Here is a 57,671-nt window from a genome sequence, read left to right on the forward strand (position 1 = left end):
CCGTGAACCCGACACGGTGACCGTCAGCTTCCATGACTTGAGCGGGCGGTCGGTCGGGTTGACCACGTCGATGTATCCGCTGGTGGCGAACCGGTCGACCATCACCACGATCTCGCCGGGCTTCGCCTCGCTCGCCTGCGGCGTGTCCACGGGTGTCGCGCCGGGCGCGGTCGCGGGCGGCGGCACGCCGGGCGGCTGCGCGGGGGCGCCCGGGGGCTGCGCCGGCCCGGATGACGCGCCGGGCTGTCCCGGCGCGGGTGCGGACGACGACGCGGAGGGCGTCGGCGTCCCGGACGCGGTGCCGGTCACCGTGCCACCGGCCCGCGGCGTGGCGTCCGTCGGCTGGGGGCTGCCGGACCCCGTGACGCCCCCGCCGCCGACGGGAGTGCCCTCCGCCACCGAGGTGGCGTCCGGGCCCGTCGACCGCGCGCCGCGCTTGTCGTCACCCGCGAACAGCCAGGCCCACGACGTGATCAGGAAGCACACGATCACCACGGCGATCAACGGGATCGCCACACCGCCGGCGGTTCCGTCGCGTCGCTGCCGGCGCCCACCATCGGCTGCCGCTTCGTCGTCCCCACGCCGACCCACGTCCCACCCATTTTCTCGTCGCTGCCGTGCCCGGCGCGGGAAGTCGGAAAGCACTCGGCGCGCGGAGGCACTCCCGTACCCCTGTGACTGCGGACGAGCGCGATGCTGCCCGACACGTCGATCACCTCACAAGCCGAAGCACGCGGAAGCGGCATCGCGTTCCGAACAGTGCGGGTCTCCCGCGGCGTGCGTCGTCGGGAGGTCATCTGACTCATCGAGACTCATCGGGACTCATCGGGACTCATCGGGACTCATCGGGACTCATCGGGACTTCATCGGGAGGAGTGGCGGCTCGCTTCGGACGTGCCCGACTAGCGTCCGGGTTCCTCGTCCTTCAACTCCTTGCGAATCTCCTCGCGCAGCTCGGGTGAGTCGGTGTGCCCGTGCACGGTCTCGGCGTGCTGCGCGGCGGCCAGGACGACCTCGTCCTCGGTCCCGGCGATGGTGAGGGTGCATCCGGACTCACTGGGAAAGTCCCGGCAATCGACGACCTTGCGCATGGCGTCCTCCCGGACTGGGATGTGGTCCCCGAGGGCATGGCCTCGGGTCGGACGGCGCGAGGCCATGGTCATAGTTTAGAGCGTTTTGTGGCGATTTCGAGCCGGTTCGGCGGTCGGCGCGGGCCACCGAGCGGGGTTGATCGACCCCGCTCGGCGCACCCGTCGCGCCGCGCCGGGTCGGCGTCAGCCGTTGGCGAACTCGTGGACGCCCCACCAGCCGCTCTCGTCGCGGTGGAAGCCGATGCCCGCCTCGGTGTGGCCGGGGTCGGTCTGGTTGCGGTAGTGGCCGGGGCTGTGCCGCCACATGTCCTGGAACTTCTCGGCGGCCTGCCGGGCCGTCATGGCCGGATCGCCCCACCAGACGATGTTCTCGGCCACACCCGTGCGGGCGCCGGTGACCAGCGCGTCGGCCTCGGCGCCGGAGTGGGCGAAGCCGGTGCGGCGCGTGTGTTCGGCCCACGTGCGGGCGAAGTCGCTCAGGTCGGTGCTCGCTCGGAGCGGACACAGCCCGACCTTCGCGCGTTCGGCCTTGAGCAGTTCCAGCGACATCGCCTCGGCGTCGGCGATCGACTGCGAGGCGGGACGGTCGCCGCGCACGGTCGGGTTGGCGCCGGGCGGCCCGCCCGGCGCGGCGGGGCCGGTGGGCCGGGCGTTCTTCCCGGGTTGGGCCTTGCCGTCCGTACCGCCGGCGCGGCTCGCGGAGGTGGACGGGGTCGGCTTGCGCGTCGCGGGCGCGGTGCCGGCGGTCGGGCTCGTCGCACCCGCGGAGGCCGGCGGCGCGGCAGTGGTCGGCGCGGTCGTCGTGGCCGGCGCCGAGGCGGTGTCGGCCGTCGTGGTCGTGGCTCGGCCCGCCCCTTCGTGCCGCTCGGCGGGCGAGCCGCAGCCGGTCACCACGAGGGCGGCCGGCGCGGCGGCGAGGGTGGTCGACAGGACCCGGTGGTGTCGGTACTGCCGGTACCGCACGATGCGCAACTCCTCGAAACGTACGGCTCGTCGACCGGCACGGACGCCGGGGACACCTGGGAGAGCCGAGGAGCGCGGGTGGATAACGGAAACGGCGCGGGTTTCTTCGGTCGGGAATCGTCGGTCGGCAGTCGCCTCGACCACGGCCTGCCCGTCGCCCCGGCCGGCGCGCAGGCAGGCGAGCCGAACGGCGGGCAGGCAGGCCATGAGCGGGCGTGCGGGTCACGCCGGTGCGGCGAAGATCTGGGTCCACCACGTGTTTCCGCCCGGACCCAGCGTGACGCCGACACCGATGTCGGCGAAGCCGCAATCGAGGATGTTGCCCCGGTGGACCGGACTGGCCAGCCACTGCGCGACCACGCGCGGGGCGTCCTGGCGGCCCCGGTCGAGATTCTCGCCCCAGGATCGCCAGCGGTAGCTGGCGGCGGTGATCCGGCCGTCGGCCCGCACCCCGTCCGGGTTGACGTGGTCGTAGAAGCGCCGGGCGAGCATGTCGTCGGAGTGTTTGCGGGCGACGGTGCGCAGTCGGTCGTCGACGCGGACCGGGGCGCAACCGTGCTCGGCCCGGGCGGCGTTGACCAGGTCCACGACGGCTCGTTCGAGCCGGGCCCGGGTGTCGACGGCGGCGGTCGTCCGGGTGGCCGGCGGTTCCGTCGAGGCCGGTGGCGGGCCGGCCGGCCCGGTGGTCGGTGGCGGATCGGTGGCCGGTGCCGTGGTCGGGACCCGGGCCGCGTCGACCGCGGGCGGGCTCGGGGCGGGGGCGGGCGCGCCTTGCCGCGGTGCGGCGGGCTGGGGACGGTCGACGAGCAGGACCACGGCGAGTACGACGAGGCCGATCGCGGCGGCGACCCCGGACGCGAGCCGGCGGGGTCGGCGAGCCGGACGCGGTGCGGCGTGGCCGTGAGGGGTCGGCCCGACATGGGCGGGTCCGGCCGCCGGATCGGGGGCGATCGCCGGGTTCGGCCCGGCGACCGGACTCGGGCCCGCGAGGAGACCCGGGTCGGCGAGGAGACCCGGGTCGGCGGTCGGACCCGAGTCGACGAGCGAGCCGGGGCCGTCGAGCGCGCCCGGGCCGGCGAGCGAGTGCGAAAAGGCCACCGCGCTCGGCCCCGCCGCCCCGGCCGCCGCCCCCCACGGCGCCTGCGCGATCAGCCGCAGCAGTACCGCCGTGGGCGGCAGCAGCGCCAACCCGGCGAGCAGGCCCTCCACCGGGGCCAGGCCGTGGCGATGCGCGCCGCACGTACCGCACGCGCGTGCGTGTCGGGAGATGCGCTTGCGCCACAGCGGTGTCGGCCGCCCGTCCCAGGGCGCGATCAGCGCGGCCGCCTCCGCGCAGCGCGGGTCCGCGGCGAGCGCGCGGACCACCACGCGGGCCGCCTCCAACTGCTCCTTCATCCGCTGGACCCGGACCGCCACATGCGTCGCGGGCAGGTCGAGGGCCGCGGCGAGTTCGGCCCGGGTCAGCGTGCCGGCCGCCTCCAACCACCACAGGGCGAGCAGTTCGCGGGTGTCCGGGTCCAGCCAGCGGGTCGCCTCGGCGACGTCCCGGCGCTGCCCGGACAGGCCCAGGCGCAGGATGGTCAGGTCGGCGAAGTCGCCCGCGGGGTCCGGGTACTCGGCGATCTCGTCGAGCGCGGTGGTGGTCGTGCGTCGGGCGTACCGACGGCGCACCTGGTTGATCGCGATGGCCACCAGCCAGGACCGGAAGCGCTCGGGATCACGCAGGCCGCCGAGGCCGGACACCGCGCGGAGCATGGTCTCCTGCACGACGTCGTCCACGTCCGCGTGCCCGTCCAGCGCCCGGCCGACGATGTTGTACACCAACGGCAGCCACGCGGCCACCAGTCGATCGCGGGCACACAGATCACCGCTCTGGGCCGCGACGACCAGGGCGGTGTTGTGCTCGTTGTCCACGTACGTCCACTTTCCTCGACCGGCGTGACGGGCCCGATCCCGTCCATCCGCCACTCGGGAGAGCCCCCGGGTCGGCGCGGATAACGGAAATCGCCGGACGAGTTCCGAACGTACCGACCCGGCTACGACGGCCGGTCCGCGCCCCGGACCGACCGCCCCAAAAGCGACCGGTCGCGACGTCGGCCCCGGGGCGAACGCCCGCCCGCGGGTCAGTGCGGCTTGGCCGCCAGCAGGTCCTCGACCCGTGCGCGCACCTCGGCGTTGTCCAGACCGCGGATGGTCACCGTGGTGCGCCGGCGCAGCACGTCGTCCACGGTCATCGCCCACTCGTGGTCCCGGGCGTAGGCAACCTGGGCCCAGATGTCCGGGCCGTCCGGGTGGATGCGCTCGCCGAGTGCGCGGTCGGCGCGGACCAGCGCGGCCAGGTCGTACGCGAGGTTGCCGTAGTGCGACGCCAGGTGGCGGGCCACCACCGGGTCCACGCCGTCCTCGGCCGTGGCCTCGCCGAGCAGCCGGTGCGCCACCGCCTCGGGATTGGCCGAGCCGGGCAGCGCCACCCGGCGCAGCGGGGTCGCCATGTCCTGCTCCAGGGCCACCACACCGGCCTTGGCCAGCTTGTCCAGCACGGTGCGGCCGATGTGCCGGTAGGTGGTCCACTTGCCGCCGGCCACCGACAACATGCCGCCGCGCCCCTCGGTGACCACGGTCTCCCGCTTGGCCTCGCTGGTGGCGCCGGCGCCGCCGGGCAGGACCCGCAGACCGGCGAACGCGTAGGTGATGTCCTCGCGGCGCAACTGCGCCGGGTCGACCGCGCTGCCCGCCTCGTCCAGGATCTGCGCGATGTCGGCCTCGGTCGGGGAGACCTTGCCCGGGTCGCCCTCGTAGGCCTCGTCGGTGGTGCCGAGCAGCAGGTGCTCCTCCCACGGAATCGCGAAGGACACCCGGTACTTGTCGATCGGGATGGTCAACGCCGCGCGCCACGGCTGTTGTTGGCGCAGCACCAGGTGCACGCCCTTGGACAGTCGGATGCTCGGCTCGGCCGTCGGGTCCTCCATCCGGCGCAGGTGGTCCACCCACGGGCCGGTCGCGTTCAGCACGACGCGCGCGTTGACGCCGAATTCGGCGCCGTCCAGCCGGTCGCGCAGTTCGGCGCCGATGACCCGGCCGCCGGCGTCCTTGCGCAGGCCGACCACCTCGGCGTGGTTGAGCACGACCGCGCCGGCCTCGACCGCGGCCCGCACGGTGGTCACCGCGACCCGGCTGTCGTTCATCTGGTGGTCGCCGTACACGGCCGCGCGGCGCAGGCCCTCCGAGCGCAGCGCCGGCACGAGTTCGAGTGCGTTCTCGGGGCCGATCACCTTGCCCATGCCGTCGCCGAACGCGGACAGGGCCGAGTACAGGAACACGCCGGCGCCGAGCTTGGCCGCGCCGTGCGGGCCGTCCTTGTAGACCGGGACCAGGAAGGACAGCGGGCGGACCAGGTGCGGGGCCACGTCGCGGGCCAGCGTGCGGCGCTCGCGGTGGTTCTCCGCGACCAGCTTGAGGTTGCCGGTCTGCAGGTAGCGCAGGCCGCCGTGGACGAGCTTGGAGGACGCGGACGAGGTGGCGCCGGCGAAGTCGCCGGCGTCGACCATGGCCACCCGCAGGCCGGTCTGGGCCGCGGTCCAGGCGACCGCCGTGCCCAGGATGCCGCCGCCGATGACGAGCAGGTCGTGGGTGCCGCGCGAGAGTTCGGCGCGGCTGTGGGCACGAGCGGGAACGGTCGGATCCGTGGCGGTGCTCATCACACGTCTTCTTTCCACTGGGCCGGCTGTGGTGCGGGGGGACGGGGTCCCGGTCCGAATCTACGTGGTCGGCATTGTCGAACGACGAACGACAGTTTTCATCGTCGGTCGGGCGGTGGTCAAGTGCGCCGGTCAAGTGCGCCGGTCGAACACACCGGACCGGCGCGAGAGGAGGCGAGGGGTCGAGTCGCGCCTCAGTACGGAAACGTCGCGCCCAGGTCGCGCGAAATGGCGCGGGCCGCGTCCCGGACCGAGGCCACCAGCGTGGGTCGGGGCGCCCCGTCCGCGACGATCCGCTCGACCGCGCCGCTGATGCCCACCGCGCCCAGCGGTGTGCCGCGCCGGTCGCGGATCGGTGCGGCGATGCCCGCCAGGCCCAGGACCGACTCCTCGATGTCGCACGCCCACCCGCGTTCGCGCACCGTCACGCTCTCCGCGTCCACCGCGACCGGGTCGACCACGGTGCGCGAGGTGAACGCGACCGGATCGCTCTCGTCCAACTCGGCGCGCGCGGCCGGGTCCAGCGCGAGCAGCACCTTGCCCCACGCGGTGGAGTGCAGCGGCAACATCGCGCCGATCTCCAGCACCTGGCGGCTGTCGTCCGGCCGGAAGACGTGGTGGATGACCAGGACGCCGCCCTTGTGCAGCACCCCGATGCGTACGCTCTCGCCGCTCGCGCGGGCCAGGTCGTCCGCCCAGACCAGGGCGCGGGCGCGCAACTCGTGCACGTCCAGGTAGGAACTGCTGAGCCGGAGCAGCTCGGCGCCGAGCTGGTACTTGCCGCTCTTGGGGTCCTGTTCGACGAACCCCTCCTGGTGGAGCGTGCGCAGGATGCCGTGCGCGGTGCCCTTCGCCAGACCCAGAGTGGTGGCCACCTCGCTCAGACCGAAGCGCCGTTCGCCGCCGGCGAGCAGCCGCAGGATCGCCGCTGCGCGTTCGAGCGACTGGATGGGACCGGGCATACCAACTCCTCCATCGAAGATCAGGTTGGCAATCAAGATCGGGTTGGCAATGTAGAACAGCGGTCGCACACACGCCGGCCACGTCCACCACCCTCCCGCCGGGCCCGGCGCTCGCGGGGAGGTTCGGAAACGAGATGTTCACGGACTCTTGACGGCGGCGCAACCCGCAGAGAACACTGCCGGACAGCGGTCGTCAATGTCGAATGCCAGTCAGAGTCATCGAATGGACGGGCCCGGACGATTCCGGGCCGAGCGTGGTCGGGCCCGCCCCGCCGCGCGCACCCCACGCGGCACCGCATTCGCCGGGCTCCCCCGGCACCGCCTCATGTGGTCCGGATTCCCGCATCCCCGCACGGCGCGCCGACCCGGCGCGCCGTGTGCCGTCCGGCGCCCGGTTTCGGCGTCGATCCATCAGCGCGGTAGGCATCAGCGCAGTCAGAAGGGGCCGTGTTGTGACAAGCGACAAGATCTTCATCGGTGAGACCTTGGGTACGGCCATCCTGCTGCTCATGGGCGTCGGTGTCTGCGCCGCGGTCACCCTGAACCGGTCCAAGGCGCAGAACGCGGGTTGGCTGGCGATCGCCTTCGGCTGGGGCTTCGCGGTCCTGGCCGGGGCATACGCGAGCGTGTCCCTGTCCGGAGCGCATCTCAATCCCGCCGTCACCCTCGGGATAGCCGTCAAGACGGGAGAATGGGACAAGGTGCCGGTCTACCTCGCCGGGCAGTTCGTCGGGGCGGTGATCGGCGCCGTGCTGGCCTGGGCCACCTACCTGGGACAGTTCAAGGAGCACGGCGAACCGGTACTCGGGGTGTTCGCCACCTCGCCGGAGATCCGCAACCCGATCCAGAACGTGATCACCGAGACGATCGCCACGACCGTGCTGGTCATCGTGATCCTGACCCAGGGCCTGACCGACGGTCTCGCCCTCTCCGGCACCGGCATCCTGATGACCGCGCTCCTGGTGGTGGGCATCGGCCTGTCCCTGGGCGGTCCGACGGGCTACGCCATCAACCCGGTCCGCGACCTGGGCCCGCGCCTGGCACACTCCCTGCTGCCCATTCCCGCGAAGGGCGGCTCGGACTGGTCGTACGCGTGGATCCCGGTGGTCGGCCCCACCCTCGGCGGGCTGGCGGCCGGCGGCCTGTACCGGCTCGCGTTCTGAGCCCGCACATCCGTACCGACCCCGACCATTCCCTCGGATCCTTCGGAAGAGGAGCCATGTCCGACACCTACATCGCCGCGATCGACCAGGGCACCACGTCCAGCCGATGCATCATCTTCGGCGCGGACGGGCGCATCGTCGCCGTCGACCAGCGCGAGCACCGGCAGATCTTCCCGCGCCCGGGGTGGGTCGAGCACGACGCCGCCGAGATCTGGAGCGTGGTGCAGGCGGTGGTCGCCGGCGCGCTCGCCCAGGCCGGCATCCGCCGCGAGCAGATCCGCGCGCTGGGCATCACCAACCAGCGCGAGACCACCGTGTTGTGGGACCGCCATACCGGCGTGCCGGTACACAACGCGATCGTGTGGCAGGACACCCGCACCGACGCGCTGTGTCGCGAGCTGGGCGGCAACGTCGGCCAGGACCGCTTCCGGGTGGAGACCGGGCTGCCGCTCGCCAGCTACTTCGCCGGACCCAAGATCCGCTGGCTGCTCGACAACGTCGAGGGGCTGCGCGAGCGGGCCGACCGGGGCGACATCCTGTTCGGCACGATGGAGTCCTGGGTGGTGTGGAACCTCACCGGCGGCCCGGACGGCGGTGTGCACGTCACCGATGTCACCAACGCCTCGCGCACGATGTTGATGAACCTGGAGACGCTGGACTGGGACGACCGGATCCTGCGCGCGATGGACGTGCCGCGTTCGTTGCTGGCCGAGATCCGCTCCTCCTCCGAGGTGTACGGCACCGCCCGGGGCATCCTGGAGGGCGTCCCGGTCGCCTCCGCGCTGGGCGACCAGCAGGCCGCGCTGTTCGGGCAGACCTGCTTCGAGGAGGGCGAGGCCAAGAGCACCTACGGCACCGGCAGCTTCCTGCTGATCAACACCGGATCGCGGATCGTGCAGTCGCACCACGGCCTGCTCAGCACGGTCGGCTACCGGCTCGGCAAGGAGGCGCCGGTCTACGCGCTGGAGGGCTCGATCGCGGTCACCGGTTCGCTGGTGCAGTGGATGCGCGACCAGATGGGGCTGATCTCCACCGCGGCCGAGATCGAGACCCTGGCGCTCACCGTGGAGGACAACGGCGGGGCCTACTTCGTCCCGGCCTTCTCCGGCCTGTTCGCGCCGTACTGGCGCTCGGACGCGCGCGGCGTGATCGCGGGTCTGACCGCGTACGTGAACAAGGGACACATCGCGCGGGCCGTGCTGGAGGCCACCGCGTGGCAGACCCGCGAGGTGGTGGACGCGATGGAGCGCGACTCCGGGGTCAAGCTCGCGACGCTCAAGGTGGACGGCGGCATGACCGCCAACAACCTGCTCATGCAGACCATCGCCGACGTGCTGGACGCCCCGGTGGCCCGCCCGTTCGTGGCCGAGACCACCGCGCTGGGCGCCGCGTACGCCGCCGGCCTCGCGGTCGGCTACTGGCCGGACCTGGACTCGCTGCGGGCGAACTGGCACCGCGCGGCCGAGTGGACCTCGCGGATGGACGACGCCACCCGCGACCTGGGCTACCGCAACTGGCGCAAGGCGGTGGAGCGCACCATGGACTGGGTCGAGGAGGGCGACGCCCAGCCCGGACCCGCCTGACCCGCGCCGCCCGCGACACACGGGGGTGCCGAGGATTTCCCTCGGCGCCCCCGTACGCGCGTCGTCGACCGTCCACCCATCGCGCCCACCCGGCCGGATCCGTCCCGGGTCCCGACGGGGCCGCCGGGTCGCGGACACGGGGCGCGGACACGGATCGCGGGGCACAGTGCGCCGGTCGCGGGGCACAGTGCGTGATCCCTTCCGCCGACCCCGTCCGCCGCCGGATCGCCCGCCCGGTTTACCGCCGTCGCGCGCGGCCACAGTCCTCCCATGGCTCCACGACGCACCGACGCCGCCCCGCCCCCGCCCGCCGCCGACCCGGTGGCCGCGCTGGATCGCATCGCCTTTCTGCTCGAACGCGACCAGGCGCCCACCTACCGGGTCAAGGCCTTCCGCACCGCGTCCGCCGTGGTCGCCGGGCTCGACCCGGACGACCTGCGCCTGCGGGTCGAGCGGCACGCGCTCGGCGACCTCAAGGGCATCGGGCCCAAGACGGCGGACGTGATCGAGCAGGCACACGCCGGCGGCGTACCGGGCTACCTCGCCGACCTCGAGGCCCGCCCGTCGCCCGTACCCACGGACGGCGCGACGCTGCTCGCCGCCCAACGCGGCGACTGCCACATGCACTCCGACTGGTCCGACGGCGGCAGCCCGATCGAGTCGATGGCCCGCACCGCGCGGGATCTGGGCCACGAGTGGGTGGTGCTCACCGACCACTCGCCCCGGCTGACCGTGGCCCGCGGTCTGACCGCCGAGCGGCTCCGCGCGCAACTGGACGTGGTGGCCGAGATCGCCGCCGAACTGGCCCCGTTCCGCCTGCTGACCGGCATCGAGTGCGACATCCTCGACGACGGTTCCCTCGATCAGGAGCCGGAACTGCTCGACCGCCTGGACGTCGTGGTCGCGTCGGTGCACTCCAAGCTGCGGATGGACGAGCCGGCGATGACCCGCCGACTGCTGGCCGCCGTGCGCAACCCGCGCGTGAACGTGCTGGGTCACTGCACCGGACGGCTGATCCAGGGCAAACAGCGCCCGGAGTCCGCCTTCGACGCCGACGCGGTGTTCGCCGCGTGTGCCGAGTCGGACACCGCCGTGGAGATCAACTGCCGCCCCGAGCGCAGCGATCCGCCGTCCCGGCTGCTCCGCCGAGCGCTCGCCGCGGGTGTGTTCCTCTCGATCGACACCGACGCGCACGCGCCGGGCCAACTCGACTGGCAGGGCTACGGGTGTGCCCGGGCCCAGGCGTGCGACGTGCCGGCCGACCGGGTGATCACCACGTGGCCGGTGGAACGTCTGCTCGCCTGGACCGGCGCGTCCGCCTGACGCCCCCGCCCCGCCCGCGCCCGGCGCCCCTCACCCCGCCGACGCTCAGGCCGAGTCCGCCGCGGCGTCCGCCTCCGCGGCGGCCACCGCCCGACGCCGCCCGATCACCGCGGCCGCCGCCGCGGCGCTGCCGGTGAACGCGAGGCCGACCACCCACGGGCGGTCGAGCACGTGGCAGGTCAGATGGTCCACCGAGAACCGCCCGGGACCCGCGACGCCGAGCCCGGCCGCGACGAAGCCGAGGAACGCCGGGTACTCGAAGCCACCCGATTGGGCGAAGAAGCCGGCCGGCGCGTGTACCGCGACCGCGCCCGCCATCGCACCGGCCGCCGCCGCACCCGCGGCGGGCGTGGCCAGACCGAGCGCGAGCAGCACGCCGCCGCCCGCCTCGCCCAGCCCGGCGGCGATCGCACTGTGCCGCCCGGGCCGAAAGCCCATGTGCTCCATCGCCGAGCCGGTGCCGGCCAGGCCGTGCCCGCCGAACCAGCCGAACAACTTCTGCGCGCCGTGCGCGAACAGCACTCCGCCGGTGCCGACGCGCAACGCGAGCAGACCCACGTCCTTGCGGACGGACCGGCGCGCGCGGCTCGACAGGGGATTGTGAATCGACACGGGGCTGTGCACGGACAGCGGCACACGGAACGACACACACATGAGGGGCTCTCTCCTGTTTCGGATGCGGTGCTCGCGAACGCGGGCTCCGATGCGGTGCTCGCGAACGCGGCTCGGATTCAGTGCTCGCGGGCGCGGCTCGGCTGCACCCGGGGTGGCTCGCCGGGCATCTTGGGGTGGTCCGGCGGGTACGGCATGTCACCCACGCCGTGGTCGCGGGCCTGTCGGTCGGCCAATTCGAGCGCCGGGCGCAGATCGAAGGCGTGCTCGGGCATGTCCGCGTGCACGTCGCCCACCCGGGCGTAGCGCTCGGGCATGCTGCCCAGATCGAAGTCGTCGGGGTGCGCGTCGTCGACCTCGTCCCAGGTCAGCGGCGCCGAGACGGTCGCGCGGGCGGTGGGGCGCGGCGAGTAGGCGGCGGCGATGGTGCGGTCGCGGGCCATCTGGTTGTAGTCCACGAAGATGCGTTCGCCGCGCTCCTCCTTCCACCACGCGGTGGTCACCCGATCGGGCATCCGCGCCTCGAGTTCGCGGCCCAGCGCGATCACCGCGCGCCGCACGTCGGTGAACTCCCACTCGGGGCGCACCGGCACGTACAGATGCAGGCCGCGCCCGCCGGAGGTCTTCGGCCACGCGGTCAGCTCGTACGCGGCGAGCACCTCGCGCATCGCGTGTGCGGCGCGGACCGCGTCGGCGAAGTCGGTGCCCGGCTGCGGGTCGAGGTCGATCCGCAGTTCGTCGGGATGCTCGGTGGCGCTGCGCCGCACCGGCCAGGGGTGGAAGGTCAGGGTGCCCAGGTTGGCCGCCCAGACCAGCGCGGCCACGTTGTCCGGGGCCATCTCGTCGGCGTATCGGCCGCTGGGGAAGGTGATCCGGGCGGTGGGGATCCACTCCGGCAGGTACTTGGGCACCCGCTTCTGGAAGAACGACTCGCCGTCCACGCCGTCCGGAAAGCGCTGGAGCGTGGTGGGTCGATCCCGCAGGCCGCGCAGCAGTCCGGCGCCGACGGAGATCACGTAGCGCACCACGTCCCCCTTGGTGAAGCCGCGTGCGGGGTAGTAGACCTTGTCGATATTGCTCACCCGGACGGACCTGCCGTCGACCTCGAACTCCTCGGCAGCGCTCATTCCTCAGGGTAGGCAGATTTGCCCTGATTCGTCCCGACGGCATACCGCCGGTCGGCCGCTGCGGAGGCGACCCGCACAGGGCCCGCGCACACTGAGGCGCATGCGCCTTCCCGTGATGCCCCCGGTCAAGCCGATGCTCGCCAAGGCGGCCGCGCGGATTCCCGCCGGTCTGCACTACGAGGCCAAATGGGACGGGTTCCGGGCGATCGTCTTCCGCGACGGCGACGAGGTGCTGATCGGCAGCCGCAACACCAAGCCGCTGGACCGCTACTTCCCGGACGTGGTCGACGCGGTGCTGCGGCTGCTCCCGCCGCGCTGCGTGCTGGACGGCGAACTGGTCGTCGCCCGGGACGGGCGGCTCGACTTCGATCGGCTCCAGGACCGGATCCACCCGGCGGCCTCGCGGGTGCGACACCTGGCCGAGACCACCCCCGCGTCGTTCGTGGCGTTCGACCTGCTCGCGCTGGGTGACGACGACTTTCTGCCCCGGCCGCTGACCGAGCGCCGGGCCGCGCTGGAGCGGGCGCTGGCGGACGTGCCGCCGCCGATCCACCTCGCGCCGGCCACCACCGATTCGGCCCAGGCGCGGGACTGGTTCGACCGGTTCGAGGGCGCGGGCCTGGACGGCATCGTGGCCAAGGACCCGGCCGGGCCGTATCTGCCGGACGTACGGGCGATGGTCAAGGTCAAGCACGAGCGCACCGCGGACTGCGTGGTGGCGGGCTATCGCGAACACAAGTCGGGCCCGGTGGTGGGTTCGCTGCTGCTGGGCCTGTACGACGACCGGGGTCGGTTGCAGCACGTGGGCGTCAGCGCGGCCTTCACCGCCGCGCGGCGGGCCGAGCTGGTCGAGGAGTTGGCACCCCTTCGCATGGCGGACCCGACCGGGCACCCGTGGGCGCACTGGGCCGAGGCCGAGGCGCACGAGGCCGACCGGCTGCCCGGCGCGGTGACCCGCTGGTCGGGCGGCCGGCTCTCGGACTGGGTGCCGCTGCGACCGGAATCGGTCTGTGAGGTGGCCTACGACCACGTCCAGGGCGACCGCTTCCGGCACACGACCCGGTTCCGCCGGTGGCGCACCGACAAGGACCCCGCCGACTGCACCTACGAACAGCTCGCCGAACCGGCCCGCTACGACCTGGCCGACGTGCTCGGCACCCGCTGAGGCGCCCGGGCCCGCCCGCCGTCACCGCGTCCGGCGGCGACGGTGGGCGGTGCGCTCAGCTTCGGGCCAGGTCCACGAACAGCGCGCTGGACCAGCCGAATCCGGTCGTCGCGCGCCCGGCCCGGCCCCCGGTCAGCGGGTTCCAGTACTCGTAGAGCCCGCCGCCCTCGGCCACCATCCGCACCGTGCGCTCGGTCAACTCGTCGGCCACGTCCGGGTATCCGGAGCGGCGCAGGCCCTCGATCAGCAGGTAGTTGACGTTGAGCCAGACCGGTCCGCGCCACATCGCCTCCGGGTCGAACGCCGGATCGTCGAACGCCACGGTCGGTACCGGCCGTTCGCCCCAGAAGCTCGGCGAGCGCAGGTCCGCCACCAGCCGGTCGGCGATCTCGCGCGGGAGTCGTCCGGTGAGCAGCGGCAGCAGTTCCAGCGGTGTGCGGACCTCGACCACGCGTCCTGCCGACACGGTGGTGAAGTGCTCGCCGTCCCATCGCCGGGAGACCAGGAGTTCGGTGTGCGCGGCCGCTCGCTCCCGCCACGTCGCGGCCTCCTCGGCCCGGCCCAACTCCTGTGCGATGTCGCCCAGTACGTCGAACTGGAGCGCCAGGTAGGCGTTCAGGTCCGGCGGTTCGGCCCGCGGGCCGTAGTCCCAGACGGGGCTGTCGTCCAGCCCGCTGGAGTACGGGTGCAGGTATTCGGCCAGGCCGTCGCCGTCGGGGTCGGAGTGGGTCAGCCACCATTCCTGCGAGCGGGCGATCGGCTCGTACACCTCGGCCAGGAAGGCGAGGTCGGGCGCGGCTCGGTGGATCTTCCAGACCGCCCACGCGGTCAGCGGCGGCTTGGTCACCGGGACCACCTCGCCGGCCGCGGCGGGCGGCGCCGCCTGCCCGCCGAGCGCCTGGCCGACGTGCTCGGCCAGCCGGTCCCGGTCCGAGCGCGGCAGGTCGGCGGTCTCCGCCAACACGCCCTCGTCGTGCACGACATCGGGGATCAGGCCGTCGGCGCGCTGGTGCGCGAGCAGGATCCGGATCTGGTCCCGGGCCAGTTCGGGGTCGCCGTGTCGCAGTGCGATGGCGTGGAAGTAGGAGTCCCAGTTCCACACGCCGACGTAGCCGAACCGGGACGGCACCAGGCCCTCCCGGCCGCCCGCGAAGCGGATCGGCAGCAGGTTCACGCCGAGCGTCCACCACGCCATCGCGGCCCGTTCGCGCAGGTCCGCGCGCACCGCCGGCATGCGCTCGAACCAGGCCCGCCAACGCGCGCCGGCCGCGGCCAGGACGGCGGGCCCCTCGACGCGCGTGCCCTCGCCCACCAGCACCCGGCAGCCCTCGATCACGGCCTCGTGCGCGGCGCCGTCCGGCGTCCGCCAGCGCGCCCGGGCGCCCGTACCGATCGCCACGAGCGTGTCCGGATCGGCGAAGGCGAGGTGCACGCCGCCCGCGAAGGAGATCCGGTCCGGGTGCGCGGCCCGGATCGGCAGCGGGTCGCCGGCCGCCGACTCGATCCGCAGCCCGGTGAGCACGGTCGTCTCGGCGAGTCGACTCTCGTACTCGGACCGGGCGATGCACAGGTCGCCGTCCTCCTGCGCCAACACCAGGAGCCGCGAGCCCCGGTCGGTGAAAGGGCGTTCGCGCAGGTCCAGCGCGACCCGGTCGAGCAGGTCGCGGTCGTGCGCCGTCATCTCAGCGGCCTCCCATGCCGGATGCCGCCATGCTGCTGATGATCCTTCGCTGCCCGATCACGAACGCGATCAGCATCGGCACCACGGAGATCGTCGAAGCGGCCAGGAGCATGCCGTAGTCCAGTCCGCCGTGCTGGCCCTTGAACGAGGCGAGCAACATCGGAACGGTGAATTTGTCCTCGGAGTTGAGGAAGATCAGCGGGTAGATGAAGCTGTTCCAACTGCTCAGGAAGACGATGATGCCCAGCGCGGCCATGCCGGGCCGGATGTTGGGCAGCACGATCCGGGTGAAGATCGTCCACCGGTTCGCGCCGTCCAGCCGGGCGGCCTCCTCCAGTTCGATCGGCACCGCGCGGATGAACTGGCGCATCATGAACACCGCGAACGGGTTGGCGATGGCGGGCAGGATCAGCGCCAGGTGGGTGTCGATCCAGCCGAGGTTCGACAACATCACGTACAGCGGCACCAGGGTGACCTGGGTCGGCACCATCTGGGTGAGCAGGAAGATCACGAACAGCGTGCGGGAGAACGGGAATTCGATCCGGGTGAAGGCGTACGCCGCCATCGACGCGGTGAGCAGCGTCACCACGACGGTGATCATCGCGATGTAGAAGCTGTTCCAGTAGGCGCGGCCGAACGGCATCGCGTCGAAGGCGTCGGGGAAGTTGCTCGCGCGCCAGGGCTCCGGCAGCCAGGCCAGCGGATCCTGGATCATCTGCCCCTCGCTCTTGAACGCGGTGAGCAGCATCCACACGAACGGGAACGTCATCAGCAGCCCGCCCACGATGAGCAGGGTGTGCAGTGCGACGGTGCCGAAACGTCGGCGGATGGCAGTGACCATCACGACCATCCTCTCTTACGACTCGTAGTGGACGAAGCGCTTCTGCATGCCGAACTGGGCCACGGTGACCACGATCGTCATCAGCGTCAGGAGCAGGGCGGCGGCGCTGCTGGCGCCGAACTCGAACTTCTTGAAGCCCAGGTCGTAGACCTGGTACACGATCGTGCGGGCCCCTTCGTTGTGGGTCGGATCGACCAGCACGTAGATCTGGTCGAAGGCCTGGAAGGAGCTGATCACCGCGACCACGAAGGAGAAGAAGATGGTCGGGGACAGCAGCGGCAGCGTCACGTGCCGGAAGATCCGCACCGGTCCCGCGCCGTCGAGCCGGGCCACCTCGGTCAGGTGGGCCGGGATGGACTGGAGGCCGGCCAGGAAGATCACCACGTTCAGGCCCAGCGAGGACCAGATGGTCACCGCCGCGATCGCGACCATCACCCAGTCCGGATCGTTGAGCCAGTCGGGCAGCGTGATGCCGAACCAGTCGTGCACGGTGTTGTTGAGCATCCCCAGGTCACCGCTGGCCAGCAACATCTGCCAGATCACCGCGACGGCCACCGAACTGGTGACCACGGGCAGGAAGTAGATCACCCGGTAGATGGTCTTGCCGCGCACGTTGTTCAGCGCCATCGCGATGAGCAGCGCCAGGACCAGGCCCACCGGCACCGTGATCAGGCCCAGGGTCAGCGTGTTCAGCACCGCGTCGCGGAAGGTGGGATCGGAGAGCTGGGTCTGGAAGTTGTCGAAGCCGACCCAGGACTTGTCGCCCAGGCCGTCCCACTTCATGAAGGCCAGGACGACCGCGAAGCCCAGCGGCCCCAGGGTGAACGCCAGCAGGGCGGCCAGTTGCGGCCCGAGGAAGAGGGCGGCCCACCACCGCTCCCGGCGCCGCCGGCCCCGAAGGGACCGGCGGCGCTCGGGGGTTTCGGTGGCCGGGCGCCGTGCGTCGGTGGTGCGGCTGAGCGTGGACGTGGTCACGGCGGGCCCCCGGTCAGCGCAGTTTGCCGGAGACGAGCGAGCCGAGGTCGTTCATCGCCTGGTCGAAGCCGATCTTGCCGGTCCACAGCTTCATCAGCAGTTCGTTGATGCTCGCCGTCAGCTCCGGGACACCGGCCTCCTCCGGGTAGTTGGCGAAGCCGCCGTCACGGGTGTCGATGAAGGTCTGCGCGTGCGCGGGGTAGCCCTCCATCACCACGCTGTCCGCGCCCTTGACCGAGGGCACCGCGTTGCCGCCGCCCTTCAGGCGGGTGGCCTGGCCGTCCTTGGAGACGAACTCGGACAGGAACGTCCAGGCCGCCTGCGCGTTCTTGGCGTCCTTGTTCAGCGCCAGGAAGGAGGTGCCCACCGTCTGCGGCATCAGCACGCCGGTCTGGGACGGGAACGGCACGATGTCGTAGTTGTCCTGCTGTCCCTTCTTGACGGTGTCGATCATCCATCGGCCGCCTGCGGAGAAGCCCGCCTTGTGCTTGATGAACTGCACGTCCGGGCCGTTGCCCTCGGGCAGGTTGTCGGCGACCAGGAAGGTCCCGTTCTGGTAGCCGTCGGCCAGGGTCTTCAATGCCTCGCGCGACTTGGGGTCGGTGTTGCCGACGAACTTGCCGCCGTCGTACACCTTGCCGCCGAAGCCGTTGATCATGCTGTAGGTCGAGCCGTACCAGTTGTAGAAGATCGAGCCGGCCTTGTCCGCCGCCTTGAGCTTGCGGTTCATCTCCAGGTAGGTGGCCATCGTCCACTTGCCCTGGGCGTTCAGCGCGGCCGGGTCCTCGGTGATGCCGGCGTCCTTGAGCGCCTGCTTGTCGTACCAGAGCACCTCGGGGTTGGCGTCGTTGGGTATGCCGTAGATCTGCCCGTCCTTCTTGGCGCCGCCGTACAGGCCGTCGAAGAAGTCCTCCGGCTTGGCCTTGCTGTCGGGGGCCGCCATCTTCTCGTTGAGCGGCGAGACCACCCCGGCGGAGACGAACTTCCCGATGAAGTCGTCGCCGACGTAGAACACGTCGGGCGCGGTCTTGGAGGAGAGCTGGGTGAGCAGCTTGGAGTGGTAGTCGCTGTAGGAGGGGACCGCCTGGAGCTTCAGCTTGATGTCGGGGTGGCGCTTGCCGAAGTCCTTCTCGAAGTCCTTGAACCGGGCGAGTTCCTCCGGGTTGCCCCAGGTCGACCAGGTGACGGTGGTCTTGCCGGAGCCGGAGCCGGAGCCGCTGCTCCCGCCACAACCGGTGGTTGCGGCGAGTGCGGCGCCGGCGGCCAGCACGGCGACGGTCTTCGCTGCGCGGGAAAATGACACGATGTGCCTCCGGGGGGATGGGTGCGGGACGTGCGCGTGCTGGGAACTGGCCCGCGCCCGACGCCGATGGCGACGGGGGCGCGGGTGGGACTAGGCGAGGCCGCCGCCGTCGACGACCAGGGCGGTGCCGGTGATGTAGCCGGCCGCGTCGGAGGCGAGGAACAGCACGGCGCGGGCGATCTCGTCCGGGGTGCCGGACCGGCCCATCGGGCGGTCCGCCGCCTCGGCCGCGAACGCCGTCCAGTCCTCGGCCAGTTGCCGCGCCTCCTCGCGCAGCATCGGGGTGTCCGTGTCGCCGGGGTTGACCGAGTTGACCCGGATCCCGGCCGCCGCGTGGTCGATCGCCAGGGCCCGGGTCATGTTGACCACGGCGGCCTTGGACGCGCAGTAGGAGATCGCGTTGCCGCCGCCCTTGAGGCCCCAGCCGGAGCCGGTGTTGACGATCGAGCCGCCGTCGGTCATCGCGGGGATCGCGTGCTTGCACATCAGGAAGACCGAGCGCACGTTGACCGCCATCACCCGGTCCCACTCGTCGACGGTGGTGCCGATCGCGTCCGCGCGCCGGATGATGCCCGCGTTGTTGAAGAGCACGTGCAGCCCGCCGAAGCTCTGCACCGCCGTGGACACCACCGACGCGCAGTCCGCCTCGGCGGAGACGTCCGCCTTGACGCCGACCGCGCGCGAACCCCGCGCGGTGATCTCCTCGGCGGTACGGGTCGCGGCCGCCGCGTCGATGTCGGCGATCACCACGTCCGCGCCCTCCGCGGCGAACATCAGCGCGGTGGCCCGGCCGATACCCGAGCCGCCACCGGTGACGATGGCGACCTTTCCGTGCAAGGAACCAGTCATGCCGTTCATCCGGAGCTCTCCTCGCTGGCAGGAACAATTCGATAGGGGACGGTCTCGCGGTAGCCGGTGACCACCTGGACGTAGCCGCTCAGCCTCTCGTCCGTGGCCGGGTCGCCGGTGTCCGCCAGCAGCGGCCGGCCGCCGAGCGCGGCGAGCTTGGTGCGGGTGGCGAGCACCGTCAGGCCGTGCACGCGGGCCAACACCCGGGGGCTGATCTGCTGGTTGCCGCGACCGAGCACGAAGCCCTGGCCGCCGATCACCGACACGACGGCGTCCGCCTCGTGTCCGTCCACCAGGTCGAGCAGCGCGCGCTCGCTCACGTCGACCCCGATCGGCGCGCCGTCGAGGACCACGTCCACGCCGAGCAGGGTGGACGGTGCGCCCAGCGCCCGGCCCACCGCGCGCGTGGTGCTGCCCGGGCCCAGGATGTAGCGCACGCCCGGTCGCATCCGGGCGACCACCTCGCGGGCGATCCCCTCGACGGTCTCCGGCGCGGCCCCCGAGGAGCCGGTCTTGCGCCCGGACAGCCGTACCCGGGCGGCCGGCACGGTCAGCGTGCCGTAGAGCCGGGGGCTGACCCGGCCCTCGCGGTAGGCCTGTTCGTCCAGGTCCACCACCTCGGCCTCGGCGGTGTTCCCGGTGAACTCGGCGGCGGCGTGTCCGGCCGCCGCCGGGCCGACCGCGAAGCAGCCGGAGTAGACCTTGACGCCCGCCGGGATGCCGAGCACCGGCGCGGTCGGCCCGGCGTCGAGCACGTCCCGCGCGGTGCCGTCGCCGCCCGCGAACAGCAGCAGGTCCACCGCCGCCAACGCCCGGACGCCCGCCCGGGTGTCGGCGGAGGAGGACGGCTCCCCCGGTGCGCACGCCACCAGCTCGGGCACCGCGCCGGCGGCGCGCACGGAGTTCTCGCCCATCGCGCCGGCCACGGTGACCACGACGGTGTCCGGGCGGGCGCTCAGGAGCGCGCGCACGGCCACCGCCGCGCGCTCCTCCGCCCGGGCGGTCGCGCCGCGGGCCAGCGCCTCGCGCTGCACGTCGGCGCCGTCGCTGCCCTTGAGCCCGGCCGTCCCGCCGAGGCCGGCCACCGGGTTGACGATCAGGCCGATTCTCATGACAGGTGCTTACGGACGTAGGCCCGCCAGGTCATGGCCCACTGCTCCGGGTCGTCCAGGCAGGTCGGGTCGATCTTGTGCACGGTCTGGTTGTAGGGCGCGCCCTTGACGAACTCCGGTTCGCTGCGGGCCTCGTCCGCGACGTGCGCCAGGATCGCGGCGTACTCGTCCAGATCCTCCTTGGAGTACGACTCGGTCGGCTCCAGGGTGAACGGCTCGGGCACCAGGTACGGGTGGTGGCTGGTCCAGTAGTGCACCCCGAAGTCGGCCGCGCGCACGCCGATCTCCTCCGAGTGCACGCCGGTGTCCTCGTACAGGCCCTGCCACGAGTAGCGGACCTGCTCCAGCCGGCGCTTGTCCCAGTGGGCGGAGGCGCCCGGGATCTGCAACACCTTGTGCATCAGGTAGTTGTTGTTCAGCACCGCCGTCTCGGCCACCTGCCGCAGGCCCTCGGCCCCCAGCGCCATGATCCATGCGTAGGCGCGCACCACGTTCTGGGTGACCCCCAGGTAGGGCCGGTTCTTGCCGATCGACTGCGGCCGGTCGGAGTCCAGGAAGTAGCGCTCGCCGTCGAACTCGATGGTGGGGCCGGGCATGAACGGCACCAGCTTCTCCGCGACGCCGCAGGCACCCGCGGCCGGACCGCCGGACGCGTGCGGTGTGGAGAAGGTCTTGTGCAGGTTGAAGTGGCACAGGTCGAACCCGGCGTCGGCGGCCCGGGTGATGCCCAGGATGCCGTTCGCGTTGGCCTGGTCGTAGCAGGCCAACCCGCCGACCCCGTGCACGAGTTCGACGAACTCGGCGATCCGGGGGTTGTAGATCCCGGTGTCCTCCGGGTTGGTGATCATCAGCGCGGCGGTGCGCGGGCCCACGGCCGCACGCAGCGCCTCGATGTCCGGGTAGCCGTCGGCGTCCGGCATCAAAGTGATCACCTCGTACCCGGCGGTCTTGGGGGAGGCCGCGTTCGTGGGGTGCGAGAACATCGTGGTGATGACCTGGTCGCGCTGCTCGCCTTCGCCCCGGGAGGCGTGGTAGGCGCGGATCATCGCGATGTTGGCGTAGATCGCCGCCGAACCGGAGCCCGGTTGCAGGCTGACCCGGTCCAGGCCGGAGATCTCCTTGAGCATCTGCTCCAGTTGCCAGTAGATCGCGAGCACGCCCTGCACGCTGTCCTCGGGCTGTGCCGGGTGCAGTTCGGCGATCTTCGGGTCGCTGACGAACCGGTCGTTGATCTTGGGGCTGTACTTCATCGTGCAGGTGCCCTGGCCGACGGCGATGCCGAGGTCGACGCCCACGGTCTCCTGGGACAGGCGCATGTAGTGCCGGAGCACGTGCAGCTGGGACATCTGCGGCAGCGCGGGCGGCGTCTCGCGCCGTATCCCGGCGGGCAGTTCGACGGCGGGCACGCCCGCCTCGGGCACCCCGATGCCGCGCCGGCCCGGGCTGGAGTGGTCGAAGATGATCGGCTCGTCCCAGCGCGCCTGGTGGAACCGGCGCAGCGGCGGCTTGGCCTCGATCGGCAATTTCGCGAAGGATTCTCCGACGGTACCCATCAGCCCTGCACCTCTCGTACCGCTCGCACCAGCGTGTCGATGTCGTCCTTGGTGTGCCGCTCGGTCACACAGACCAGCAGCGTTGTGGCATCCAGCGCGATGCCGGCGTAGATGCCGTGTGCGCGCAGCGCGGTGAGCAGCGCGTCGGTGTCGGCCACCTCGATCGCGAACTCGCGGAAGTGCACGGCGGCGGCGTGCCGCACCCGTACCCCGGGGACCGCGGCGAGTTCGTCCATCGCGTAGCGGGTCCGGGCCAGGATCGTCTCGCCCAGTTCGCGCATGCCCTCCGGGCCCATCAGCGCGAGGTAGACGCCGGCCGTGATGCCCCACAGCGAGGCGGCGGTGCCCACCCATTCCTTGCCCTCCTCGCGCAGCGCGAAGGAGGTGCGGTCGTAGAAGACGTCGCCGAAGCCGTATTCGCCCGGCACCGCGGTCGGCGCGATGCCGAACAGACGCGAGGGGAACTCGGCGACCAGGCGCGGTTCGTCGCGGGTGGCGATGTAACCGGCGTGACCGCCGCCGTAGTTCTGGTGCATGCCCAGCGACTGGATGTCGCCGCAGACGATGTCCGCGCCGAGCGTGGCGGGCGGGGCGAGCACGCCGAGCGAGATCGGGTCCGCGCTGACCACGAGCAACGCGCCTTCGGCGTGCGCGAGTTCGGCGATCTCGGCGGTCCGGGCCTCGACCACGCCGTAGAGGTTGGGGCTCTCCAGGTAGACCGCGGCGACGGTGTCGTCGACGGTGAAGGCGCCGGCCTCGCCGTTCTCGGCGACCGGGATCATGACGATCTCGATGTCGGGCGCGAGGAAGTCGTGCAGCTTGCTCAGCTTGTCCGCGCCGATCGCGGCGGTGACCAGCACCTTGGACCGGCCGGTGTAGCGCGCGGCCATCCGCAGCGCGGTGCCGGAGGCCTGGAAGCCGTCGTAGGTCGGGACGTTGACGACGTCCAGCTCCAGGAGTTCACCCATCATGCTGACGTACTCGAAGAGCGCCTGGAAGCGGCCGTGGTCCTCGTACGGTTCGCCCGCGTAGGCGGTGAGGAACTCGCCGCGCGAGTTGATCTCGTCGCACACGGCGGGCACGTGGTGCGGGTAGCAGCCGCCGCCGAGGAAGCTGAGCACCTCGGTGGTGTCGGTGTTGCGTCCGAGCAACCCGCGCATGTGCCGGACCAGTTCGGTTTCCGAGCTCATCGGCGCGGGCAGGTCGAGCGGCCGGTTCAGGCGCAGCGCGGCGGGGATGTCGGCGTAGAAGTCCTCGACGGACTCGACCCCGATCGCGGCCAGCATCTCGGCCCGCACGGCCGGCTCGGCATTGGGTATGTAGGGGTGGGTCACTTCTCTCCCTCGTGAGCGGTGCGCAGCACCACGGCGTCCCTGGGCCCGATCGCGATCGGGCCGTGCAGGTCGCGCCCGGTCAGCAGGTCCGTGCCGGGGGCGCGCAGGGTCAGTGCCGCGGTGGTCGTGCCGTGGTTGAGCAGGAACAGGTAGTCGGCGTCGGGGCCGGTCCGGCGGCAGGCCTCGACCGCCGGAGGCACGTCCGCGACGGAGCGGACTCCGGCCCGGGTGAGTACGTCGGTCAGGATCGGGGTGACGTCGTCGAGGTCGCAGCCCACGTAGGTGGCCCGGCCGAGCCGGGTGATCGCGGGCTGCCCGGCCAGGTCGCCGCCCTCGTAGTCGGCCAGCGGCGCGGCCCCTTCCGGTCGCAGCCACTCGGCCCACCGGGTCGCCGTCCCCGCGGTGCCGTCGGCGTACCGGACGCCCTGCGTGGCTCCGTCGGCCAACGGCCAGAACTCGTCGACGCTCAGGCCGAGCAGGTCGCGCAGCGGGCCGGGTGCGCCGCCGGGGTGCACCCGGTCGGCCGCGTCCACCACGCCGCTGAACGGGCCGACGATCAGCTCACCGTCGAACGCCCGCAGGTTCGCGGCCTGTTCGTCGGTGCACAGGTAGAGGTTGGGCGCGATCACCAGGCGGTACGCGGACAGGTCGCGGTCCGGCGGGGCCAGGTCCACGGTGATCCCGCGGGCGTGCAGCGGTGCGTACCACGCGTTCAGCAGCCGCTTGAGCTCCAGCCGCTTGGACGGCATCGACTCGGGGGCCTCCAGGCCCCACCACGAGGACCAGTCCAGGAGCAGCGCGACGTCCGCGCGGGAGGTGCTGCCGGCGATCTCGGCGAGCTTTTCCAGGTCGTCGCCCAGGCGTAGCGTGTCCTGCCATCCGCGGGTGTGCACACCGCCGTGCGGCAGGAGGGCGGAGTGGAACTTCTCGGGTCCGTAGCGGGCCTGGCGCCACTGGAAGAACATCACTCCGTCGGCGCCGTGGGCGAGTGCCTGGAGGCTGTCCAGGCGCATCTTGCCCGCCGGCTTGGGCACGTTGACCTCGCGCCAGCTCACCGCGCTCGGGGCCTGCTCCAGGAGCAGCCAGGGGCGCTGCTTGAGCGAGCGCATCAGGTCGTAGCTGAGCGCGATGTCCACGTGCGAGGTGGGGTCGGCGGGGTCGGGGTAGGCGTCGTCGCTGACGAAGTCCTCGGCGGCGGCCCACTTCCAATAGTCCAGGCCGGGCAGGATGCTCATGAAGTTCGTGGTCACCGGGACGTCCGGGGTGACCTCGCGCAGCACCCGCTTCTCCGCCTCCAGGCACTCCAGGAGCGCGTCGGAGCAGAACCGGCGCCAGTCCAGCACCTGGGTCGGGTTGATCGGGCCCGGTGCCTTGCGCGGCGGGGCGATCTGCTCGAAGTCGGTGTAGTGCTGGCCCCAGCAGGAGGTGCCCCAGGCGGCGTTGAGGGCGTCGATGTCCTGGTACCGCTCGCCCAGCCAACGCCGGAAGTGCCGGGCGGACTCGTCGCAGAAGCATTCGAGCGTGTGGTCCGCGTACTCGTTGCCGATGTGCCACATGGCCAGGGCGGGGTGCTCGGCGTAACGCTCCGCCATCGCCCGGGCCAGCCGGACGGTGGCCGCGCGGAAGATCGGCGAGCTGGGACAGTAGCCCTGGCGGGAGCCGAACTCCAGCCGGGTGCCGTTCGCGTCGACCGGCAGCAGCTCCGGGTGCTCGCGAACCAACCACGGCGGCGGGGTCGCGGTCGCGGTGGCCAGGTCGGCGGCGACGCCGTGCTCGTGCAGCAGGTCGAGCACCCGGTCCAGCCAGCCGAAGTCGTACTCCCCGGGCCGCGGTTCCAGCCGTGACCAGGAGAAGACCGCGACGGTCGCGATGTTCACGCCCGCCTCGACCATCAGCTTGGCGTCCTCGGCCCAGACCGCCTCCGGCCACTGTTCGGGGTTGTAGTCACCCCCGAACAGCAATCCCGGCACTCGCGTCAACCGCACGTCGACCTCCCGTTCATGTATTCTGTATTCATAATTCAAGGTGTGTGCGGTGCGTCATGTCAAGCACCAGATATCGGCGCCGATCAACACGAGGAGTAACCGACACATGGCCATCCAGCGGCGACCTCTGCGGGAGCAGATCCGGGAGGAGTTGCTTCTGCGCCTCGACAGAGGCGACTTCGCGGCAGGCAAGGACATCAACGAGGTGGTGCTCGCGGCCGAGTTGGGCGTGAGTCGCACCCCCCTGCGCGAAGCCCTGATCACCCTGGCCGGCGAAGGCGTCCTGGAGAGCAATCAGGGGCGCGGTTTCCGGTTCGCACCGGTCAGCAGCAAGGAGTTCCGCGAGCTGTGCGAGATCGTCGCGGGCCTGGAGTCGCTCGCGCTCGAACTCTCCGATCCGGCTGAACTCCGGGAAATGGCACCGGAGTTGCTGCGACTGGCCCGGGGCTTCCCGGATCCGGTGGCGGAGCAGTCGGAGATCGAGTGGCACGACGACGAGTGGCACGACCTGCTGCTCGGGAAGTGCCCCAACGAGCGCCTGTTGGACCTGGTGACCAGCGTGAAGGCGGGCATGCGCCGCTATACCCACCTGATCGCGGGCGAGGACACGTTGTTGGAGCGCGAGGCCGAGGAGCACTGCCGGATCGCCGAGCACCTGAGCGCCGGCGACGTGCCGGCCGCCACGGCCGCGCTGCGCGACAACTGGATCAGCGGCATGGAGCGGATGACCGGCCGGATTCCGGTGTCCCCGGAGCCGGCCTGATCGTCCGCGCACCGCTTCGGCGGGCCGCCTTCGTCCATGCGACGAAGCCGACCCGCCCTGTGGCGTGCCCGGAGCCGGGCGGCCGAGCCGGGCCGCCGGGGTGCGCCCGGATCGAGGCGCCCGGGGGCCGGCGGCCCGGCGGTAATCAAGTCGAGGCCCCCGGAGCGAGCCGCCCGGCGGTGATCAGATCGAGGCCCCGGAGCGAGCGGCCCGGCGGTGATCAGATCGAGGCCCCGGGACGAGCGGCCCGGCGGTGATCAGGTCGAGGCGCCCGGAGCGAGCAGCGCGGCGGTGATCAGGTCGACGACGGCCGGCCGGTGGTCGTTGAGGTAGAAGTGTCCGCCCGGGAAGACGGACATGTCCGTACCGCTCACCGTGGTGTGCTCGCGCCAGGCCCGGGCCTCGTCCAGGGTGACTTTCGGGTCGGCGTCGCCCACCAGGACCGTGATCGGGCAGTCCACCCGGGCCCCGGGGCGCACCACGTGGCGCTCGATCGCCCGGTAGTCGGCACGCAGCGACGGCAGCACCATCCGCAGCACGTCGTCGTCCAGCAGTACGCCCGGCTCGGTGCCGTTGAGCAGCAACAATTCGTCGATCAGCCCCGCGTCGTCGCGCAGGTGCACGGTCTCGGTCCGGTGCCGCCCGGGCGCCCGCCGGCCCGAGGCGAACAGCCGGCTCGGGCCGACCGCGCCCGGCCGCTCGCCGAGCCGCAGCGCCACCTCGAAGGCCAGCGTCGCACCCATGCTGTGCCCGAAGAAGGCCGGCGGTCGCTCGGCCCACGCGGGCATGATCTCGGCGATCTCGTCGGCGAGCCGCGCCAGGTCGTCGACACAGGGCTCGTGCCGGCGATCCTGGCGCCCCGGATACTGCACCGCGAGCACCTCGACCGAGGGGGCCAGGGCCTTGGCGAAGGCGAAGAAGGAGCTCGCCGAACCGCCCGCGTGCGGGAAGCAGACCAGCCGGGGACGTCCCTCGGGGGTCGGGTGGTAGCTCCGCAGCCAGGTGCCCTGCGCGGAGGTGGTGACGTTCATCGGATGCCCTCGTCCTTGCGTAACGTACAAAGGCCGACCGGCGCCCCGCCCCGACCGGCCGCGTTCGGCGACGGGCGGGGCGGGGCGGGCGGGGCCGGATGGTCGGGTCAGGCCCAGGTCACGTCCAGCGGCAGCTTCAGCGGCGCGAACGACGAGCGCGCGTCGTGCGGAACGGCGCCCGCGCCGGCGAACTCGGTGAAGCGGCCGAACAGCACCTCCAGCACGGTCTTGCACTCCAACCGGGCCAGCGGTGCGCCGATGCAGTGGTGGATGCCGCGCCCGAAGCTCAGGTGCGCGTTGGGCGTGCGCCGGATGTCGAACCGGTCCGCGTCGGGGAACTGGCCCGCGTCCCGGTTGGCCCCGGACAGCCACAACACCAGCGAGGCGCCGGCCGGCACCAGGCCGCCGCCGACGGTCGCCTCGCGCAGCGCCAGCCGCTCCTGGCGGACCGACGGGGTGCGGAAGCGCAGCACCTCCTCGATCGCGCCGGGCAGCGCGTCCGGTTCGCGGCGGATCTCGGTGATCGCGTCGCGGTGGTCGTCCAGGCAGGACAGCGTCGCGCTGATCATCAGCGTGGTCATGATGTGCCCGGCCAGGAGCAGCATGCCGACGAAGCCGACGATCTCCTCGTCCTCGAGGTGCTCGCCGTCGATCTCGGCGGCGATCAGATTGCTGGTGAGGTCGCCGTTCGGGTTGGCCCGGCGGCTGCGGATGTGGTCGAGCAGGTAGGCGTTCATCTCCCGCAGGGTCAGCGTCAGGCTGCTCAGCACCTCGCCGTCGGGCGCCGCGGTCACCTCGCCGCCGATGCCCAGGAGCGCGTCGGCCCACCGCTGGAAGGTGGCCCGGTCGCTGGTCGGGACGCCGATCAGCTCGGCGATCACGATCACCGGCAGCGGGTAGGCCAGGTCGCCGACCAACTCGATCCGGTCCCGGTCCTGCACCGCGTCCAGCATCTCGTGCGCGATCTCGGCCACCCGCGGCGCCAGCTTCCCGACCACCTTGGGGGTGAACGCCTGACTGACCAGCCCGCGCAGCTTGCGGTGCTGGGGCTCGTCCATGCTGATGAACAGGCCCTTCTTGAACACGTCGAACTCGGCGTGCCGGGGCGAGAGGTCGCGCAGGTCCGAGGAGAAGGTGGTGTGGTCGTTCAGTACGTCGAGCACGTCGCGGTAGCGAAAGACGTGCCAGTTGCCCTTTTCGTCCTGCCACGGTCCGTCCTTCGCGCGCCGCTCGGCGAGCCAGTCCAGCATCTCGGCGTGCCCGGAGGGCGGTTCGGTCCAGGCGGTGGTGGTTTCGAAGGTGGTCAACGTCGTGCCCTGCTTTCTTGCTCGTCTGTGTCGATCCGCACGGGGTTCTCGGGGTTCTCGGCGATCTCGGGGATCTCCGGGTGCTCGCGGATCTCGGGGTTCTCGGGGTTTCCGGGTGTCTCCGGGTCCTCTGCGGTCGCCGGTGCCTCCTCGTCGGGGTTCTTGGTCTGCTCGCCCTGCGGCCCGGCGTTGATCAGCACGCCCGCGAGGACCGCGCACAGGAGCAGGATCGCGGTGGCCCACCCGCAGGCGACCGCGTAGCCGTGCACGGTCGCCCGGGCCCGGTCCGCGGCCTGGACCGGGTCGCCCCGGCCGCCGGCGTAGGAGGCGGTGGCGCTGGTGGCGATCGTGTTCAGCAGCGCCGTGCCGATCGAGCCGCCCAGTTGTTGGGACGTGGTGGTGAACGCCGAGACGGTGCCGGTGTACCGGGGTTCGACGGCGTTCATCGTGCTCGCCACCGACGGCATCAAGGTGATGCCGGAGCCGATGCCGAGCAGGAGCAGCGCGGGCAGCACGCCGGTGGCGTAGGTGCTGTCCGGGGTCAGCCGGGTCAGCACCAGCAGGCCCGCCGCGGACAGCACCAGGCCGGGCACGATCAGCACCCGCGCGGGCAGCCGGGGCAGCAGTCGGGCCGCGATCAGCATCGCCGACAGCACCACCGCGACCGCCATCGGCAACATCGCCACCCCGGTGCGCAGCGGCGAGTAGCGCATGATGCCCTGGAGTTGGTAGGTCAGCACCAGGAACATGCCGAACATGCCGATCGCGGTCAGCCCGATGGTGACGAACGCCGCGGCCCGATTGCGGTCGGCGAGCACCGCCATCGGCAGCAGCGGGTCCGCCGATCGGCGCTGGCGCAGCACGAAGGCGGCCAGGAGCACGATCGAGACGGGGATGAGCGCGAGCACCCGGGTGGATCCCCAGCCGTGTGCGCCCGCCTCGGTCAGCAGGTACACCAGCGCGACCATCGAGCCGCTGCCCAGTGCCACGTCGAACAGGCCCAATCGGCCGGTACTCGCGCGCTCCGCGCCGGCGGAGTCCTCGCGCGGCAGCACCGCCAGGCCCGCGATCAGCGCGCCCACCGCGATCGGCGAGTTCAGGTACAGGCACCAGCGCCAGTCCAGGTACTGCGTGCACAACCCGCCGACCACCAGCCCGAGCGCGCCGCCCGCGGCCAGCACCGCGCCGTACACGCCGAACGCGCGGGCGCGTTCCCTGGTCCCGGTGAACGTCGTGGTCAGCAGGGCCAGCGCGGACGGTGCCAGCAGCGCGGAGAACAGCCCCTGCGCGGCGCGCGCGGCGATCAGCGTGCCGGCGTTCGCGGCGGCACCGCCGGCGGCGGAGGCGATGGCGAACCCGGTCAGCCCCACCAGCAGGCCCCGAGTACGCCCGATCCGGTCGGAGATCCGGCCGCCCGCGAGCAGGAAGCCGCCGAAGGCCAGCGTGTAGGCGGTGATCACCCACTGCCGGCCCGCGTCCGACAGCCCCAACTCGCGCTGCGTGGAGGGCAGCGCGATGTTCACCACGGTGACGTCCAGCACCACCATCAGTTGCGCCGTGGCGACCACCGCGAGGATCGCGCCCCGGCTGCCGCCCGCTCGGGGCGCCCGCCGGATCACGACCGGGTGGCCGGGGTGGCGGCGGCGACGTCGGGCAGGTCCTCGGCCGGCGGCGGGTCGTCCAGGGTCTGTCGGGTGGCCTTGGCGTTGATCAGTACGGCGGCGACCACGGCCGCGAACACCATCAGCCCGGCGGACCACATGGTGGCCACCCGGAAGCCGTGTCCGTCGGCCAGGACGGTGGCCTGGTCGTGGTGTTGCAGGACGTAGGAGGCGGTCGCGGTGGTGGCGATGGTGTTGAACAGCGCGGTGCCCATCGCGCCGCCCAGTTGTTGCGCGGCGAAGGTGAACGCGGACACCGAGCCCGCGTCGCGCGGGTGCAGTCCGCTCAGCGCGGCGTTGGTGGCCGGGATGTGCACGATGCCCAGGGTGAAGCCGAGCAATACCAGCGCGGGCAGGATCAGCAGCGGGTACGAACTGTTCTCGTCCATCTGCGCGAACATCACCATCGCCACCGCGCCGGCGATCAGTCCGGGCACGATCATCGTGCGCGGCGCGACCACCGGTTGGAGCTTGCTGATCACCCCGGCGGAGATCACCGTCGCCACGGTCAGCGGCACACAGGCCAACCCCGCCTCCACCGGCGAGTAGTCCATGATCACCTGGAGCTGGTAGGTCAGGAACAGGTACAGCCCGAACGGGCCCAGCGCGCCGAGCGCGATCACGATCAGCGCGCCCGCCCGGCTGCGGTCGGCCAACAACCGCAGCGGCAGCAGCGGTTGGGTCGCCTTGGACTGGCGGATCGCGAAGCCCGCGAGCAGTACCACCGAGCCGACCAGCAGGGTGACCGCCTCGGTGGAACCCCACCCGTTGGCGCCGGCCGTGCTGATCCCGTACATCAGCGCCACCATGCCGCCGCCGCCGAGCACCGCGCCGGGCAGGTCGAGCGCGGTCTCCCGGTGGCCCCGGGTGTCCGGCAGCACGATCAGCGCGCCGACCACCGCGATCACCGCGATCGGCACGTTCAGGTACAGGCACCAGCGCCAGCTCAGGTACTCGGTGAGGCCGCCGCCGGCCACCATGCCCAGGCCGCTGCCCGCCGCGACGATCGCGGTGTACAGGCCGAACGCCCGTCCACGTTCCTTGGGTTCGGTGAACGTGGTGGTCAGGATGGCCAGCGTGGACGGGGCCAGGATCGCGCCGAACACGCCTTGCACGGTGCGCGCGGTGACCAGGAACTCGGTGTTCTGCGCGAGGCCGGCCACCAGCGAGGACGCGGCGAAGCCGACCAGGCCCACCAGCAGGGTGCGGCGGTAGCCGACCCGGTCCGCGATCCGTCCGCCCAGCGGCAACAGGCTGCCGTAGGCGACCATGTAGGCCGCCGCGAGCAGGTGCCGGCTGGAGTCGGACATGCCCAGATCGCGCTGTGCCCAGGGCAGGATGAGGTTCACCAGGGAGGTGTCCAGGGCCACCATCAACTGGGCGAGGCCGATCACCACCAGGATCAGGGCCTTGCTGCGCTCCGCCGGCGGGGCGGCGGGTTTCGCTGCGCTCGTGGTCATTGTGTGTGTTGCCTCTCTCCGGCCTGGACCGGATCCGACCGGGTTCGACTCGGTGGGTGATGTGCGCGGACGGTCGGGATCAGAGCGGGATGTTGCCGTGCCGGCCTCGGTCGGCGGGTGCTCCGGCCAGCGCCTGGGCCAGCCGGAACCGGGTCTCGTCGGGTTCGATCACCTCGTCCACCACCCCGATGTCCAGCGCCCGGCTCACCCCGCCGGAGGCCTGTTCGTGTTCGGTGACCAGGCGGGCCAGCAGCGCGGGACGGTCCGGCTCGGCCGTGGCCGCGATCTTCTTGCGGTGCAGGACGCCGACGGCCGCCTCCGCGCCCATCACCGCGACCTCGGCCTCCGGCCACGCGTACACCGCGGTCGCGCCCAGCGAACGGGAGTTCATCGCGATGTAGGCGCCGCCGTACGACTTGCGGGTCACCAGCGTCACGCGCGGCACCACGGCGGCGGCGAACGCGTGCAGCAGCTTGGCGCCGCGCCGGATCACCCCGCCCCACTCCTGGCCGACCCCGGGCAGGTAGCCGGGCACGTCCACCAGGACCACCAGCGGTATGCCGAGCGCGTCGCACATCCGGACGAACCGCGAGGACTTCTCCGCGGACAGCGAGTCCAGGCAACCGCCCTTGCGCAGAGGGTTGTTGGCGATCACCCCGACGGTGCCGCCGGCGAGGCGGCCGAAGCCGATCACGATGTTCGCGGCCCAGCGCGCCTGCAGTTCCAAAAACGCCCGGTCGTCCAGGAGTTCGCGAACCAGCGGGTGCACGTCGTAGGCGCGCCGGGGTCGGTCGGGCAACAGTCGCCGGGGGTTCTCCGCCGCCTCCCCGGTGACCGCCGCCGGGTCGGGTCGGCCCGGCCTGCACAGCAACTCCACCAGCGTGCGCGCCTGTTCGATCGCCTCGGCCTCGGATGCCGTGGTCACGTGCGCCACCCCGGACTGGCGGCCGTGTGCCTCGGTGCCGCCGAGTCCGGCCATGTCGATCTGCTCGCCGGTGACGCTGCGCACCACGTCCGGGCCGGTGACGAACATCCGGCCGGTCTCCGCCATCACCACGATGTCGGTGAGCGCGGGACCGTACGCGGCGGCGCCCGCAGCCGGGCCGAGCACCACGGAGATCTGCGGCACCAGGCCCGAGGCGCGGGTCATCGCGGCGAACATCCGGCCCACGCCGTCCATCGAGGCCACGCCGTCGGCGAGTTTGGCCCCGCCGGAGTGCCACAGCCCGATCACCGGCAGTCCCCGGTCCACCGCGTCGTCGATCGCGGCGATGATCCGGTCCGCGCCGGGCGAGCCCAGCGCGCCGCCCATCCGGGTGGCGTCGGTGCAGTAGGCGAGCACCGGCAGGCCGTGCACGCGGCCCTCGGCGGTGAGTACGCCGCTGTCGTCACGCGGTTCGCGCGGGAGCAGGGTGTCCGGGTCCAACAGTGCGGCCAGGCGTAGTTCGGGGTCGCGCGGATCCGGGGCCTCGGGCGTCCCGGTTCGGGTCGGATCGGTCGCGGTGGTCATCGGTGGCCTTCCTGGGTGAGGTCCGGCACGGCGTCGTCGGCCGAGGCGGCGGAGCGGGCCAACTCGTCGGCGATGAAGCCGGCCACCAGCGCCGAGTTGTTGTAGTCGTAGATCAGCGTCGGGTTCAGCTCCAGGCCGGTCGCCTCGGCCAGCCGCTTGGTCAGTTCGACCGCGGTCAGCGACGCGAAGCCCAGGTCGAGGAACTCGCTGTCCGGCTCGATCGCGTCGGGATCGGGGTGGCCGAGCACGGCGGCCACGTGTTCGCGCACCACCTCGCCCAGCGCCCGCACCCGCTCGTCCGGCGAGAGCACGGCCAGCCGCGCGGGCAGCGCCTGCGAGCGCGCGTCGGCCTCGTTCCGCTCGGGCAGGTCGTCGGGCAGCCCCGGGGCCGTTCCCCGGTCCTCCATCCGCCGCCGGTACCAGTCGGCCAGCAGCGGCAGTGCCGATTCCAGCAGCGCCTGTTCGTCCTCGGCGTCCAGCTCCCGGGCCAGGGCCGCCGCGTCCTCGCGCTCGACGGCGTGCCACAGCGGCGAATCGGCCGCCATGGGACCGAATCCGGGCCGGTCCTCCAGCCAGTAGCGGCGGCGCTGGAACGGATAGGTCGGCAACTCCACCCGGCGTCCCCGCCGCGGCGCGAACACCCGCGACCAGTCCACCGCGACCCCGCGCACGTGCACGTGGGCCAGCGCCTCGGCGACCGCGCGGGGCTCGGGCCGGTCCTTGCGCAGCAGCGGCACCACCACCGCGTCCGGGACGTCGGTCAGGCACTGTCCGGCCATCGCGCTGAGCACGCCGTCGGGGCCCAGTTCGACGAAGGTGCCCACCCCCTGCCCGACCAGCGCGCGCACCCCGTCGTGGAAGCGCACCGCCTCGCGGACGTGCCGCACCCAGTAGTCCGGTGAACCCAACTCGTCGGCGGTCGCGGGCCGCCCGGTCAGGTTGGAGATCACCGGGATCTCCGGTTCGCGGGCCTCCAGCGCCGCCGCGACCCGGCGGAACTCGGCCGCCATCGGGTCCATGTGCGGCGAGTGGAAGGCGTGGCTCACCCGCAGCCGGGTGGCCTTGCGACCGCGCTCGGCCCACTCCCGGGCAACCGCCGCCACCGCGTCCACGTCGCCGGAGAGCACCACCGAGTGCGGTCCGTTCACCGCCGCCACGGCCAACCCGCCCGGGTGGTCCGCGATCGCGGCGTCCGCCTCCTCCTCCGTCGCCTGGATCGCCAGCATCGCGCCGCCCTCCGGCAGCGCCTGCATCAGCCGGCCGCGCGCGGCCACCAGTGCCGCCGCGTCCGGCAACGACCAGACACCGGCCACGTGCGCGGCGGCGAGTTCGCCGATCGAGTGGCCGAGCAGGTGGTCCGGCCGCAGCCCCCAGCTCCGCGCGAGCCGGAACAGCCCGACCTCCAGCGCGAACAGCCCGGCCTGGGTGTACACCGTGCGGTCCAGCAGCGCCGCCGTCGGCGTACCCTCCCCGGCCGCGAGCACCTCCGTCAGCGGCACCTCGACGTGCCCGGCCAGCCGCAGCTCCAGTTCGGCGCACGCGGCGTCGAACGCCTCGGCGAACACCGGCTCCGTCTCGCGCAACCACCGGCCCATCCGCGGTCGCTGGCTGCCCTGCCCGCTGAACAGGAAGCCCAGGCCGGTCGGGCGAACCGCGTTCGCGCCGGTGCGCCCGGTGACCACCGCGGCGCCGCTCTGCCCGCGCGCGAGCGTCTTGAGCGCGCCGGCCAACTCCTCCTGATCGGCGGCCACCAGCACCGCCCGGTGGCCGAACACCGCCCGGGTGTGCGCCTGCGACCAGGCGATGTCGGCGATCCGCTCTTCGGGCCGAAGTCGGATGTGCAGGCCCAGGCGCAGCGCCTGGTCGCGCAGCGCGTCGGCGGAGCGCGCCGACAGCAGCACCGGCACCGGCACGCCGTCCGGGACCGGGTCGCGCTCGTCCTCGGCGGGGGCGGGCGGCTGTTCCAGGATCGCGTGCGCGTTGGTGCCGCTGATCCCGAACGAGGACACGCCCGCGCGGCGCGGCCGACCGGTGTCCGGCCAGGCCGTCGACTCGGTGAGCAGGCGTACCGCGCCCGAGGACCAGTCCACGTGCTCCGACGGCTCGTCCACGTGCAACGTGCGCGGCAGTACGCCGTGCCGCATCGCCTGCACCATCTTGATCACCCCGGCCACCCCCGCGGCGGCCTGGGTGTGGCCCAGGTTGGACTTCAGCGAGCCCAGCCACAGGGGTTGGTCGGCGGGCCGGTCGCGGCCGTAGGTGGCCAGCAGCGCGTGCGCCTCGATCGGGTCGCCCAACGTGGTGCCGGTGCCGTGCGCCTCGACCGCGTCCACCTGCTCCGGAGTCAACCGGGCCGCCTCCAGCGCCTGCCGGATCACCCGCTGCTGGGCTGCGCCGTTGGGCACGGTCAGGCCGGTGCCGCCGCCGTCGGAGTTGACCGCGGTACCCCGGACCAGGGCGAGCACGGGATGCCCGTGCCGCCGCGCGTCGGACAACTTCTCCAGCAGCAACATGCCCGCGCCCTCGGACCAGCCGGTGCCGTCCGCCGCGTTCGCGAACGACTTGCACCGCCCGTTCGGGGCCAGCCCGCGCTGCCGGCTGAACTCGAGGAACACCCCCGGGGTGAACATCACCGTGACCCCGCCGGCCAGGGCCAGCGAGCAGTCGCCCCGGCGCAGCGCCTGGGCCGCCCAGTGCAGCGCGACCAGCGAGGACGAGCAGGCCGTGTCCAGGGTGACGGCCGGCCCCTCCAGGCCGAGCGCATAGGCCACCCGACCCGACGCGATGCTGCCCGCGTTGCCGTGCCCCAACTGGCCTTCCATGCCCTCGGGCACGGACCGCAGCCGGGTCGCGTAGTCGTGGTACATCAGCCCGGTGAACACGCCGGTCGAGCGCGCGTCGGGCGAGCCCGGGTCGATGCCGGCCCGCTCGAACGCCTCCCACGCGGTCTCCAGCAGCAGGCGCTGCTGCGGATCGGTGGCCAGCGCCTCGCGCGGCGAGATGCCGAAGAAGCCGGCGTCGAACTCGGCCGCGTCGTACAGGAAGCCGCCCTCGCGGGTGTACGTCTTGCCCGGCCGGTCCGGGTCCGGGTCGTACAGGTCGGCCACGTCCCAGCCCCGGTCGCTGGGGAACTCGCTGATCGCGTCACCGCCGGCGTGCACCAGTTGCCACAGGTCCTCGGGCGAGTTCACCCCGCCCGGGTAGCGGCAGCTCATCCCGACGATCGCGATCGGTTCGGCGTCCCGCTCCTCCAGGGCGCGGATGCGCTGGTGCGCGCGGCGCAGGTCGCCGGTGACCCGCTTGAGGTAGTCCAGCAGTTTCTGTTCTTCGGTTTCCGACATTTCCTCAACCCCCGTGGCTGGCCGAATCGGCGTCCAGGGCGCCGAATTCGTCGTCGATGAGCGCGAACATCTCCGCCGCCGAGGCGGTGGTCAGTTCCGGACCGGTGCGGGCGTCGCCGTCCTCGTCGGCGCCGTCGTGCGGCGCGTCGCTCCACGTCCACAACAACTTCCGCAGGCGTTCGGCGATCAGCGCGCGTTCGTCGCCGGCGGGCCCCGCCGCCGCGGTGCCGGCCAGTGCCGCCTCCAGGCGGTCCAGCTCGGCCAGGACCGGCAGCACCGGCCGGTCGGTGTCCGGCACCAGTTCGGCGCGCAGCCAGTCGGCCAGCGCCGCGGGCGTCGGATGATCGAAGATCAGCGTGGCCCGCAACCGCAGCCCCGCCGCCGCGCCGAGCCGATTGCGCAGTTCGACTCCGAGTAGGGAGTCGAAGCCCAGCTCCTTGAACGAGCGGGCCGGGTCGACCGCGTCCGCCGACGCGTGGCCCAGCACCGCCGCCACGTGCTTGCGCACCAGGTCCGACACGGTCTGCGCCCGCTGCCCGACCGGCAGTTCGGCCAGCAATTCGCGCAGCGGTCGGGCCGCGTCGCCCTCCCGCGCCGTCCGCTTGGCCGGGGTTCGGACCAGGCCGCGCAGGATCGGCTGGAGCACCCCGTCCAGGGCCGCGGTCTGTAGCGCGGTGTGGTCCAGGCGCGCGGCCAGGACCGTGGCGTCGTCGTGGAGCGCCGCGTCGAACAGGGCCAGGCCCTCGTCGTCGGACAGGCCGGCCACGCCCGCGCGGCCCAGCCGGGCCAGTTCGTTCGCGTCCAGTCCGCCGGTCAGCTCGCTGGTCGTCTCCCAGCGGCCCCACGCGATCGACGTGCCGGGCAGGCCCTCGGCCCGACGCCGGGCGGCGAGCGCGTCCAGGAACGCGTTGGCCGCCGCGTAGTTCGCCTGTCCCGGGCTGCCCAGCAGACCGGCCGCCGACGAGAAGAGCACGAACGCGGTCGGGCCGTCGCCGTGCTCGCGGGTCAGCGCGTCCAGATGCGCCGCCGCGTCCGCCTTGGGCCCGAGGACGCCGGCGATTCGCTCGGGCGTGAGCGACTCGACCAGGCCGTCGTCCAACACGCCGGCCGCGTGCACCACCGCGTCGAACCGAGGCCCGGCGAGCAGCCCGGCCACCGCGTCGCGGTCCGCGACGTCACAGGCCACGACGGCGACCCGGGCACCCGACTCGGCCAGCTCGTCGACCAGTTCGCGGGCACCGGGTGCGTCCGGGCCGCGCCGTCCGGTGAGGACCAGGTCCCGCACACCGTGCCGGCGCACCAGGTGCCGGGCGACCAGCGCGCCGAGCGTGCCGGTGCCACCGGTGATCAGGACCCGGCTGTCCGGACCCCACGCCGGCGCCGGATCGTGCGTGGTGTCGGCTGCCGGCTCGTCCCGGGTGAGTCGGGGTACCCGCGGCGCGCCGTCGACGAGCGCGACGTACGGCTCGCCGGTGGCCACCGCCGCCGCGAGTTGCGCGTCGGTCGGGCCTGGTTCGGCGCCCGCAGCCGGCTTCTGCGGCTCGACGTCGACCAGGACGAAGCGGTCCGGGTGTTCGGCCTGCGCCGACCGCACCAGCCCGAAGGCCGCCGCGAGTTCCGGGTCGGTGCGCACTCCCCGGCCGACCAGGACCAGCCGGGAGCCGCCGAAGCGCTCGTCGGCCACCCACGACTGCGCCAACGCCAGTGCGCGGAGCGTGGGTTCGTGGCCTCCCGGGCCGAACGACCCCGAACCCGTCGCCGATGCGAGTTCGTACACGACCAGGTCCGGGGCCGCCGTGTCGAGAGTGTTGGGCAGTTCGCCGGACGGGCCCAGTCGGAGCACGGTGGGCGCCGGGCCCTGCGCCGGGTCATCGGCCGCGTCGTCGGCCGGGATCCACCGCACGCGGTACAGCCCGTCCGCTCCGGCCGTGCCGGCGGACCGCAGCAGTTCCTCGGCCACCGGCCGGAACACCAGCGATCCGGCCGAGGCGATCGGGCGACCGCTCTCGTCGGCGACGTCGAGGGACACCGCGTCCGGCCCGGCCGACGCCAGGCGTACGCGCAGCGCCGAGGCGCCCGAGCCGTGCAGCGTGACACCGGACCACATGAACGGCAGTCGAATGCCCGTCTCGGGCGGCGTCCGCTCACCCTCCCCGCGCAGAAACACCGTGTGCAGCGCGGCGTCCAGCAGCGCCGGATGCACGCCGAAGCCGGTCGCCGGCGTCTCCTCCGGCAGCGCCACCTCGGCGAACACCTCGTCGCCGCGCCGCCAGACCCGACGCAGCCCCTGGAACACCGGGCCGTAGCCGTAGCCGCCGCGCAGCAGCCGGTCGTAGAACCCGTCCACATCCACCGGGACGGCACCCGTCGGCGGCCACACGGCCGCGTCGGTGTCGGCGGATCGCACCCTGTCGTCCTTGGCTTCGCGGGCGAGGACACCGGTGGCGTGCCGACGCCACTCGTCCTCGCCTGCTTCCGTGCCTCCCGCCTCCCCCGGCTCCTCCGCGCGGGAGTAGATCCCCAGTTGCCGATAGCCGGCCTCGTCGGGAGCCAAGACGGATACGTGCAGCCGCACCGCGCCGTCCTCGGTCAGCACGATCGGGGCCTCGACCACCAGTTCCTCGACCGACGCGCAACCGACCTGGTCGGCCGCCCGAACGGCCAGATCCACGAACGCCGTTCCGGGCACCAGGATCGCGCCGAGCACCGCGTGGTCGGCCAACCACGGATGGGTGTGCACCGAGAGTCGACCGGTGAACGCGAACCCGCCCGAGTCGGGCAGCGCGACCGCCGCGCCCAGGAGCGCGTGTCCCGCGTCGCCGAGCCCGAGTCCGGCGACATCCGTACTCGTCGCCTCGACCGACTTCAGCCAGTAGTGCTCGTGCTGGAAGGCGTAGGTGGGCAGTTCGACGACGCGAGTGCCGGTACCCGCGAAGGCCGGCGACCAGTCGACGTCCACGCCGTGCGCGAACGCCTCGCCGAGCGAAGTCAGGAACCGGTCGAGGCCGCCCTCGTTGCGTCGCAGCGATCCGAGCGTGACCGCGTCGGAGTCGGCGTCGTCGAGCGTGCCCTGCACACCGACCGTCAGCACCGGATGGGCACTGGACTCGACGAACGCCCCGATCCCGTCCGCGAGCAGCGCCCGCGTCACCAGATCGAACCGCACCGGCTCCCGCAGATTGCGGAACCAGTACCCCGCGTCCAACCCCGCCGTGTCCAACCGCTCACCCGTCACCGCCGAATAGAACGGAACCACCGACGAACGCGGCACGACCGGACCCAGAACCTCCAGCAATTCCTCCCGCAGATCCTCCACATGCGTCGAATGCGACGCGTAGTCCACCGGAATCCGCCGGGCCTCGACGCCGACTTCCGCGGCCAGCGCGGCGATCAGCTCCTCCAGCGCGTCCGGGTCACCCGAAACGACCGTGGACGTCGGTCCGTTCACCGTCGCCACACCGACCCGGCCGGCCCACCGACTCAGCCGCTCCTCGACCTCGGCGAGCGGCAGCGGCACCGACACCATGCCGCCCCGACCGGCCAACGACCGCCCGATCGCCTGACTGCGCAAGGCCACCACGCGCGCCGCGTCCGACAACGTCAGACCGCCCGCGACACACGCCGCCGCGATCTCACCCTGCGAGTGGCCGACGACCGCCGCCGGCACCACGCCGTACGACCGCCACAGCTCCGCCAGCGACACCATCACCGCGAACAACACCGGCTGGACCACATCCACCCGGTCCAACGACGGCGCACCCGCACCACCCCGCAACACCCCGACCAGCGACCAGTCGACGAACTCCGCCAACGCCGCCTCGCACTCCGCGACCCGCGCCGCGAACACCGGGGAAGCGTCAAGAAGTTCCGCGGCCATGCCGACCCACTGCGAACCCTGACCCGGGAACACCAGGGCCACGGCTCGGCCCACCGCCGGGCCCGCGCCGACCGCGAGGTCGGAGAGACCGGCGAGCAGCGTGTCCCGGTCGGTGCCCACGACCACCGCGCGGTGGTCGAACACGGATCGGGTCCGTGCCAGCGACCAGCCGATGTCGATCGGTGTGGTGTCCGGGTGGGCGCTCACGAACTCGCGCAGGCGCGCGGCCTGGTCGCGCAGTCCGGTCGCGCTGCGCGCGGACAGCGGCCACGGAATGGCGGGTGTCGAGCCGGTCGGTTCCGCTTCGGACTTCTCCGCCGCGGGTTCCGGTGCGGCCTGTTCGAGAATCGCGTGCGCGTTCGTGCCGCTGATCCCGAACGAGGAGACGCCCGCGCGGCGCGGTGCGTCGCGCTCCGGCCACTCCCGCGCCTCGGTGAGCAGCGACACCGCGCCCGAGGACCAGTCGATGTGCGGAGAGGGCTCGTCCGCGTGCAGCGTCCTGGGCAGTGCGCCTCGACGCAGCGCCTCGACCATCTTGATCACACCCGCCACCCCGGCGGCGGCCTGCGCATGTCCGATGTTCGACTTCAACGACCCCAGCCACAGCGGGCGTTCGACGTCGCGGTCGCGCCCGTACGTGGCCGACAACGCCTGCGCCTCGATCGGATCGCCCAGCGCCGTCCCGGTACCGTGCGCCTCCACCGCGTCCACATCACCCGCCGACAACCGGGCATCCGCCAACGCCGCCTCGATCACCCGCTGCTGCGAGGGACCGTTCGGCGCGGTCAACCCGTTGCTCGCACCGTCCTGGTTGACCGCCGTACCGCGCACCACGGCCAGCACGCGGTGCCCGTTGCGCCGGGCGTCGGACAGTCGCTCCAGGACCAGGATGCCGACACCCTCGGCCGAGCCGAAGCCGTCCGCGCCGGCGCCGAACGCCTTGCACCGGCCGTCCACCGCCAGTCCGCGCTGCTTGCTGAACGCGACGAACATGCCGGGGGCCGACATCACCGTCACCCCGCCGGCGAGTGCCATCGCGCACTCGTCGTGGCGCAGTGCCTGTACGGCCAGGTGCAGCGCGACCAGCGACGACGAGCACGCGGTGTCGACCGTGATGGCCGGCCCCTCCAGACCGAAGGTGTAGGAGATCCGGCCGCTGATCACGGAGGCCGCGTTGCCGGTGAGCAGGTGTCCCTCCAGGCCGGTCGCGCCGTCGCCCGGCCGCCCCGCGTAGTCCTGCGCGATGGCGCCGACGAAGACGCCGGTCCGGCTGCCCCGAATCGTGTCCGGATCGATCCCGGCCCGCTCGAACGCCTCCCACGACGTCTCCAGGAGCAGCCGCTGCTGCGGATCCATCGCGAGCGCCTCGCGCGGCGAGATGCCGAAGAACGCCGCGTCGAACTCGCCCGCGTCGTGCAGGAATCCGCCCTGCCGGGTGTAGCTCGTGCCGGGATGCTCCGGGTCCGGGTCGTACAGCCCCTCCAGGTCCCAGCCCCGGTCCTGCGGAAAGCCGGTGATCGCGTCGCCGCCGCGCGACACCAGACGCCACAGGTCGTCCGGCGACGCCACGTCGCCGGGGAACCGGCAGCCCATCCCGACGATCGCGATCGGCTCGTGGTCCGAACCGGGTTCGGCGGCCGGCCGGGGCGGAGTCGGGTCCGCCGTGGTGTCGAAGAGCCGGTCGTGCAGGTACTGCGCCAGTACGGCCGGCGTGGGGTAGTCGAAGACCAGCGTGGCGGGCAGCCGCAGTCCGGTCGCGGCGTTGAGCCGGTTGCGCAACTCGACCGCGGTCAGCGAGTCGAAACCCAACTCCTTGAACGCTCGGTCCTTGTCCACCGCGGCCGCCGACCCGTGCCCGAGCACGGTGGCGACCTGGACGCGGACGAGTTCGCGCAGCGCGTCGGCGCGTTCGGCGGCGGTGTTCCCGGCCAGTCGTTGTGCCAGTGCGGTGCCGCCGGCCGCGGGCCCCGCCGCGACGGTGCGGCGCGTCCGGGTGCGGACCAGGCCGCGCAGCAGGTGTGGAATCGCGGCGGTGGCGGCCTCGCGCGGCGTCGACAGGTCCAGCCGGGTCGGCACGAGCGCGGGCTCGTCCAGCCCGAGCGCGGCATCGAACAGGGCCAGGCCCTGCTCGGTGGACAGCGGGATCAGCCCGCCGCGCGCCATCCGGCGCAGATCGCCCTCGCTCAGGTGCCCGGTCATCCCGCCGGCCTGGGCCCACAGGCCCCACGCCAACGACACGCCGGGCAGTCCGCGGGCGTGTCGGCGCCCGGCAAGCGCGTCCAGGAAGGCGTTCGCCGCGGCGTAGTTGGCCTGCCCCGGGCCGCCGAACGTGCCGGCCGCGGAGGAGAACAGCACGAACATCGCCAGGTCCGCGTCGGCCGTCAACTCGTCCAGATGCACCGCCGCGTCGACCTTGGCACGGAACACCGCGTCGATGCGCTCGGGCGTCAGCGACTCGATCAGGCCGTCGTCCAGGACACCCGCCGCGTGCACCACGCCGGTCAGCGGATGCTCCGCCGAAACCGTGGCCAACACCTCGGCGAGCGCCGCCCGGTCGCCGACGTCGGCCGCCGCGAAGGCCACCTCCGCTCCCGACTCGCGCAGTTCCGCCGCCAGTTCGGCGGCGCCCGGTGCGTCCGCGCCGCGCCGGGAGAGCAGCAGGAGGTGCCGTGCGCCGTGTTCGGTCACCAGGTGCCGGGCCAGCAGTGCGCCGAGCGCACCGCTCGCGCCGGTGATCAGCACCGTGCCGGCCGGGTCCGGGGTGCGTGGCACCCGCACGACCAACTTGCCCACGTGGCGGGCCTCGCGCAGGTGCCGCATCGCGTCGGGCGCGCGGCGCAGGTCCCACGCGCTCGTCGGCAGCGGGTGCAGGGCGCCGCTCTCGCACAGCGCCAGGATCTCGGTGAGGATCTCGTGGATGCGGTCCGGCCCGGCGTCGGCGACGAGGTCGAACGCGCGGTAGGTCTCCCCGGGCCGCTCGGCGGCCACCGCGTCCGCGTCCCGGATGTCGGTCTTGCCCATCTCCACGAACCGACCGCCGGCCGCCAGCAATCCGAGCGACTCGTCGACGAACTCCCCCGCCAGCGAGTTCAACACGACATCGAAGCCGCGCCCGCCGCCCGCCGCCGCGAACCGCTCCCCGAAGCCGACCGAGCGGGACGACGCCAACCGTTCGTCGGCCAACCCGGTCGCGGCCCACTTCGCCGGGCTCGCCGTACCCCAGATCTCGGCGCCGAGGTGGCGGGCCACCTGCACCGCGGCCATCCCGACGCCACCGGCCGCCGCGTGCACCAACAACGACTCGCCCCGCCGCAGTCCGGCCAGATCCACCAGCCCGTAGAACGCCGTCGCGAACACCACCGGCACCGACGCGGCCTGCTCGAACGACCAACCCGTCGGTACCCGCACCACCATCCGGGCGTCGGCCACCGCGAGCGGCCCGAAGGCCCCCGCGAACAGGCCCATCACCCGGTCGCCCGGGGTCAGGTCGTGCACCCCGGGCCCGATCTCGACGACGACCCCGGCGCCTTCGCTGCCCAGCGACGCCTCACCCGGATACATCCCGAGGGCGATCAGCACGTCCCGGAAGTTCAACCCGGCGGCCCGGACCGCGACCCGAACCTGACCGGGCGCCAACGGCTCCTCGCCGTCCCGGTCGGGAACCAGGGCCAACTCGGCCAGCGATCCGTCGGCCGACGCGGCCAGCCGCCATCCGGCGACGCCGGTCGGCGGAACCAGGGCGGTCGTCTCGGCCGCCCGGACCAGCCGGGGGGCGTAGACGGTGCCGGCCCGGACCGCGAGTTGCGGTTCGTCCCCCGCGAGGGCGCCGTTCAGCAGGTCGGGCGAGATCGCCTCGCCGTCCAGGTCGAGCAGGACGATCCGCCCGGGATGCTCCGCCTGTGCGGACCGCACCAGCCCCCGCGCCGCGGCGACCGCGGGATCGGCGACCGTCGTGGCGCCGCCCCGGGTGACCAGGACCAGCCGCGCGTCGGCGAACCGCTCGTCGGCCACCCACCGCTGTACCTGGGCCAGCGCCCGGCCCGCCGCCGCCCGCGCGGCCGCCGCCGGCTCGACGCCGGCGTCGTCCGTACCGAGGTCCAGGAAAACCAGCTCCGGCACGGCCGCACCGTCGGCGAGCGCGGCGTCCGCGTCGGCCGCCGGCTCGAGACCGTCGAGACCGAGACCGTCGAGACCGAGGCCCGTCTCGGACACGCCGAGGTGGACCCGACGACCGGCGGGGGTCGCGTCCGCGGCCGGCTCCAGCGGGATCCAGTCGGTACGGAACAACGCGTCCCGGGTGTTCACCGTGGGCCGGAGCCCGTCGGCGGCGACCGGACGGGCGACCATCGAGGCGATCGAGGCCACCGGGTTGCCCGTCGCGTCGGCCACCAGTACGGAGACCGTGTCCGGTCCGGCCGCGGTCACCCGGACCCGAAGCGCGTCGGCCCCGGTGGCGTGCAACACGACACCGGACCACGCGAACGGCAACCGCACCTCGGCCGGCGCGCCGCCCGCCGCGCCGAGGAGCACGGCGTGCAGCGCCGCGTCCAGGAGCGCGGGGTGCAGCCCGAAGTCGGCCGGCGAGACGCCCTCCGGCAAGGCGACCTCGGCGAACACGTCCTCGCCCGCCCGCCAGGCCCGACGCAGGCCCCGGAACACCGGCCCGTAGCCCAAGCCCGCGTCCGCGAGGCCGGGGTACAGCCCGGACGTGTCCAGTTCCTCGGCACCGGCCGGCGGCCACGTCGTCAGTCCCGGCGCCGCTTCCGTTGCCGCCGCGCCGAGTACGCCCGACGCGTGCCGCGTCCACGGCTCCTCGGTCCCGTCGGCGTCCTCGGGACGCGAGTACACGTCGAAGGCGCGCCGCCCGGTCTCGTCCGCCGCCGAGGTGGCCAGGTGCACCTGCACCGCGCCGTGTTCGGGCAGCAGGAGTGGTGCCTCCAGGGTCAGTTCCTCCACGGTCGGGCAGCCGACCCGGTCACCGGCCTGGATCGCCAGCTCGACGAAGGCGGTTCCCGGCAGCAGCACCGTGCCGTGCACCGCGTGGTCGGCGAGCCACGGCTGGGTGCGCACCGACAGCCGGCCCGTGAGCAGGACCCCGCCGGACTCCGGCATCGAGATCGCCGCACCGAGCAGCGGGTGGCGGGACGCGCCGATCCCCAACTGCCGTGCGTCGGCCGGCCCTTCGACGTTCGGCAGCCAGTAGTGCTCGTGCTGGAAGGCGTAGGTGGGCAGTTCGACCGCGCGCACGGCCGTGGCGGCGAACGCGGGCGACCAGTCGACGTCCACACCGTTCACGAACGCCTCGCCCAGCGAGGTCAGGAACCGCTCCGGACCACCCTCGTCGCGTCGCAGCGATCCGAGCGCGACCGCGTCGGAGTCGGCGTCGTCGAGCGTGCCCTGCACACCGACCGTCAGCACCGGATGGGCACTGGACTCGACGAACGCCCCGATCCCGTCCGCGAGCAGCGCCCGCGTCGCCAGATCGAACCGCACCGGCTCCCGCAGATTGCGGAACCAGTACCCCGCGTCCAACCCCGCCGTGTCCAACCGCTCACCCGTCACCGCCGAATAGAACGGAACCACCGACGAACGCGGCACGACCGGACCCAGAACCTCCAGCAATTCCTCCCGCAGATCCTCCACATGCGTCGAATGCGACGCGTAGTCCACCGGAATCCGCCGGGCGCGCACGTCCTCGGCCTCGTACCCGGCGACCAGTTCGTCCAGCGCGCCGGGGTCGCCGGAAACCACCGTCGAGGCGGGCCCGTTCACGGCCGCGATCCCGATCCGGCCGTCCCACCCGGTCAGCCGCTCCTCGACCTCCGCGAGCGGCAGCGGCACCGACACCATCCCGCCCCGACCGGCCAACGACCGCCCGATCGCCTGGCTCCGCAACGCGACCACCCGGGCCGCGTCCGACAACGTCAGCCCCCCGGCCACACACGCCGCCGCGATCTCACCCTGCGAATGACCCACCACCGCAGCCGGCACCACCCCGAACGAGCGCCACAGCTCCGCCAGCGACACCATCACCGCGAACAACACCGGCTGGACCACATCCACCCGGTCCAACGACGGCGCACCCGCACCACCCCGCAACACCCCGACCAGCGACCAGTCGACGAACTCCGCCAACGCCGCCTCGCACTCCGCGACCCGCGCCGCGAACACCGGGGAAGCGTCAAGAAGTTCCGCGGCCATGCCGACCCACTGCGAACCCTGACCCGGGAACACCAGCGCGACCGGGCGGCCGATACCGCCACCGCCGCTCAGCACGCGGTCGTCGGTCGTCATGTCGGCGACCGACAGGGACTTCAGCCCGGCGACGAACTCGTCACGCTCGGCGCCGAGGATCACCGCCCGATGCTCGAATGCCGACCGCGACCGGGCGAGCGCGTGGCCCACCTCGGCGACCGATCGCTGCGATCCACCCGCGACGAACTCGGCCAGTCGCGCCGCCTGATCGGTCAGCGCCTGCTCCGTGCGGCCCGACACCACCCACGGAATCGTCGTGCCGAAGGCACCGGCCGGGGCGTCGACCGCGTCCGGCGCCGGCTCCGCTTCGGGCTCCTCCTCCCAAGTCGGGGCCTGCTGGAGGATGGTGTGCGCGTTGGTGCCGCTCATGCCGAACGAGGACACGGCGGCCCGCCGGGGCCGGCCCGTCTCCGGCCAGTTCACCTGCTCCGCGAGCAGCGACACCGCGCCCGTCGACCAGTCGACCCGGTCGGTGGGCCGGTCCACGTGCAGCGTCCTGGGCAACACGCCGTGTCGGAGGGCCTCGACCATCTTGATCACGCCGCCGACCCCGGCCGCCGCCTGGGTGTGACCGACGTTCGACTTCAACGAGCCGAGCCACAAGGGGTGTTCCGTGTCGCGGTCGCGACCGTATGTGGCCAGCAGCGCCTGCGCCTCGATCGGATCGCCCAGCGCCGTCCCGGTACCGTGCGCCTCCACCGCGTCCACATCACCCGCCGACAACCGGGCATCCGCCAACGCCGCCTCGATCACCCGCTGCTGCGAGGGACCGTTCGGCGCGGTCAACCCGTTGCTCGCACCGTCCTGGTTGATCGCGGAGCCTCGGACCACGGCGAGCACCGTGCGGCCGTTGCGCCGGGCGTCGGACAGTCGCTCCAGGACCAGGATGCCCACGCCCTCGGCCGAGCCGAAGCCGTCCGCGTCGGCCGCGAACGCCTTGCACCGGCCGTCCGCGGACAGCCCGCGCTGCCGGCTGAATCCGACGAAGGTGCTGGGCGTGGCCATCACGGTCGCGCCGCCGGCCAGGGCGAGCGCGCACTCGCCCTGCCGCAGCGCGCGCACCGCGAGGTGCAGTGCGACCAGCGACGACGAGCAGGCCGTGTCCACGGTGACCGCCGGGCCCTCCAGGCCCAGTGTGTACGACAGCCGGCCCGAGGCGACGCTGGTGGCCCGGCCGGTGACCAGGAACCCCTCCAGGTTCGCCGCCGTGGCCTCGTCCATCCGTACCGCGTAGTCCTGGAACATCGCGCCGATGTAGGCGCCGGTGCCGCTCCCGCGGATCGACTCGGGGCGGATGCCGGCCCGCTCCAGGGCCTCCCAGGACGTCTCCAGGAGCAGTCGCTGCTGCGGATCCATCGCGAGCGCCTCGCGCGGCGAGATGCCGAAGAACGCCGCGTCGAACTCGCCCGCGTCGTGCAGGAATCCGCCCGTGCGGGCGTACGAGGTGCCCACGTGGTCCGGGTCGTCGTCGAACAGCGTGTCCAGGTCCCACCCGCGGTTGTCCGGGAAGCCGGTGATGCCGTCGCCGCCCTCGGCGACCAACCGCCACAGGTCCTCGGGCGAGGACACCCCACCGGGGAACCGGCAGCCCATGCCGACGATCGCGATCGGCTCGTGGTCGCTCTCCTCCGCGGCGGCCAGCCGCCGGCGGGTCTCGCGCAGGTCGTTGGTGACCCGCTTGAGGTAGTCCCGCAGCTTCTCTTCGTTCGCGTTCGCCACCGTGCCGTCAACTCCCCTTCAGAACACGCGATTCGTACGTACGGGACCCGGTCAGGACACGCCGAGCTCGTTGTCGATCAGGTCGAACATCTCGTCGTCGCTGGCCGTGTCGACCTCGTCCCGGGCGACCGGGTCGTCCTCGGTCGCCGAGTCGGCGCCCTCGTTCCACTTCCACAGCAGCGCGCGCAGCCGCGCGGTGATCCTGGTGCGGTCCTGATCCGGTACCTCCACCTCGCCCAGGGCCGCGTCCACGCGGTCCAGTTCGGCCAGCAGCGTGGCCGCCGAGGTGGGTCCCGCCGCCGGTGCCAGTTCGGCGCCCAGGTGCGCGGCGAGCAGGGCCGGGGTGGGGTAGTCGAAGACCAGCGTCGCGGGCAGCCGCAGTCCGGTCGCGGCGTTGAGCCGGTTGCGCAACTCGACCGCGGTCAGCGAGTCGAAACCCAACTCCTTGAACGCCCGGTCCTTGTCCACCGCGGCCGCCGACCCGTAGCCGAGCACGGCCGCGGCGTGGGTGCGGGCCAACTCGACCAGCACCCGCTCCCGTTCGGCGGCGGGCAGGCCCGCGAGGCGATCCGTCGCCGAGGACCGGCCGCCGCCGCTCGATCCGGCCCGCGCGGTACGCCGTGCCGACCCGGTGCCCAGCGCGCGGAGCAGGTGCGGAACGGCCTCCGGTGCCACGTCGCGCAGCGCGGCCGGTTCCAGCCGGGTGGGTATCAGGACCGGCTCGTCGACGAGCAGCGCGGCGTCGAACAGGGCCAGTCCCAGCTCGGTGGACAGCGGGATGAGTCCGCCGCGCGCCATCCGGCGCAGGTCGCCCTCGCTCAGGTGCCCGGTCATCGCGCTCGCCTGGGCCCACAGGCCCCAGGCCAGCGACACACCGGGCAACCCGCGCGCCCGCCGACCGGCCGCCACCGCGTCCAGGAAGGCGTTCGCCGCGGCGTAGTTGCCCTGTCCCGGACCGCCGAACGTGCCGGCCGCGGAGGAGAACAGCACGAACATCGCCAGGTCCGCGTCCGCGGTCAGCTCGTCCAGATGCACCGCCGCGTCCGCCTTGACCCGGAAGACCGTGTCCACCCGGTCGGGCGTCAGCGAACCGATCACCCCGTCGTCCAGGACACCGGCCGCGTGCACCACGCCGGTCAGCGGATGCTCCGGGGGAATCCCGGCCAACACCTGGGCGAGCGCGTCCCGGTCGGTGACGTCGGCCGCCGCGAACCGCACCGTCGCGCCCGATTCGGTCAGTTCGGCGGCCAGTTCCCCGGCGCCCGCCGCGTCCGCGCCGCGCCGGGAGAGCAACAGCAGGTGTCGCACGCCGCGTTCGGCCACCAGATGCCGGGCCAGCAGTGCGCCCAGCACGCCGCTCGCGCCGGTGATCAGCACCGTCCCGTCCGGGTTCACGGCGCGGGGCATGGTGAGTACGACCTTGCCCACGTTCTTGGCCTCGCGCAGGTAGCGGAAGGCGGTCGGGGCGCGGCGGATGTCCCACTCGACGATCGGCAGCGGAGTCAGCACGCCCTGTTCGAACAGTGCGACGAGTTCACCGAGGATCTCGCCGACCCGGACCGGTCCGGCATCGCCCACGAGGTCGAACGCGCGGTAGGTCACCCCGGGCCGCTCGGCGGCCACCGCGTCGGCATCGCGGATGTCGGTCTTGCCCATCTCCACGAACCGACCGCCGGCCGCCAGCAATCCGAGCGACTCGTCGACGAACTCCCCCGCCAGCGAATTCAGCACCACGTCGAAGCCGCGGCCGTTGCCCGCGCCCTCGAACCGCTGGCCGAAGCCCAGTGACCGCGACGACGCGAGGCGTTCCTCGGGCAGTCCGGTCGCCGCCCACTTCGCCGGGCTCGCCGTACCCCAGACCTCGACCCCGAAGTGTCGGGCCAACTGCACCGCGGCCATCCCGACGCCACCGGCCGCCGCGTGCACCAACAACGACTCGCCCCGCCGCAGCCCGGCCAGATCCACCAGCCCGTAGAACGCCGTCGCGTAGACCACCGGGATCGACGCCGCCCGGGCGAACGACCAGTCGGCGGGCACCCGCACGACCATCCGCCCGTCGGCCACCACGATCGGGCCGAAGCCGCCGGAGAACACGCCCATCACCCGGTCGCCCGGCGCGACGTGGCTCACCTCGGTGCCGATCTCGGTGATCACACCCGCGCCCTCGGCGCCCAGCAGCGCGTCGTCCCCGGGATACATGCCGAGTGCGACGAGCACGTCGCGGAAGTTCAGTCCGGCCGCGCGGACCTCGATCCGCACCTCGTGCGGAGCCAGCGGCTCCCGTGCGCGCGGCGCGGGCAGCAGCGCCAGGTCCTCCAGGGTGCCCTTGACCGGGATGTCCAGGCGCCAGGCACCGTCCGAGCTCGGCGGGGTCAGCGCCTCCTCGGCCACCGCGCGGGCCAGCCGGGCCACCCGCACCCGCCCGCCGCGCACCGCGAGCTGCGGTTCGTCGCTCGCCCGCAGGACCGGCAGGACGCGTACCGCGTCGGCGGCTTCCGCCAGGTCCACCAGCACGAATCGGCCGGGCTGTTCGGTCTGGGCGGTGCGGATCAGGCCGCGCACCGCCGCGCCCACCGGATCGGCGACCTCGCCCGCGCCGACCGGGACGGCACCTCGGGTGACCACGACGAGTCGGGACCGCGCGAAGCGTTCGTCGGCCAGCCACTCCTGGGCGACGCCGAGCGCGCGGTGGGTGGCGAGCCGGGCGGCGTCCGCGACGCTCACGCCCGACTCGCCGGCATCGGGCGTCCCGCTCTCGCCGAACGCGGCGAACCACACGAGGGCCGGCCGCTCCCGCTCCGCCGGGGCCGGCAGTTCGGCGACCGACCCGATCGAGGTCGTGTCGACCCCCGCCGCCCGCAGCGCCGCGCTCAGCGGTCCCTCGGCGCTCTCCCCGAGAACCGACCAGGTCCCGTCCGCCGCACCCTCGTCCACCACCGGCTCCGCCTCCGGCCAGGCCGGTCGGAACAGGGCGTCCTGGGTGGCCCGCCCCGCGTCGCGCACCTGCTCGGCGGCAAGGGGTCGCAACACCAGCGACCCGACCGAGACGACCGGCGCACCGCCCGCGTCCACGGCCTCGACCGAGACCGCGTCCGCATCCGTGCCCCGCGGCGCCACCCGAACCCGCAGCGCGTCCGCGCCCGTCGCGTGCAGCACGACCCCGGACCAGGAGAACGGCAACCGCACCTCGGCCCGCTCCCCCGCGCCCAGCGCCACCGCGTGCAGCGCCGCGTCCAGCAGCGCCGGATGGATCCCGAAGTCGGCCGGCGAGACGCCCTCCGGCAGGGACACCTCGGCGAACACCTCATCGCCCACCCGCCAGGCCCGACGCAACCCGCGAAACACCGGCCCGTAGCCCAGGCCCGCGTCCGCCAGGCTCGGGTACAGGTCCTCGACCGGCACCTCCGCCGCGCCCGCCGGCGGCCACTGCGCCGGATCGCCGACGGTCGGCGCCGACCGCGCGCCGCCGAGCACCCCGGAGGCGTGCCGTGTCCACGGCTGCTCCGCCGGCGCCCGCTCGTCCGAGGCGTGCACGGTGAACGCGCGGCGACCCTCCTCGTCCGGTCCGCCCACGGTGAGCTGGAGCCGTACACCGCCCTCCACCGGGATCACCAGCGGCGTGTGCAGGGTCAGTTCCTCGACCACACCGCAGCCGACCCGGTCGCCGGCCGCGATCGCCAGCTCGACGAACGCCGTACCGGGCAGGATCACCACGTCGTGCACGGCGTGGTCGAGCAGCCACGGTCGGGTCCGCGTGGACAACCTGCCGGTGCACAGCAGCCCGCCGGTCTCGGGCAGCGGTACGACCGCGCCCAGCAGCGGGTGCTCCGCCGACGCCAGTCCCAGCCCCGAGGCGTCCGAGGGGCCCGCGTCGCCGGCTTCCAGCCAGAAGTGTTGCCGCTGGAACGCGTACGTGGGCAGGTCGATCGCATGCCCGGCGGCCTCGGGGAAGGCCGCGGTCCAGTCCACCCGGGCGCCGTGCACGTGCGCCTCGGCGACCGAGTGCAGGAAGCGGCCCAGGCCGCCCTCGTCGCGCCGCAGCGAACCCAGCGCGATCGCCGAGCTCTCACCGGCCTCCAGCGTCTCGCGCGCGCCGACGGTCAGCACGGGGTGCGGGCTCGCCTCGACGAAGATGTCGATGCCCTGCCGGGACAGCGTGTCCACGGCCTGCTCGAAGCGCACCGTCTCGCGCAGGTTCCGATACCAGTACTCGGCGTCCAGGCCCCCGGTGTGCAGCCAGTCGTCGAGAACCGTCGAGTAGAACGGGATCTCCGACTCGCGAGGCTCGATCGGGCCCAGTACGTCGAGCAGTTCCGCGCGCAGGTCCTCGACGTGCGCCGAGTGCGACGCGTAGTCCACCGGGATCCGCCGGACCCGGACCTCGGCCGCCTCGAAGTGCGCCATCAACTCGTCCAACGCGTCCGCGTCGCCCGAGACGACTGTGGACGCCGGGCCGTTCACGGCGGCGACACCGATCCGGCCGTCCCACCGGGTCAGTTCCTCCTCGACCTCGGCGAGCGGCAGCGGCACGGACACCATGCCGCCGCGCCCGGCCAGCGACCGCCCGATCGCCCGACTGCGCAAGGCCACCACGCGCGCCGCGTCCGACAAGGTGAGCCCGCCCGCAACACACGCCGCCGCGATCTCACCCTGCGAATGACCCACCACCGCCGCCGGCACCACCCCGAACGAACGCCACACCCGCGCCAACGACACCATCACCGCGAACAACACCGGCTGGACCACATCCACCCGGTCCAACGACGGCGCACCCGCACCACCCCGCAACACCCCGACCAGCGACCAGTCGACGAACTCCGCCAACGCCGCCTCGCACTCCGCGATCCGCGCCGCGAACACAGGCGAGGTGTCGAGCAACTCCCGTGCCATGCCTTCCCATTGCGAGCCCTGGCCGGGAAACACCAGCGCCACGCCGACGTCCGCCGCCTCGCCCAGGGCCGTGCCCAGGACCACGTTCGGCGCGGGCATCGCCGTTTCGACGGCCAGCGATTCGAGTCCGGCGAGCAGGTCCTCGCGTTCGGGGCCCAGGATCACGGCGCGGTGTTCGAAGGCGGTCCGGGAGCCCGCGAGCGCGCGGCCGACCTCGGCGATCGACAGGTCCGGCCGGTCGGCCAGGAACTGCCGCAGTCGCGCGGCCTGCCCGCGCAGCGCGTCCGCGCCGCGCCCGGACAGGACCAGGGTGGCGTGGTCGTGCCGAGCACCTTCGGTGCCGGCGCCGGACCCGATCGGCTCGGCCGGCGGCGCCTGTTCGAGGATGACGTGCGCGTTGGTGCCGCTGATCCCGAACGAGGACACCCCGGCGCGGCGCGGGGCGTCCCGCTCCGGCCAGGCCACCGGCTCGGTCAGCAGGGACACCGCGCCCGTGGACCAGTCCACCTGACGGGTCGGCCGGTCGATGTGCAAGCTCTTCGGCAGTACGCCGTGTCGCATCGCCTGGACCATCTTGATCACGCCGCCGACCCCGGCCGCCGCCTGGGTGTGACCGATGTTGGACTTCAACGAGCCCAGCCACAGCGGCCGTTCGGCGCTGTGCGCCCTCCCGTACGTGGCCAACAGGGCCTGCGCCTCGATCGGATCGCCCAGCGCGGTCCCGGTGCCGTGCGCCTCGACCGCGTCGACGTCCGCGGCGGCCAGCCCGGCGTCCGCCAGCGCGGCCCGGATCACCCGCTGCTGAGCCGGGCCGTTGGGCGCGGTGAGGCCGTTGCTGGCGCCGTCCTGGTTGAGCGCGGTTCCCCGGACCAGGGCGAGCACCCGGTGGCCGTTGCGCCGCGCGTCGGAGAGCCGTTCCAGGAGCAGCATCCCGACGCCCTCGGCCCACCCGGTGCCGTCCGCCGCCGCCGCGAACGACTTGCAGCGCCCGTCCGAGGACAGGCCGCGCTGGCGGCTGAAGGCCACGAAGGTCCCCGGGCTGGACATCACGGTGGCCCCGCCCGCCAGGGCCAGCGTGCACTCGCCCCGACGCAGCGCCTGGACCGCCAGGTGCAGGGTGACCAGCGAGGACGAGCACGCGGTGTCCACGGTGACCGCCGGGCCCTCCAGGCCCAGCGTGTACGACACCCGGCCGGAGGCGACACTGCCCGCGCTGCCGTTGCCCAGATAGCCCTCGACGTCCTCCGGTACCCGGCGCACCCGGGACGCGTAGTCGTGGTACATCAGCCCGGCGAAGATCCCGGTTCGGGTGCCCCGTACCGACTCGGGGTCGATCCCGGCCCGTTCGAACGCCTCCCACGACGTCTCCAGGAGCAGCCGCTGCTGCGGATCCATCGCGAGCGCCTCGCGCGGCGAGATGCCGAAGAACGCCGCGTCGAACTCCAGGGCGTCGTGCAGGAACCCGCCCTCGCGGGCGTACGAGGTGCCCGCTCGCTCCGGGTCGTCGTCGAAGAGCGTGCCCAGGTCCCAGCCCCGGTCCTCGGGGAAGCCGGTGATGCCGTCGCCGCCCTCGGCGACCAGTCGCCACAGGTCCTCGGGCGAGCCCACGCCGCCCGGGTAGCGGCAGCTCATCCCGACGATCGCGATCGGCTCGCCGGCCGCGTCGGTCAGGTCCCGGTTCCGCTGCCGCAGTCGCTCGTTCTCCTTGAGCGAGCTCCGCAGCGCGTCGAGGACCCTCGTGTCCGTGTTCGTCATCAGGTGCTCCACAGATTTCGACATGGTCAGGACTCGGAGGTGCCGAGGGCCAGATCCAGCAGGGCTTCGGTGTCCATCGCGTCGATGGAGTCCACGTCGGCCGGGCCCGATCGCCCGGTCCCGCCGTGGTCGTCGGAGGTGTGCGTCAAACCTGTCGCCGGTCCGGCGAGCCGCAACAGGGCCTCCAGCAGCCCGGACTCGCGCAGCACGTGCACCGGAATGCCGGCGAGCGCGGTGCGTACCGCCGTGTCGTCCCGGTCGTCGACCGGGCTCGCCGCGGCATCGTCCTCGGCGCCTTGCGGGGCGAGTTCGGCGCGCAGGTAGCCGGCCAGCACGCGCGGTGTCGGGTAGTCGAAGACCAGGCTCGCGGGCAGCCGCAGGCCGGTCATCGCGTTGAGCCGGTTGCGCAGTTCGACCGCGGCCAGCGAATCGAAGCCCAGGTCCCGGAACTCCCGCGAGGCCCGCACGGTTTCCCCGGGCGCCAGGCCCAGCACCGCCGCCGTCTCACCGGTCACCGCCGCGATCACGGCCGGCTCGCGTTGGCCCTCCGGAAGCCGGGACAACCGCTCGGCCAGCGATTCGGACGTGCCGCGCTCCGGGCCGGTGCCGGCGACCCGACGGGCGACCCCGGCGAACGCGGGCACCAGTTCGCGCAGCAGGGCCGGTACGCGGGCCGAGCCCGCCCTGAGCGTGCCGGCGTCCAGCCGCATCGGAACCAGCACCGGTTCCTCCGGCCGGGTGTTCACCGCCGCGTCGAACAGGGCGAGCCCCTCCTCGGCGGACAGCGGAAGCATTCCGCCCCGTGCGGTCCGCCGCAGGTCGGCGGCGGCGAGGTGACCGGTCAGCTCGCTCGCCTCGGCCCACATCCCCCACGCCAGCGACGTGGCGGGCAGGCCCTGTCCGTGCCGGACCTCGGCCAGCGCGTCCAGCGCCGCGTTGGCCGCGGCGTAGTTGCCCTGGCCCGGGGCCCCGAACACCCCGGCGGCGGAGGAGAACAGCACGAACGCGGTCAGTTCCCGGTCCCGGGTGAGTTCGTGCAGGTGCAGCGCGGCGTCCGTCTTGGCCGCGAGCACCGCGTCCACCCGCTCCGGGGTGAGTGCCTCGATCACTCCGTCGTCGAGTACGCCGGCGGCGTGGACGACCGCGGTGATCGGGTGCGCGTCGAGCAGCGCGGCCACCGCGTCCCGGTCGGCCGCGTCGCACGCGACCACGCTCGCCCGCGCGCCCAGTTCGGCCAACTCGGCGACCAGCGCGTCGGCGCCCGGTGCGGCGGCGCCGCGTCGACTGGTCAGCACGAGGTTGCCGACGCCGTGCCGCCGGACCAGGTGCCGGGCGACCAGCCCGCCCAGCGTGCCGGTGCCGCCGGTGATCAGGACGCTCGCTTCCGGGCCCCAGTCGGCCACGGTCGGTTCGGCGGACGCGGCCACCCGGGTCAGCCTCGGTGCGAACAACACGCCCTCGCGCAGGGCGAGTTGGGTTTCCTCTCCGGTCGCGGCGAAGGCCACCGCGCGGGTCGCCTCGCCCGACTCGGGCTGCGCCTCGTCCGGGCCGGGCAGGTCGATCAGCACGAACCTGTCCGGGTGTTCGGACTGCGCGGTGCGCAACAGCCCCAGGGCGGCGGCGTGCGCGACGTCCGTCGGATTCGGGCCGGGGATCGGACCCGGGGTCGTGGCGCCACGGGTCAGCACCACGAGCCGGGTGTCGAGGTAGCGCGCGTCCGCCAGCCACGCGTGCACCAGGGCCAGCGTTCGATGCACGGCGCCGTGCACCGCGTCCGGTGCGAGGTCCGGCGTGTGTGCGAAGGGCACCACGACCGCGTCGGGCACCTCCCGCGTGCCGCCGTCGATCGCGGTCGACAGCGCGGCCAGGTCCGGATGGGCGTCCTCGGCCACCCCGAGCGTGTCCTGGTCGCCCAGCAGGACGATCCGGCCGGGTGCGCTCGGCTCGGCGACACCGGGCGCGTCGATCTCGACCCAGCTCGTCCGGAACAACAGATCGTCGGCCGCCCCGCCCGTCGGAATCGAGCGCGGCACACTCCGCAGCACCAGCGTGTCGACGCTGAGCACCGGTCGGCCCTCGGCGTCGGCGGTGACGATCGAGATGCCGTCCTCGCCGGTCGGCGTCACCGCGACCCGCAGCGCGACCGCCCCGGTCGCCGCCAGACGTACCCCGCTCCACGCGAACGGCACCAGCGGGGAGCCGAGTTCGGCGTCCGAATCACCGGCCAGCGCGGCGGTGTGCAGTGCGGCGTCGAGCAGCGCGGGGTGCAGGGCGTACCCGTCCACCGGGACGTCCTCGGCCAGGGTGATCTCGGCATAGGTCTCCGCGCCGCGCCGCCACGCCTTGCGTACGCCCTGGAAGGCCCGGCCGTAGTCGATGCCGGCGGCGGCGAAGCGGTGGTACAGGTCACCGGTGTCGACCGGTTCCGCACCGGCGGGCGGCCATTCGATCGACTCGTCGGCCTCGCCGGGCACACCCGGTGCGAGCGTGCCGGTGGCGTGCCGGGTCCACACGGTTCTGGTGGCCGCGTCGTCCGCCGACGAGTACACCGCGAGCGGCCGACGGCCGGCCGTGTCCGGGTCGCCGACGGCGACCTGGAGCCGGATCGCGGCGTTTGCCGGGATCGGCAGCGGAGCCTCCAGGGTCAGTTCCTCCAGGAGGCCGCAGCCGACCTCGTCACCGGCCCGAATGGCCAGTTCCACAAAGGCCGTTCCGGGCAGGACGACGGCGCCGAGCACGACGTGATCGGCCAGCCACGGATGCGAGCGCACCGACACGCGTC

General features: G+C 73.1%; 31 protein-coding genes and 1 pseudogene (2 of these 32 running past the window's edge). 5 read left to right on the forward strand and 27 right to left on the reverse strand.

Features of this window, described 5'->3' with window-relative positions:
• The 6 genes from ACWCPW_RS30955 to ACWCPW_RS30980 all read right to left on the reverse strand — a co-directional run.
• Positions 1-516 carry the 5' portion of a hypothetical protein gene (locus tag ACWCPW_RS30955; RefSeq protein WP_449764860.1) on the reverse strand. It extends 180 nt beyond the left edge of the window, so the window shows 516 of its 696 coding nt (coding positions 1-516); the start codon lies at positions 514-516; its stop codon lies beyond the left edge, outside the window.
• A gap of 386 nt (positions 517-902) precedes the next feature.
• Complete coding sequence (locus ACWCPW_RS30960; protein ID WP_449764861.1) at positions 903-1,091, reverse strand: DUF1059 domain-containing protein; 189 nt, start codon at positions 1,089-1,091, stop codon at positions 903-905.
• Positions 1,092-1,274: 183 nt separating this feature from the next.
• Positions 1,275-2,054, reverse strand: coding sequence for a CAP domain-containing protein (locus tag ACWCPW_RS30965; RefSeq protein WP_449764862.1), 780 nt, complete (start codon positions 2,052-2,054; stop codon positions 1,275-1,277).
• A 222-nt stretch (positions 2,055-2,276) separates the two neighbouring features.
• Positions 2,277-3,968 (reverse strand): sigma-70 family RNA polymerase sigma factor, encoded by a 1,692-nt coding sequence (locus ACWCPW_RS30970; protein ID WP_449764863.1) that lies wholly within the window; start codon positions 3,966-3,968, stop codon positions 2,277-2,279.
• 209 nt (positions 3,969-4,177) lie between these two features.
• Positions 4,178-5,752, reverse strand: coding sequence for an FAD-dependent oxidoreductase (locus ACWCPW_RS30975; RefSeq protein WP_449764864.1), 1,575 nt, complete (start codon positions 5,750-5,752; stop codon positions 4,178-4,180).
• Between the two features lie 194 nt (positions 5,753-5,946).
• Positions 5,947-6,714 (reverse strand): IclR family transcriptional regulator, encoded by a 768-nt coding sequence (locus ACWCPW_RS30980; protein WP_449764865.1) that lies wholly within the window; start codon positions 6,712-6,714, stop codon positions 5,947-5,949.
• A 452-nt stretch (positions 6,715-7,166) separates the two neighbouring features.
• Here ACWCPW_RS30980 and ACWCPW_RS30985 point away from each other — a divergent pair, with 452 nt between their 5' ends.
• The 3 genes from ACWCPW_RS30985 to ACWCPW_RS30995 all read left to right on the forward strand — a co-directional run bounded on the left by ACWCPW_RS30985 (position 7,167) and on the right by ACWCPW_RS30995 (position 10,783).
• A complete protein-coding gene (locus tag ACWCPW_RS30985; RefSeq protein ID WP_449764866.1) occupies positions 7,167-7,877 on the forward strand; it encodes an MIP/aquaporin family protein in 711 nt (236 codons plus the stop codon).
• Between the two features lie 56 nt (positions 7,878-7,933).
• The gene (gene glpK, locus ACWCPW_RS30990; RefSeq protein WP_449764867.1) at positions 7,934-9,460 is read left to right on the forward strand and encodes a glycerol kinase GlpK; all 1,527 of its coding nucleotides are present in this window, start codon (positions 7,934-7,936) and stop codon (positions 9,458-9,460) included.
• 270 nt (positions 9,461-9,730) lie between these two features.
• Positions 9,731-10,783 (forward strand): PHP domain-containing protein, encoded by a 1,053-nt coding sequence (locus ACWCPW_RS30995; protein ID WP_449764868.1) that lies wholly within the window; start codon positions 9,731-9,733, stop codon positions 10,781-10,783.
• 45 nt (positions 10,784-10,828) lie between these two features.
• Here the strand turns inward: ACWCPW_RS30995 and ACWCPW_RS31000 are convergent, their stop codons facing one another.
• Both ACWCPW_RS31000 and ligD read right to left on the reverse strand, forming a co-directional pair.
• Entirely contained in the window at positions 10,829-11,437 is a 609-nt protein-coding gene (locus ACWCPW_RS31000; RefSeq protein ID WP_449764869.1) for a DoxX family protein, read from the reverse strand.
• Positions 11,438-11,514: 77 nt separating this feature from the next.
• Complete coding sequence (ligD, locus tag ACWCPW_RS31005; RefSeq protein WP_449764870.1) at positions 11,515-12,522, reverse strand: non-homologous end-joining DNA ligase; 1,008 nt, start codon at positions 12,520-12,522, stop codon at positions 11,515-11,517.
• A gap of 100 nt (positions 12,523-12,622) precedes the next feature.
• Between ligD and ACWCPW_RS31010 the strand changes: the two genes are divergently transcribed.
• Positions 12,623-13,687, forward strand: a complete 1,065-nt coding sequence (locus tag ACWCPW_RS31010; RefSeq protein WP_449764871.1) for an ATP-dependent DNA ligase — start codon at positions 12,623-12,625, stop codon at positions 13,685-13,687.
• A 55-nt stretch (positions 13,688-13,742) separates the two neighbouring features.
• Here the strand turns inward: ACWCPW_RS31010 and ACWCPW_RS31015 are convergent, their stop codons facing one another.
• The 9 genes from ACWCPW_RS31015 to ACWCPW_RS31055 all read right to left on the reverse strand — a co-directional run bounded on the left by ACWCPW_RS31015 (position 13,743) and on the right by ACWCPW_RS31055 (position 25,320).
• A complete protein-coding gene (locus ACWCPW_RS31015; RefSeq protein ID WP_449764872.1) occupies positions 13,743-15,368 on the reverse strand; it encodes an amylo-alpha-1,6-glucosidase in 1,626 nt (541 codons plus the stop codon).
• Position 15,369: 1 nt separating this feature from the next.
• On the reverse strand, positions 15,370-16,209 hold the full coding sequence (locus ACWCPW_RS31020) for a carbohydrate ABC transporter permease (RefSeq protein ID WP_449764873.1): 840 nt from the start codon (positions 16,207-16,209) through the stop codon (positions 15,370-15,372).
• A gap of 15 nt (positions 16,210-16,224) precedes the next feature.
• On the reverse strand, positions 16,225-17,184 hold the full coding sequence (locus ACWCPW_RS31025; protein WP_449764874.1) for a carbohydrate ABC transporter permease: 960 nt from the start codon (positions 17,182-17,184) through the stop codon (positions 16,225-16,227).
• Between the two features lie 13 nt (positions 17,185-17,197).
• Entirely contained in the window at positions 17,198-18,487 is a 1,290-nt protein-coding gene (locus ACWCPW_RS31030; protein WP_449764875.1) for an ABC transporter substrate-binding protein, read from the reverse strand.
• A gap of 90 nt (positions 18,488-18,577) precedes the next feature.
• Positions 18,578-19,345 carry an SDR family NAD(P)-dependent oxidoreductase gene (locus ACWCPW_RS31035; protein WP_449764876.1) on the reverse strand — a complete coding sequence of 256 codons (768 nt, stop codon included), beginning with the start codon at positions 19,343-19,345 and terminating at the stop codon, positions 18,578-18,580.
• The gene (locus ACWCPW_RS31040) at positions 19,342-20,448 is read right to left on the reverse strand and encodes an ATP-NAD kinase family protein (protein ID WP_449764877.1); all 1,107 of its coding nucleotides are present in this window, start codon (positions 20,446-20,448) and stop codon (positions 19,342-19,344) included. Before ACWCPW_RS31040 ends, ACWCPW_RS31035 begins: the two co-directional genes overlap by 4 nt.
• Entirely contained in the window at positions 20,445-22,001 is a 1,557-nt protein-coding gene (gene gcvPB / locus ACWCPW_RS31045; RefSeq protein ID WP_449764878.1) for an aminomethyl-transferring glycine dehydrogenase subunit GcvPB, read from the reverse strand. Before gcvPB ends, ACWCPW_RS31040 begins: the two co-directional genes overlap by 4 nt.
• A complete protein-coding gene (gcvPA, locus tag ACWCPW_RS31050; protein WP_449764879.1) occupies positions 22,001-23,335 on the reverse strand; it encodes an aminomethyl-transferring glycine dehydrogenase subunit GcvPA in 1,335 nt (444 codons plus the stop codon). The genes gcvPB and gcvPA overlap by 1 nt, the downstream gene beginning before the upstream one ends.
• Entirely contained in the window at positions 23,332-25,320 is a 1,989-nt protein-coding gene (locus ACWCPW_RS31055; protein ID WP_449764880.1) for a beta-galactosidase, read from the reverse strand. Before ACWCPW_RS31055 ends, gcvPA begins: the two co-directional genes overlap by 4 nt.
• Positions 25,321-25,426: 106 nt before the next feature.
• Between ACWCPW_RS31055 and ACWCPW_RS31060 the strand changes: the two genes are divergently transcribed.
• Complete coding sequence (locus ACWCPW_RS31060) at positions 25,427-26,083, forward strand: GntR family transcriptional regulator (protein ID WP_449764881.1); 657 nt, start codon at positions 25,427-25,429, stop codon at positions 26,081-26,083.
• A gap of 257 nt (positions 26,084-26,340) precedes the next feature.
• On the opposite strand, the gene ACWCPW_RS31065 is transcribed toward ACWCPW_RS31060, so the two are convergent.
• From ACWCPW_RS31065 to ACWCPW_RS31110, 10 genes and pseudogenes are all read right to left on the reverse strand, one after another.
• A complete protein-coding gene (locus tag ACWCPW_RS31065; protein WP_449764882.1) occupies positions 26,341-27,114 on the reverse strand; it encodes a thioesterase II family protein in 774 nt (257 codons plus the stop codon).
• 107 nt (positions 27,115-27,221) lie between these two features.
• Complete coding sequence (locus ACWCPW_RS31070) at positions 27,222-28,421, reverse strand: cytochrome P450 (RefSeq protein WP_449764883.1); 1,200 nt, start codon at positions 28,419-28,421, stop codon at positions 27,222-27,224.
• Positions 28,418-30,040 (reverse strand): MFS transporter, encoded by a 1,623-nt coding sequence (locus tag ACWCPW_RS31075; RefSeq protein ID WP_449764884.1) that lies wholly within the window; start codon positions 30,038-30,040, stop codon positions 28,418-28,420. The genes ACWCPW_RS31070 and ACWCPW_RS31075 overlap by 4 nt, the downstream gene beginning before the upstream one ends.
• Positions 30,037-31,542: a DHA2 family efflux MFS transporter permease subunit gene (locus ACWCPW_RS31080; RefSeq protein ID WP_395867218.1), complete on the reverse strand. Its 1,506-nt coding sequence runs from the start codon at positions 31,540-31,542 to the stop codon at positions 30,037-30,039. Before ACWCPW_RS31080 ends, ACWCPW_RS31075 begins: the two co-directional genes overlap by 4 nt.
• A 79-nt stretch (positions 31,543-31,621) precedes the next feature.
• Positions 31,622-33,052 carry an acyl-CoA carboxylase subunit beta gene (locus ACWCPW_RS31085; protein ID WP_449764885.1) on the reverse strand — a complete coding sequence of 477 codons (1,431 nt, stop codon included), beginning with the start codon at positions 33,050-33,052 and terminating at the stop codon, positions 31,622-31,624.
• Positions 33,049-36,420, reverse strand: coding sequence for a type I polyketide synthase (locus ACWCPW_RS31090; protein ID WP_449764892.1), 3,372 nt, complete (start codon positions 36,418-36,420; stop codon positions 33,049-33,051). Before ACWCPW_RS31090 ends, ACWCPW_RS31085 begins: the two co-directional genes overlap by 4 nt.
• Positions 36,398-48,094, reverse strand: coding sequence for an SDR family NAD(P)-dependent oxidoreductase (locus ACWCPW_RS31095; RefSeq protein ID WP_449764893.1), 11,697 nt, complete (start codon positions 48,092-48,094; stop codon positions 36,398-36,400). The genes ACWCPW_RS31090 and ACWCPW_RS31095 overlap by 23 nt, the downstream gene beginning before the upstream one ends.
• Before the next feature lie 93 nt (positions 48,095-48,187).
• A pseudogene (locus ACWCPW_RS31100) lies at positions 48,188-48,244 on the reverse strand (polyketide synthase docking domain-containing protein); the annotation flags it as partial.
• Positions 48,245-48,295: 51 nt separating this feature from the next.
• The gene (locus tag ACWCPW_RS31105) at positions 48,296-54,889 is read right to left on the reverse strand and encodes an SDR family NAD(P)-dependent oxidoreductase (RefSeq protein ID WP_449764886.1); all 6,594 of its coding nucleotides are present in this window, start codon (positions 54,887-54,889) and stop codon (positions 48,296-48,298) included.
• A 26-nt stretch (positions 54,890-54,915) separates the two neighbouring features.
• On the reverse strand, positions 54,916-57,671 hold part of the coding region annotated (locus ACWCPW_RS31110) for an SDR family NAD(P)-dependent oxidoreductase (protein ID WP_449764887.1) (this coding region is incomplete at its 5' end). The annotated region continues 3,458 nt past the right edge of the window; 2,756 of 6,214 annotated nt are visible.

The sequence above is a fragment of the Embleya sp. NPDC001921 genome, assembly GCF_053594475.1.

What these genes read in the sequence shown, in the direction of transcription:
- ACWCPW_RS31085 (WP_449764885.1), bottom strand. Translation starts at nt 33,052, where the DNA reads ATGACCACCGCGACCGATCCGACCCGAACCGGGACGCCCGAGGCCCCG.
- ACWCPW_RS31000 (WP_449764869.1), bottom strand. Translation starts at nt 11,437, where the DNA reads ATGTGTGTGTCGTTCCGTGTGCCGCTGTCCGTGCACAGCCCCGTGTCG.
- ACWCPW_RS31035 (WP_449764876.1), bottom strand. Translation starts at nt 19,345, where the DNA reads ATGAACGGCATGACTGGTTCCTTGCACGGAAAGGTCGCCATCGTCACC.
- ACWCPW_RS31040 (WP_449764877.1), bottom strand. Translation starts at nt 20,448, where the DNA reads ATGAGAATCGGCCTGATCGTCAACCCGGTGGCCGGCCTCGGCGGGACG.
- ACWCPW_RS30960 (WP_449764861.1), bottom strand. Translation starts at nt 1,091, where the DNA reads ATGCGCAAGGTCGTCGATTGCCGGGACTTTCCCAGTGAGTCCGGATGC.
- gcvPB (WP_449764878.1), bottom strand. Translation starts at nt 22,001, where the DNA reads ATGGGTACCGTCGGAGAATCCTTCGCGAAATTGCCGATCGAGGCCAAG.
- glpK (WP_449764867.1), top strand. Translation starts at nt 7,934, where the DNA reads ATGTCCGACACCTACATCGCCGCGATCGACCAGGGCACCACGTCCAGC.
- ACWCPW_RS31060 (WP_449764881.1), top strand. Translation starts at nt 25,427, where the DNA reads ATGGCCATCCAGCGGCGACCTCTGCGGGAGCAGATCCGGGAGGAGTTG.
- ligD (WP_449764870.1), bottom strand. Translation starts at nt 12,522, where the DNA reads ATGAGCGCTGCCGAGGAGTTCGAGGTCGACGGCAGGTCCGTCCGGGTG.
- ACWCPW_RS30975 (WP_449764864.1), bottom strand. Translation starts at nt 5,752, where the DNA reads ATGAGCACCGCCACGGATCCGACCGTTCCCGCTCGTGCCCACAGCCGC.
- ACWCPW_RS31080 (WP_395867218.1), bottom strand. Translation starts at nt 31,542, where the DNA reads ATGACCACGAGCGCAGCGAAACCCGCCGCCCCGCCGGCGGAGCGCAGC.
- ACWCPW_RS30995 (WP_449764868.1), top strand. Translation starts at nt 9,731, where the DNA reads ATGGCTCCACGACGCACCGACGCCGCCCCGCCCCCGCCCGCCGCCGAC.
- ACWCPW_RS31065 (WP_449764882.1), bottom strand. Translation starts at nt 27,114, where the DNA reads ATGAACGTCACCACCTCCGCGCAGGGCACCTGGCTGCGGAGCTACCAC.
- ACWCPW_RS30980 (WP_449764865.1), bottom strand. Translation starts at nt 6,714, where the DNA reads ATGCCCGGTCCCATCCAGTCGCTCGAACGCGCAGCGGCGATCCTGCGG.
- ACWCPW_RS31015 (WP_449764872.1), bottom strand. Translation starts at nt 15,368, where the DNA reads ATGACGGCGCACGACCGCGACCTGCTCGACCGGGTCGCGCTGGACCTG.
- ACWCPW_RS31010 (WP_449764871.1), top strand. Translation starts at nt 12,623, where the DNA reads ATGCGCCTTCCCGTGATGCCCCCGGTCAAGCCGATGCTCGCCAAGGCG.
- ACWCPW_RS31105 (WP_449764886.1), bottom strand. Translation starts at nt 54,889, where the DNA reads ATGACGAACACGGACACGAGGGTCCTCGACGCGCTGCGGAGCTCGCTC.
- ACWCPW_RS31020 (WP_449764873.1), bottom strand. Translation starts at nt 16,209, where the DNA reads ATGGTCACTGCCATCCGCCGACGTTTCGGCACCGTCGCACTGCACACC.